A 57,062-nucleotide genomic window follows, 5' to 3' on the forward strand; every position below is an offset into this window, starting at 1 on the left:
AGTACGAGATCGTTGATTTGCCGATCGAGTACTGCTCCACGGCTTCAGAGATGCTGAGCTCCTTGCTCAGCAGGCGCGCTACGACGTTGTCTTTGAACTCCTGCGAATATCGCATGTTTTGCCACTCCATGAAAGGTTGAAGGGGTGGCGAAAGTTAGTATGACATCTAATGGTTACACGGCACGCGTTGCACGGGTGATTGCTGCCTCGACCGGCGCGGACGTCTTTGAAGTGGAAACGGCGGAACCCTATCCGGCCGGTTACCGCAAAACAACGGATGTCGTGCAGGAAGAGTTTGACCGCAAGATTTACCGTGTCCTCAAAAAGCCGCTTCCGGACCTCTCCGCTTACGACACGGTCTTTATCGGGCCCCCGATCTGGTGGGGGCGTATTCCGCCGTTTTTATACAAGGCACTGTCAGAGGCAGATCTCTCCGGCAAAACCGTCGTGCACTTCGTAACGCACGGCGGCAGCGGCTTCGGAAGTTCAGACCGGGAACTGCGTGAGATTGCCCCAAAAGCCCGGTTTTTAAAGGGCCTCGCACTTTACGGAGAAGAAGTCGAAAGCTCAGAAGCCGAAATCAAAACCTGGCTCAAAGAACTGAAATTCATAAAGTAAGCCCGGCCGCAGGCATGAAAAAAGCAGGAACAACGCCTGCTTTTTTCGCCCTTTAAGAACGCATCAGTCCGGAAGAAGTTTTCCGGGATTGAGAATCCCCTTGGGATCAAGCGCCTTTTTGATTTTCACCATCACCGCGACTTCCGCGGGGTTTTTAAGTTCAAGAAAGTGCGCGCGCTTTAACTGCCCGATCCCGTGTTCAGCTGAAATCGAGCCGTTATGCGCCGCAACGCGCTCGTAGACCGTTTCCCGGATCCCCTCTTCGTTTTCAAAGGCAAGCGGCGCGGGAACCGAGCCCACGTTAAAGTGCAGGTTTCCGTCCCCGAGGTGCCCGAAGACCGACGGATCCACCCACGCAAAGCGCTTTTGCAGTGCCGTGAGCGTCTCTTCCACAAAATCCGGAATCTCACTGATCTCAAGACTCACGTCGTTATGGAGGTTTCCGCCGACGTGGGCGTCTGCGCTCGGAATGGACTCGCGGATTGCCCAGAAGCTCTTGCTTTCCTTTTCGGACTGCGCAAGAAACGCGTCCACCGCAACGCCGTCTTCAAAGGCTTTTTCCAGCACGCTTTCCAGGGGATGGCCCTCGGGCTCACGGCTGTAACTTAATTCAATAAGACTCCACCAGGGAGCGCCCGAGACGTCCCCGGGAACCGTCACGGCGTCAATTTCTTTGCCGACGCGCTCAATGCATTTGGCCTGCATGAGTTCAAACCCGGTCAAAGCCGGGCCCGCGGCTTCTTTGACGCGCTTTAAGAGTTCACAGGCAGAACGCACGTCGGGCGTCCCCGCGAGCGCCGTAAAGCGGACCTTCGGGAGCGGAAAGAGCTTCACAACCGCGCGGGTAATAACACCCAAGGTCCCTTCGCTTGCCATGAAAAGGTGCTTTAAGTCGTAGCCGGTGTTGTCTTTTCTCAAGCCCCGGAGCATGTTCAAAACCGTGCCGTCCGCAAGCACCACTTCGATCCCGAGCACCAGGTCACGGGTGTTGCCGTAACGGAGCACCGCCGTACCCCCCGCGTTCGTTGCGAGGCACCCGCCGATACAGGCCGAGCCCTCAGAAGCAAAACTCAGGGGGAAAAGCCGCCCGTGCGCGCGCGCCGCTTCCTGGGCCTTCTGCAAAATGACGCCCGCGTCCACGACCATCGTATCGTTGACGGCATCGATTCTCTCGACCTTATTCATGCGCTGCAGCGACAGCAAGACGGCCTTGCCGTCAGCCGTCGGAGTGCCGCCCCCCACAAGACTCGTGTTTCCTGACTGCGCCACCACCGGGACATTGTTGTCGTTAGCCCACTTTAAAACCGCAGAGACTTCGGCGGTATCAGCCGGTTTCACAATCGCCAGGGGCCTGCCGTGAAAGCGGTTGGTCCAGTCCGACAGAAGGTTTACGGAGGCAAAGGGCTCATCTTCCACCCATTTTTCACCCACGATTTCAGAAAGCGCAAGGCGCGCAGAATCAGCGGACATGGTCAACCCCATCCTGATTGAGTAAGTATTGAGAGAAAATCTGACGGTGAGCGGCACCCGCCGCCCACGACTGAGACGGGCAACTTAAACGTAGTTGCCCGAAAGCATGGCGAGCACGCGGTCGCAGTGCGACACGCGCGCGGTCTCCTGACGGCTGCAGGCCTTTGCCTGCACCTGACCTGTGGCACGAACCCGGCTCTTACCGGCGGCCTTACGAACCTTGACGCTGCCGTCGGCATCGATATAAAACTCGACGGCACTTGACCCCATCGTCAGGCCAAGGAAATCACGCACGTTCTTCGGAATAGTGACCTGGCCTTTGATTGTCAGACGATTGCTCATTTTGATGTTCACCTCTTTTAGCCTTGTTCGCCGACACGGCAGGTCAGGCAATTTGTGAGTTAAATCCACCTGCGGCACTTTGTCCTCTCCCGGCGACCGCCCGCCGATTTTTCTTCACTTCGAAAGTCAAAAAAACCGTCCGATCCATTTCGATACCGGACGGTCTCATCGACCCGCTTGGTTGTTTTCCGGCCGCGCCGGAAAGCCGCATCCGCTTGAGCGTTTCCACCTTGCCCGGGTAAGGCAGGTTGGCGTGAGAATCACTCTCACCTCGAATTGTCCGCTTATTGTGACAGGGACAAAGTGAAAACGCAATAAGGCAATGCGCCTAGCGAAAAAGCTTATTTGCCTTCGGGAACGAGTTTTTCAACGCCGTTCATGTAGGGGCGCAGCGCCTCGGGCACCGTGACCGAGCCGTCGGCGTTCTGGTAGTTTTCCAGAACCGCAACGAGCGTGCGGCCGACGGCGAGCCCTGAGCCGTTTAACGTGTGCACGTACTGGGGCTTACCGTTTTCATCCTTAAAGCGCGTGCCCATGCGGCGGGCCTGGAAACCCTCGCAGTTGGAGCACGAACTGATTTCACGGTACGTGTTCTGTGCAGGAAGCCACACTTCAAGGTCATAGGTCTTCGCAGAGGAAAAGCCCATGTCCCCGGTGCAAAGGAGCACCACACGGTAGGGAAGTCCCAGCCGCTGAAGAATGTCTTCGGCGTTTGCGGTGAGTTCCTCAAGGTGCTTGTAGCTGTCTTCAGGACGGACGATTCTCACCATTTCGACCTTATCAAACTGGTGCTGACGGATCATGCCGCGGGTGTCGCGCCCGTAGGCACCGGCTTCACTTCTAAAGCACGGCGTGTGCGCCGTCACAAGAATCGGCAGGTCCGAGGCCTTCAGCATCTGCCCGGACACCGAGTTCGTCAGCGTCACTTCGGCGGTCGGAATGAGGTACAGCGGATCGCCCTTACCCTGCTGACCGCCCTTTTTGGCGGCAAAGAGGTCTTCTTCAAACTTCGGCAGCTGCCCGGTGCCGCGCATCGTGTCGGCCGTGACGATATAGGGCGTGTAGCACTCGGTGTAGCCGTGCTCGCGGGTGTGGACGTCCAGCATGAACTGCGCAATGGCGCGGTGCAGATGCGCGACCTGCCCCTTCATGAAACAGAAACGTGTGCCGGAAAGTTTCGCGGCCGTATCAAAGTCCATCCCGAGGGGAGCGCCCACATCGACGTGGTCCTTGATCGGGAAGTCAAACGTGCGGGGCGTACCCCAGCGGCGCTGCTCCACATTGTCGCGTTCATCGCGCCCCGTCGGAACGGATTCGTGCGGCAGATTGGGGATACTCATGAGGAGCTCATTTAACTGATCGCGAATCGTACCGAGACGATCCTGCAGTTCGTTTAACTTTTCAGGAATCGCAGCGGCTTCGGCCATCAGATGCGAAGCATCCCCGCCGCTTTTCTTGGCGTTGCCGATTTCCTTGGAAAGCTGATTTCTCAGAGCCTGCAGCTCTTCGGTCTGCGTCTGCACGGCCTTGCGTTCGTTTTCGAGCGCATTGAATTCTTTTTCCGGAAATGCAAAGGGACGCGTTGCAAGGCGTGCAATCACGTCCGGGAGCTGCTTGCGCAGCATATTGATGTCGAGCATGGTCTTCCCTTCTGAGCTCAGTAATTCTTTTTTGTTGAGACGCCGCGCAGGCGCTCAAACACAGTGAAACTGAAATTTTTGCGCGTTTAGCCTAAAAGTGCAACAAAAACGGGCAGTATCCGCTGGTTATGAGCGCGCCTTGAGCGCTTTTTTTCGGGCTTCATCGTTAAGCGCCTTTAGTCGCTCCATCTTTTCTTTAATCTTGAGTTCCAGGCCCCGGTCCGTGGGCTCGTACCAGTGCATGTCCGCGATCTCAGGCGGCAGATACACTTCGCCCGCGGCAAACGCTCCCTCTTCGTCGTGCGCGTAGCGGTAGCCCTTGTGATACCCCAATTCCTTCATAAGTTTTGTGGGAGCGTTTCTTAAGTGCATCGGCACGGGGCGCGTGCCGTCTTCCTTCACGAAACTTCTCACCGCGTTATAGGCCGAATAAACCGCGTTACTCTTGGGGGCGACCGCGAGATACACCACGGCCTGCGCGATCGCAAGTTCACCTTCCGGAGACCCCAGACGCTCATAAATGTCTGCGGCTTCAAGGGCCAGCTGCGTCCCTCTGGGATCAGCCAGCGAAATGTCTTCAATCGCCATCCTCACCACGCGCCGCGCGATGTAGCGGGGGTCGCAGCCGCCGTCCAACATCCGGCACATCCAGTAAAGGGCAGCGTCGGGGTCGCTGCCGCGTACGCTTTTATGCAGCGCACTGATCTGGTCGTAAAAGTTCTCCCCACCCTTATCAAAGCGCCGTACGGTTGACGGAAGCGTCTTACGCAGAAAGTCCGCGTCCACGGTTTCCATGTGGCGGTCTTTGGCCATTCCGGTCGCAACGTCAAGGGCATTTAAGAGCCTTCTGGCGTCACCGTCCGCGAGATCAATCAGAATCTCCCGGGCTTCGGGCGTAATCGACACCCCCTTAACGACTTCATTAAGCGCCCGGTCGATGAGCTCATTTAACTCATCGTGCGAGAGGCTCTCCAAGACATAAACCGCGGAGCGTGACAAAAGAGCAGAATTAACTTCAAAGGAAGGGTTCTCTGTCGTTGCGCCCACAAACACAAAAAGCCCGCTTTCCACGTGCGGCAAAAACGCATCCTGCTGGCTTTTATTAAAGCGGTGCACCTCGTCGACAAACACAAGCGTGGGTTTGCCGGTTGCAGTCATATGGGCTTTGGCAGCCTCCACGGCCTCACGGATTTCTTTGACGCCGGAGAGTACCGCGCTGATCGCGATAAAAGGGAGCCCAAAGGCATCAGCCATCAGGCGCGCCAGCGTCGTCTTTCCCACCCCGGGCGGCCCCCAGAGAATCATCGAGTGCGGCCGGTGCGTTTCAAACGCCACTCTCAGAGGCTGCCCCGGCCCCAGAAGTTTCTTCTGACCGATCACCTCATCAATCGTACGGGGTCGCAAACGCTCTGCCAAAGGCATCATCGTATTTTCTACGGGCGCTTTTGTACTCCGCGGAGCTGTCACCGCAGGCATTGCGTCATCGCCAAAAAGATCACCGGTCGTCATAAGAAGAGAAAGTTCCTCGCGCTGAGACTGAGCATCTTAACGAAAAGGCGGGCCGTGCGCCTGCCTCTAAAACTTTCAGGCAAAGAAAAACCCCCGAGACCGTTTTGATCCCGAGGGTTTTAAATGGTAAAGCCCGGCAGTGTCCTACTTTCACTGGAAATACAACCAACTATCATCGGCCCAGAAGCGTTTCACTGTCCTGTTCGGAATGGGAAGGAGTGGTACCGCCACGGTATGGCCGCCGGGCAAAGCCTGTTGTCTCAGAAGTTCTTCAATTGAACTCCCGTGACGAAGTCTTTGCAAAAAGAAGTAAGCGTCGGAACGCGATTATTTGCATTCACTGCGCTTCAAAATCCATTGTCCGTTTCTCAACTGCCTTACATTAGGCTTAGGCAGCACGGTTATAGGATCAAGCCTCACGAGCAATTAGTATCAGTCAGCTCAACGCCTCACAGCGCTTGCACTCCTGACCTATCAACGTCCTGGTCTCGAACGACTCTTCTGGGAGGTCTAGCCTCCGGGAAGACTTATCTTCAGGCAAGTTTCCCGCTTAGATGCTTTCAGCGGTTATCTCTTCCGCACATAGCTACCCGGCTGTGCCACTGGCGTGACAACCGGTACACCAGAGGTGCGTCCACTCCGGTCCTCTCGTACTAGGAGCAGCCCCCGTCAATCTTCCAGCGCCCGCGGCAGATAGGGACCAAACTGTCTCACGACGTTTTAAACCCAGCTCACGTACCTCTTTAAATGGCGAACAGCCATACCCTTGGGACCGGCTACAGCCCCAGGATGAGATGAGCCGACATCGAGGTGCCAAACACCGCCGTCGATATGAACTCTTGGGCGGTATCAGCCTGTTATCCCCAGAGTACCTTTTATCCGTTGAGCGATGGCCCTTCCATTCAGTGCCACCGGATCACTATGACCTGCTTTCGCATCTGCTCGACTTGTCGGTCTCGCAGTCAAGCACGCTTGCGCCATTGCACTATCAGCACGATTTCCGACCGTACCTAGCGTACCTTTGTACTCCTCCGTTACCCTTTAGGAGGAGACCGCCCCAGTCAAACTGCCTACCATGCACGGTCCCGGAACAGGTTTACTGTCCGCGGTTAGAACCTCAAACAAATCAGGGCGGTATTTCAACGTCGGCTCCCCAAAGACTGGCGTCCTCGGTTCTCTGCCTCCCGCCTATCCTACACAGATCGGTTCAAAGTCCAATGCAAAGCTGCAGTAAAGGTTCATGGGGTCTTTCCGTCTAGCCGCGGGGAGATTGCATCATCACAAACATTTCAACTTCACTGAGTCTCGGGAGGAGACAGTGTGGCCATCATTATGCCATTCGTGCAGGTCGGAACTTACCCGACAAGGAATTTCGCTACCTTAGGACCGTTATAGTTACGGCCGCCGTTTACCGGGACTTCGATCAGGAGCTCTCACCCCATCACTTAATCTTCCGGCACCGGGCAGGCATCACACCCTATACGTCGACTTTCGTCTTTGCAGAGTGCTGTGTTTTTAGTAAACAGTTGCAGCCACCTATTCTCTGTGACCTCTTCATGCTCGGAGTGTTTCACTCTTCACACTACAAAGGCACACCTTATCCCGAAGTTACGGTGTCAATTTGCCGAGTTCCTTCTCCCGAGTTCTCTCAAGCGCCTGAGTATATTCAACTCGCCCACCTGTGTCGGTTTACGGTACGGTCGACATTAAGCTATAGCTTAGAGGCTTTTCCTGGAAGTTCATCCCATCACTTCACTGCAAAATGCAGCTCGATGCTTTGTCTCGGAGATTCGCCGGCGGATTTGCCTGCCGGCCTCCTACACGCACAAACCGGGACATCCAACACCCGGATGATGCTCAAAACTCCGTCCCCCCTTCGCACTTAACGTCGGTGCAGAAATCTTAATCTGCTTCCCATCAGCTACGCTTCTCAGCCTGGCCTTAGGGGCCGACTCACCCTGCTCCGATGAACGTAGAGCAGGAAACCTTGGGCTTACGGCGAGCGGGCTTTTCACCCGCTTTATCGTTACTCATGTCAGCATTCGCACTTCTGATACCTCCGGCATGCGTTACCACACACCTTCGCAGGCTTACAGAACGCTCCCCTACCACTTGTACTTGCGTACAAATCCGCGCTTTCGGTTACAGACTTAGCCCCGTTACATCTTCCGCGCATGAGGACTCGATCAGTGAGCTATTACGCTTTCTTTGAAGGATGGCTGCTTCTAAGCCAACTTCCTGACTGTCTTAGCCTTCACACTTCGTTTTCCACTTAGCCTGTATTTGGGACCTTAAACGGCGGTCTGGGTTGTTTCCCTTTTGAGTCCGGACGTTAGCACCCGGTGCTCTGTCTCCCGTGATTCAACTTCCGGGTATTCGGAGTTTGCCATGGTTTGGTAAGACGCCATGTCCCCCTAGCCATAACAGTGCTCTACCCCCCGGAGTCAGTCACGAGGCACTACCTCAATAGTTTTCGGGGAGAACCAGCTATCTCCAGATTTGTTAAGCCTTTCACCCCTAACCACAGCTCATCCGCCGGTTTTGCAACACCGGTCGGTTCGGTCCTCCAGTGTGTGTTACCACACCTTCAACCTGGCCATGGTTAGCTCATCTGGTTTCGGGTCTACGCCTTACGACTCTATCGCTCTGTTCGAACTCGCTTTCGCTGCGCCTCCCCTACTCGGTTAAGCTTGCCGCAAAACGTAAGTCGCTGACCCATTATGCAAAAGGTACGCAGTCACCCCGTAGGGCTCCTACTGTTTGTATGTATGCGGTTTCAGGTTCTATTTCACTCCCCTCCCGGGGTTCTTTTCGCCTTTCCTTCACAGTACTGGTTCGCTATCGGTCGATCATGAGTATTTAGCCTTGGAGGATGGTCCCCCCGTCTTCGGACAGGATGTCACGTGTCCCGCCCTACTTATCGTCTTTTTAGTACCATGCACCGGACTTCGCATACGGGGCTGTCACCCACTGTGGCCGGCCTTTCCAGACCGTTCTGCTGTCACCATGCATTATCAAAGACTAGGCTGCTGCGGTTTCGCTCGCCGCTACTGCCGCAATCTCGGTTGATTTCTTTTCCTGCAGTTACTTAGATGTTTCAGTTCACTGCGTTCGCCTCACAAACCTATGTATTCAGTTTGTGATACCGGTTACCCGGTGAGTTTCCTCATTCGGACATCTGCGGATCAAAGTCTTTTTGCCGACTCCCCGCAGCTTTTCGCAGGCTTACACGTCCTTCATCGCCTATGATCGCCAAGGCATCCACCACATACACTTAGTCACTTGATCCTATAACCCTGCAGCCTTTTGCCCGCAGAGTATTCACGTGACTGATTTCGTAACGTGCTGTTCTCTTGGTTAATTCGTTGAGATTCTCGTTCAATGAAGATTTGAAACTCAGTTCAAATGCAATCACATCCCGTTTCAGCGTCTCATCAACGCTGAAATTGAACGCTTTACTTCTTTTTCCAAATTTTTAAAGAGCTCGGTGCATCTTCGTACTGAAGACACTCCGTTTAAAAACTCTCATACAAGAGCTTTTGAACTGAATGTCTGGTGGAGACAAACGGGATCGAACCGTTGACCCCCTGCTTGCAAAGCAGGTGCTCTCCCAGCTGAGCTATGCCCCCGCGTGTTTCATGCACTGCGTTTGGTGGGTCTTGATGGACTCGAACCATCGACCCCCGCCTTATCAAGACGATGCTCTAACCAGCTGAGCTAAAGACCCAACCGCATTACAACTTCAACAGACTCAACCGATAAGTGTGGGAACTTCCTTCTTGTGCTGCAGTCCCTTTCGGAAACTTTCTCTAGAAAGGAGGTGATCCAGTCGCACCTTCCGGTACGACTACCTTGTTACGACTTCACCCCAGTCATGAAACCCACCGTGGGCGCCGCCTTCCTTGCGGTTGGGCAAACGTCTTCTGGTGAACCCCACTCCCATGGTGTGACGGGCGGTGTGTACAAGACCCGGGAACGTATTCACCGCGGCATGCTGATCCGCGATTACTAGCGATTCCGACTTCATGCAGTCGAGTTGCAGACTGCAATCCGGACTACGATCGGTTTTCTGGGATTGGCTTCACCTCGCGGCTTCGCTGCCCTCTGTTCCGACCATTGTATGACGTGTGAGGCCCCAGCCATAAGGGCCATGAGGACTTGACGTCATCCCCACCTTCCTCCGGTTTGTCACCGGCAGTCTCATCAGAGTGCCCTTTCGTAGCAACTGATGACAAGGGTTGCGCTCGTTGCGGGACTTAACCCAACATCTCACGACACGAGCTGACGACAGCCATGCAGCACCTGTGCTCAGGTTCCCTTGCGGGCACTGCCTCATCTCCGAGGCATTCCTGACATGTCAAGGCTGGGTAAGGTTTTTCGCGTTGCATCGAATTAATCCACATCATCCACCGCTTGTGCGGGTCCCCGTCAATTCCTTTGAGTTTTAATCTTGCGACCGTACTCCCCAGGCGGTCTGCTTCACGCGTTGGCTTCGTTACTGAGAATTAAATTCCCAACAACCAGCAGACATCGTTTAGGGCGTGGACTACCAGGGTATCTAATCCTGTTTGCTCCCCACGCTTTCGTGCATGAGCGTCAGTTGCGTCCCAGGGGGCTGCCTTCGCCATCGGTGTTCTTCCACATATCTACGCATTTCACTGCTACACGTGGAATTCCACCCCCCTCTGACGTACTCCAGTCGGACAGTCACAAATGCAGTTCCCAGGTTAAGCCCGGGGATTTCACATCTGTCTTACCCAACCGCCTGCGCACGCTTTACGCCCAGTAATTCCGATTAACGCTTGCACCCTACGTATTACCGCGGCTGCTGGCACGTAGTTAGCCGGTGCTTATTCTTCAGGTACCGTCAGCACTCCGGCATATTACTCCGGAGCTTTTCGTCCCTGACAAAAGCGGTTTACAACCCGAAGGCCTTCTTCCCGCACGCGGCATGGCTGGATCAGGGTTGCCCCCATTGTCCAAAATTCCCCACTGCTGCCTCCCGTAGGAGTCTGGACCGTGTCTCAGTTCCAGTGTGGCTGGTCGTCCTCTCAGACCAGCTATTGATCGTCGCCTTGGTGAGCCTTTACCTCCCCAACTAGCTAATCAATCATCGGCCGCTCCGTCTGCGCCGGGCCTTGCGGTCCCCGGCTTTCACCCTCAGGTCTTATGCGGTATTAGCCATCCTTTCGGACGGTTGTCCCCCACAAACGGACACGTTCCGATGTATTACTCACCCGTTCGCCACTCGCCATCAGAGAGCAAGCTCTCCATGCTGCCGTTCGACTTGCATGTGTAAGGCATGCCGCCAGCGTTCAATCTGAGCCAGGATCAAACTCTTCACTTGAATCCTGCTTTTTGGTCGTACTCAAATCACTCGCAGAAACTGACTGAGATAAATCTCAATCATTTCTTTGGCTTAAAGTCTGAGTACTTCCGATTTTTTTGCGTTTCCATGAAGAAACTGCATTTTTCAGAAGCACCCACACTTATCGGTTCGTCTGTTTCAGATTTTTAAAGAGCGTTTGTTGCCGTTTCGTCGGCGACAAGGTTGCGTATATTACACAACCGTTTTTCGTTTTGCAAGTCCGTCGGAAATTTTTTTTGTTTTCTTTCGGCTTTGCGCCTTCGTCTTAACGGCGAAGGGTGCGCATTATGAGAGCCTTTTTTACGCTTGTCAAGAGGCTGACGTGAAAAATTTTAAGGCCCGGATTTCCGCTTTTCGCCCTCTTTCCCAAGTGTTGTATTTCTGCTGCACCTCTTACACAAGACGTTGATGTGCGGCCGCAAGTTCCTCTGGCGTATTGATGTTGGCAAAGGCTTGCAAATCCCCAAAATCAACCCAGACGCAGCCCGCGCTCTCAAGCCACCCCCGCACGCGGTGCTCCCCCTTTGCAAGGTACTGAGCGAGCGAACTGCGGGCCGTTCGCCGCATCATCGCAGCCGTGGGTTGCGGAAATCCCCCCGCACGGACGGCCGCACAGGCTTTGTCCGGACGAGCAACAAGCGCCGCGTAGAGTTTTTCAACCATATCCGCCGGAAAAAAAGGCACGTCGCACGGGATACTGACGACATAGTCGGTGGTGAGCGCGTCCATTGCCGAGAGCCACCCGGCCAAAGGCCCCGGAAAATTCTCCAAGCTGTCGGTAACGACCGTCAGGCCCAGTGCGCGGTAAGCCGCGAGATTGCGGTTGGCGCTTACGACGACATGAGCGCACACGGGCATTAATTTCTCTGCCGCCCGGCAGACCAAAGGCTTACCCTTTAAGCAAACGAGGCCCTTGTCTTCACCGCCCATCCGGGTGGCGCGGCCTCCCGCAAGAATCACGGCTCCCACATTGTCCAGATGCACTTACTCACTCCTTGGTTTACGGCAGAACGTGCAAAGCATACCTGCCGAAATCAGATGTGTTATTGTGGCAAAAAACAGCGCACAGGACCTGCAGCATGTCAGTCGCCCTGTGCCCGTCACAACGCCACGAGTTTGTCAGAGCAGAGGTTGTTCACATGCCTTCAGATACTGTCAGCATCACCGTCGAGGAAGCTCGCAAAGATATCCTCAAAAAGGTTTCACGCAACATCTCCGCGGTGCAGAAACCCTTAAGAGACATTGTGGGATGCATTCTTGCTCAGGATGTCGCAAGCCCCATTGCCGTTCCCGCCTACACCAATTCCGCCATGGACGGCTTTGCCTTTAAGGCCAGTGACCTGCGGGGTAAAAAAGAACTGACGCTCACCGTTGCCGGCACGTCCTATCCCGGCCACCCTTATAAGGAACGCATCAAGACCGGCCAGTGCGTGAAAATCACCACCGGAGGCGCCGTGCCCGCGGGGTGCGACACCGTGATTGCCTTTGAGAAGGTGACCGATAAGGGAGACACCGTTACGTTTGACACGGCGGTGGTGCGCAAAGGCGACAATTTGAGGCTTAAAGGCGAAGAAGTCACGGTCGGGCAGACCGTGCTTGCCAAAGGCATCCGCATTAATCCCGCGCACGTTGCGGTGCTTGCCTCCCTCGGGTATTCGGAAGCCATGATTTATGAGCCCTTCCGCGTGGGGCTCATTGCCACCGGCGACGAACTCATCTCCCCGGGGCGTCCCTGTCCGCCTGAGAGGCTTTATAACGCCAACAGCCATTTCCTCGCGGCGCTTCTGAGAAACCTCGGCGTTGAAGTCACCGACTTCGGCATCATCCGCGATGACCCCAACGCCATCCGCCAGGCCATTCTCTACGCCAAGCAAAACTGCTCTCTCATTATCTGCACCGGGGGCGCTGCGGCGTCCGCAACGGACTTCACGCACCAGGTCGTCGAGTCTCTCGGAAAAATCTGCCGCTGGACCGTCAATATGCGCCCCGGGCGTCCGATGCGTTTTGCGGTGGTGGAAAGAAGGCCGCTTTTCATGCTCCCGGGTAATCCCGTCGCCGCCTTTGTGACATTTCTGGAATTTGTGCGGGGCACGATTCTTTACATGCAGGGGCAGGATGCCCCCGACTGCTGGCCGCACAGCATCACGGCGCGCGCGGGCTGCGACATTAAAAAGAAACCGGGCCGCGCGGAATTTATGCGCGCCAAACTGGCGATCAACGCCAAGGGCGTTCTCACGGCAACCCCGCTGAAAAACCAGGGCTCAGCCGCCACCACGGTATTAACGGAGGCTGACGGCCTGATTGCGCTGCCTCATGAAACGGACTTCGTGAAAAAGGGCGAACCCGTGACGGTGCATCAGCTCACGCTTCTGATGAACTGACGGCTTTAACCCTCACACACAAAAATCCCGCCCCCGGCAACAAGCGCCTCGGGCGGGATTTTTTTATTGCTGGTTTTCTTTGGGCCCGTTTTTCCCTTGGGGCCTTAAGAAAAAGCGCCGCGGCTGGTGGTTTTTGCGGCGTGCGCCGCCCCGCCTTCCTTCCCGCGCGGGCGGAAAGCAGTCCTGGCACGTCGGCACGCACTTGGGGTCGCCCTCCTTAAAGTCCGTGGGCAGAATCGGCGCCGTATCAAGAATTTCGGGCGCGGGCTCTTCGCCGGCTTCCTGCATCGCGAGCATATCCCGCGGATCCATCTGCGAGGGAACGATCACGCGACCCTCCAGGTCAACGATGCCGCGGTAGCCCACCCCCCGGACAATCATCCCTTTGTAGCGCCCGTACTCATGGTCTTCGTGCTGATGTCCGTGAAAGAGCCACCGCACGTGAAGCCCCTGCCCGAGCCGGTCAATCGCGGCAAAACCCTTTTTATGGCAGCCCGCGGCTTCATGCGTCACAAGGACGTCGGCTCTCTGACGCAGGAGGTTGTCGTAAACCGACGGGAAGATTGACGTTCTGTGGCGTCTCGGAAGTCCCCCGTGCCAAAGCGTGCCGTGCCCGGCGCGGCGCACGAAACTTGCGGCCGACCGGTAATGGGGATCACCCTCAGGCATCCAGATCTGCCCGCGGAAAACGCCGCCCAGACCGGCAATACGAATCCCGGCGACATTGGCTACGCGCCCGTGGAGATTGTGTTCTGCCAGGGGCCCTTTCCAGAGTCGCTCGTAATACTCTTCGGAGTCGGAATCGTGGTTACCCGGAATCCACCAGACTTCGGTGAGTTCCATCGCGTCTTTGAGCACCACATCCATCGGCGCATAAGGCTGCATGTCACCCAAAAGCACGATCGCCTTGGGGTGCCACTTTTTCACCGCTTCGTTGATGTGATCAAAGCTGCCGTGTGGGTCGCCGCAGAAGAAAATCAGCGGCGTTTCCTTCTTTCCTGCGGGTGAGCGCACGTACCGCCGTCTGCGGTTACTGCTGATGTTGCCTGTCATCGCTCACCCCTTAGACGCCGCCCGCACGGTCGGCACTGTAGGCGGCAAGCGCCGCTTCCAGTTCCCGCAGCACGCTCTTTTTAAGGCTTTCCGGGGCCATCACACGGGCGTGCGCCCCATAGTGCAGAATCTGCGCAACAAGCTCGGTTTCGTTGGTGTAGGGAACCCGCAGCTCCACCGTGCCGTCTTCGGCGGTCAGAACCTGCTGATCAGGGTGCCAAATTTCGTCGCGCACGTAGGCGCCCATCTGCGCGTCAAAGTGAATAACCGCAACCTGGACTTTTCCGCCGGAAAAAATGCCGAAGCCGCTGTCCAAAGCTTCAAGGTCCTTCATCGGCACGGCGCGACAGTTTTTGGCGCAGGGCTCCGCCGCGAGAATGTACTCAAGACTGAAGGTCCGAAGCTCATCGGTGAGATGGCACCAGGCCTGCAGATACCAGCGGTTTTTGTAGTTCACAAGCCGCACGGGCGAAATCTCACGCATCTTTTCGGTCTGCGAGGATTTGGTCCAGTAGGTGATGCGAAGCCGCGTCTTGTGCGCAAGCGCGTTGCCGATCATCTCGAAAAAGGGCGAGCGGTGTTCAATCACCGAGGGCAGAATCACCCGCACGCGCTTTAGGAGTTCACGCGCGGAAATGCGCTCTTCCTGCACAAGCGACAGCAGGCGCGACTTCATCGCCTTCATGTCAGGGGCCAAAAGCCCGGACTTTTCGTTTTCCACCCGGTCAAAAAGCTGCAGCGCCGTCATCAGGGCCGTAATTTCAACGGGGGAATACCAGGCTGAGGGAAGCGCCACCTTGCGGGCTTCTTCGCGCGCCTCTTTTTCCAGCCCCAGCGCCCTTTCGCGCACGTAGCTGTAGGAATTGGTCTTACGGCTGTAGACAATCGGGGCCTTGAGTTTTTCGCGCAGATAACGGAGGTCACGCTTTAGGGTCGGAACCGAACAGCGCAGTGCCGCCACCATTTCCGGTAGCGACACCTGCCCTCTTTCATGGATGAGCTGATCGATGCGGAACAACCGCATCTTAAAGTTCATGTGGGTATACATTGACAATTGCGGACTTTGGCCGGACCGCAATTGTCGGGAGTCAGGGCAAAGCCGATAAATAACTAAGGTCTTCTGATTATACCTTTAGTCGACCGGCCCGCCCGAAGAAATCCCGCGGCCCTCAGAAAAGTGCCGTACGGTCTTCAAGCACCGTCGTCTCAGGCCCGGTTTTCACCGTAAAGATCCCTTCGGGCAGCGCGTGATTCGTGACAACGTCGGTGAGCACAAGCTGCGTTCTTCCGCCAAACGCATCGGTGAGAACCAAAACCGCCGGAAGGCCTGCAGCATCAAACCCCACCACGGCGCTTACGAAGGCAGCGTCCTGAGTCTTTGGTTCGGCCTTTACTGCCGTCACGGCGCCCTCGGGCGCCTTGACTTCCGTGAGCGTGAAATTTTCAAGTGCCTCAGCGCGTCCGAAAAGAAGCGCCGCAGGCGCCCCGGAGACCATTGTTTCAGCCGACTTTACGGTGAGCTGATCAAGGTCCTTGTCGTAGAGGCGGATGGTTTTCCCGTCACTTACGATGTCCTGCACGTAGGGCTTTTCCGTCTTCCAGGCAAAGCGTGAGGGCCGCTCAAAGGCAAAGCGCCCGGTACTCGGCCCGTCAATCACCTGCCCGGCCTTATCGGTCACGGTCTGCGTAAAGCGCCCCGAAGCGGTTTTAGCCTCCGTCACAAACCGCCGCAGTGCGTCACGGGCCGCTGTTTTCTGTGCAAATGCCGGAAGCACCACCGCGCAAAGCGCGGCCGCGGCAAGCGTTCTGCGGGAAAAAAGCACGGTCATAAACCCTCCCTGTTTTTCACGAGAATTTCACGCTTACCCGCGGCATTGGGCTGACTGACGATTCCGGCCTGCTCCATCGTTTCGATGAGATTGGCGGCACGGTTGTAGCCGATATTGAGCCGCCGCTGAATAAAGCTTGAGGTCGGGCGGTTCGTTTCCAGCACGAGTTTTACGGCCGCGTCGTACAGGGGATCTTTTTCCCCCGAGCCGCCCCCGGCGCCCTCACCGAACCCGCCGGCACTGGTTTCAGCGGCATCGCACACGCCTTCGATGTACTGGGGTTCGCCCTGCGCCTTTAAGGCGTCGACCACACGGAGCACTTCGTCTTCGTTCACCATACAGCCCTGAATGCGCACAAGGGCTGAGGTCCCCGGCTGCTTAAAGAGCATGTCGCCGTGCCCCAAAAGATCCTGCGCACCGTTTTCATCCAGCACGACCGAACTGTCAAAGCGGCTTGCCACGGCAAAACAGGCGCGCGCCACGACGTTCGCTTTAATAAGTGGCGTCACAATATCCACGCTCGGGCGCTGCGTGGCAAGCACCAGGTGAATGCCCGCGGCACGGGCTTTCTGCGCCAGACGCACGATCAAGAGTTCAATCTGCTTGCGGTTAACGAGAATGAGGTCCGCCAATTCATCAATAAAGCAGACGATGTAGGGGAGTTTTTCAAGCACCACATGCGGCTCGGGATTGTCGGGCGAGACCTGGAAGGGATCCATCAGGGGCTTTCCTTCCTTTTGCGCCGCCTCCACCTTTTCGTTATAGGAAAGGAAACTGCGCACCCCGAGGTGACTCATGAGGTTGTAGCGCCGGTCCATTTCCTGCACAAGCCAATTGAGGGCATTTGCCGCCTTATTCATGTCGATCACGACCGGGCAAAGGAGGTGCGGAATATCCCGGTACATCGAAAATTCGACGGTCTTGGGGTCAATGAGAACGAGCCTTAACTGCGTGGGATCGCACTTATAAAGAAGCGACAGAATCATCGCGTTGATGGCAACGGACTTACCCGAACCCGTGGTACCGCCCACCAGGAGATGCGGCAGACGCGCGAGGTCCGCGACCACCGGCTGCCCGGCGATGTCTTTACCGAGCGCGAGCGTCAGGGGCGACGTACTTTCCGTAAAGGCTTTGCTGGTGATGAGTTCTTTCAGGTACACCGCAAGGCGCTGCTGCTTGTTGTTGGGGATTTCAAGCCCCATGTAGGGCGTACCGGGAATTGCGGAAACGACGCGCACGGAGTGAACCGCGAGCGCGCGCGTTAAGTCCTTGCGGATACTTTCAATGGTGCTGCCCTTCACGCCTTCGGCGAGATCCAGCCAGTACTGCGTGATCACCGGTCCCACGCGGGCACCGACGACCTTGGCCTGAATCTTGTAGGTTTTGAGTTTGCTTTCAATGAGGCGGCTTGTCATCTTGACGGTGTCTTCGCGCACGCCGTTACGTTCCGCGGGCGGGGCATCCAAAAGCATCGTATCGGGCGCAATGCGGCCGCCGGCGGCTTTGGCAGCAGCGGGCTTGGCGGCAACCTTCACGGTCTTCGCGGGCTTACCTTCAATTACCGCTTCCTCCGTGAGTTCCCCGTTATCGGGCACACCCGCATCGCTTTCAAGCGAGGCTTCCGGGGCCGGGGCGGGCGCGTCTTCGGTGAGCATCACGTCCCCGGGCTTGGCCTCATCTTCCTCATGCGTCTCTTTTTTCACCGGACGGGCGCGCTGCACAAATGTCCAGAAGGCGTCCATCGCCGCCCCGAGCTCTTCAGCGAGCTTAAACCATGAAAAGCAAAAGGCCATTGCGGCCGCACAAGCGGTCAATACCACCAAAATGACGGTTGTGCCCCAGACGCCGAGCCACGGGGTGATGTTGCTTGCGACGTACTGTCCCACAAGGCCCCCTGCTCCCATCGGAATGCCTTTACCAAGGTAGCCCAGCTGCAGCGTTTCAAGGCCGCTTGAAAGAAACAAAAGAAGGATGAAACCGCAGGTAGCGGTCACCGGCGCAAAACGCGCTCTCTGCGGCGAGACAAGCGCATTTTTAAGCGACACAAGCCCGAACACGATAAGCGCCGCCGGCACCCACCAGACAGACCGCCCGAAAAACCAGAAACCGGCGTCAGCAAACCACGCGCCCGCCAGGCCGCAGAGGTTCGCGGGAAGTTTGGTGCCGGTCACTGAAAACCCTGGATCGGTCGGACTGTAGGTAAGAAGCGCCGCAGCGGCAAGAACGCCCGCGGTTAACGCAACCACCCAGCCCACCTTGAGCACCAGCCCCTTAATCAACGCCGAAACGGCGGCAAAAAGCCGGGCCCGTGCCGCGCGTGCCGCCTCCCGGTCGACCTCACGCTGCGCACGTTCCTGTGCCTCTTTGTTTTCACGCCATTCGCTGGCAATTGCGGGTTTTTTCGTCTTTCGCATGATGCGCTGATTATAGGGGTGCGGTTTTCCGTCTTCACGGTTCAAAGACCGCTTGAAGCGCGGGATTTTTTTCTCAATTCGTTTCAGTGTCCGGCATCGTGCCGGACTTCGTCAATGAGCGCCTGCACATCGTCATCGTTTCTGAGGCCCATTTCTGCGGCCACACCACGGAAAGTCTTCTGTGCGCGCTTAAGCGCCGCAGCCGAAGCGTTGCAGATCACGGTTTCACCGCGGTCATTTTCGGTAAAAAGGATTTTGTCGCCGGGTTTGAGTCCGAGGCTTTTTCTCACCTCAGCAGGCACCGCAATCTGACCGTTTGCAAAAACGCGGGCAAGATTCATTTACAAAATCTCAAGACTTCTTGGAATCCTTGAATTTCATCGAAAGCCTCAGAGCGGCTACACTCGGAAGGAAGAGTTTTCCGGCTGTCGGAAAACTTCCTGTTAAATTGGAATTTAAACCATGACCGAAAATCTCATCACCAACGTCACCGACGCCACCTACGGCGAAATCGTCGAAAAGTCTGAACTCCCCGTGTGCTTCATCGTGGGCGCACCCTGGTGCCAGGACTGCCGCCGCATTGCCCCGCTCGTGAACGAATTTGCCCGGCGCTACGCCGGACGCGTTCTCTTTGCGTACGCCTACTTTGACGAAAATCCGTCGATTAAGGCGCGCTTTGAGGTGCAGCACATTCCGAGCATCTTCATCATCAAAAAGGGCGTGATCGAAGACCGCCTCATTGAACCGAAGGCAATTGCCCCCTTCCGCGACTTCATTGAGTCGCATCTGAAGTAATTTTTGCGGGACACGGGTCGTGCTCAGAGGCCACAGCGGCGCCTTCACCCTCGCCGGCTTTTTACTGACGCTTGCAGGGACGGCGTTTGCGCAAAACGCGGGCACGGCCGAGCCGGCTCACGCCGACGGAATTTTAAATGTCGGCATCGTGCGCTACATCCGGCCCTCGCCGCACGAGGCGGTGATCGAACCCACGATTGCGGCTTTAAAAGCCCGCTTTGGTGCGGCCAACGTCGCAACCGTGACTCTCACAATGGATGAGCTCACGCGCGCTATCCGCGACAAAAAAGTCGACGTCTTTATCGCGAGTGCCGGTTTTTACCGCTTTAACGTCATCCACGGCGCGCGCGACCTTGTCACGCTCGCAAGCCGCGCCTACCCTGATCCCAACCACGGCGACGGCTCGGTTTTTGTGACGCTTGCGTCCACCCCTTTTGACACGATTGAGTCCCTCAAGGGAAGCCGCCTGGTTGCTGCCACACCCACAGGGTTTACGTCTCTGAGAATCGCTCAGGGGGAACTCGCCGCCCGGGGCTACAACCCGGAAAAATTCTTCCGGCAGAGTTTTTTCACGGGACCGGGAAACACCGAGGCAGCCGTTGAGATGCTCAAAAGCTACAAAGCCGACACCGCGGTCTTTCGCCTCTGCTGGCTTGAAGACTACCTCAAAGCCCACCCGGAAGAAAAAAAACTCTGGCGCGTCGTGGAACCCAAACCCGATTCCGGACGGTGCCTTGCCTCCACCGATCTTTACCCCTCCTGGATTGTGGCAACAACGCCCGCCACGCCCCCTGCGGTCTCGCGCATTGTGACGGAAACACTTCTTGCGATGCCCGAAACCCGAGAGGGGCAGTACTGGAGTGTGGCCACGGACTTCAGCACAATCGACAACCTCTATAAAACGCTAAAAATCGGTCCGTACCAGTTTCTGCGCGAGTGGTCGGTGACGCGCTTCTGGGAAACGTTCAGGCTCCCGATCTTTCTGGTCATAGGCCTTATCGTGGGCCTCATTTTCCACAGTGTGCGCGTCACGCAGCTCGTGCACCGTAAAACGCGCGAACTCACCGAGGCCCTTGCGCGCGAAACCGAACTCAAGCAGGAAGCGCAGCAGGCGGGCGAGCGCATTGCCCTTTTGCAGCGCTCAGGCATCATCGGGCAGATGTCTTCCATGATTGCGCATGAGCTACGGCAGCCCTTAGCCGCCCAGGATCTTTTCGGAAAGTCACTCGAAAAGATTCTCACGCGCGCCGGAGCCGGTGAGCAAACGCTCTCGGTTTTGGCCCGCATGATGAAGCAGACCGAGCGTATTGCGGCGATCGTGGAAAACGTCAGAAACTACGCCAAAGTCAAAACCGTCAAACGGACCCGCATTGATTTACGCAGTGTGGTTGAGCGGGGCATCGCCTCGTGGCGGGCCTCCGGCAGAAGCGACAAAGTCACCGTGAAACTCACGGCACTTGAACCCGTGATGATTGACGCCAATGCCCTTGAATGGGAACTTGTGGTGTTAAATCTCATCAAAAATGCCGCAGAAGCCCTTGCCACCACCAAGGACCCCACGGTTTCGGTATCGCTGCTGCGTAACGACGCCGGAAACTTCGTACTGACCGTGGCCGACAACGGCCCGGGCGTCCCTGAAGAAAAGCTCAAGGCCTTCGGCAGCCCCGTTACGTCCGGGAAAACGAACGGCCTGGGCCTGGGCTTAAGCATTGTGAAAAGCATCGTCGAAAATCACGGGGCCGCGATTCGTTTCCGCAACCACCCGTTAGGCGGCCTTGAAGTGGCCGTCATGATTCCCGCAACCGACACCGAAAGCGCAAAGGACACCGCATGACAACCGACATCACTGCCGTAAAGGAAGCCGCCCTTGTGAGAATCTGTGACGATGACACGGATCTGGCGGCGGCGCTTGAGCTTTACCTCACGCTGGAGGGCTGGAAAACGGCGGTTTATCACGACGCCAAAAGTTTTTTGACCGGTGACAGACCGTCGGTGCCGGGGTGCCTCATCCTTGACGTCCGCATGCCCGGGCTCACCGGCATCGAATGTCAGCGCGTCATGAAGGAGCACGGGGTGGATCTGCCCGTCATCTTTATCACCGGGCACGGCGACATCGATATGGCCGTGCAGGCCGTTTTGGAAGGCGCCGTGGATTTCATCCAGAAACCCGTTGATGAAGAGCGGCTTTTAAAGGACATCACCAAGGCCTGTGAGCGGTCCGTGCAGAAAGTAACGGGCTCGGTGTCAGCCGACACCGCACGCGAGCGGCTTGCTGCATTGACGGCCCGTGAAACGGAAATTGTGCGTCTTATTGCGCAGGGGCTCGTCTCACGCGAAATTGCCGAGCGCCTCGGCATTGCCTTAAGAACCGTGGAAGTGCACCGGGCATCGGCCCTGAAAAAAATCGGCACGCACGATCCGGCCGTGATCCGCCGCATTCTCGTGGCGGCCGGAGCGTAATCATCATGAAAACGACGGCCGACGTTTTGGTCACCGAAGAAAACCGTACGGGCGGCATTCTCGTTGTGACCGGCGCAGAAACGGTGCCGGCGAACCCCGTCACGCGCCTTGCGTTTTTCTCTGACGCCGCCTGTGACCGGGGACCCGTTATCCGCCGCTTTGTCGAGTGGTTCAACCTCTGGGGGATGCCTCTCATTGAGACCCGCGGCAAAGAAGGCGCCTTTGAACGGGCCTTTACGATGACGGTGTGGCCTGCGGTGAAACCCAAGGGCCACGGCCCGCAGACCGTGCCCGAAACAGCGCGGGAGATTGCGGCTCTCACAGAGGTTTTAAACGAGCGCAAACCGCGCCTCATCATCTTTCTCTCCTGCTACCTCTGGCAGGCTGTGAACACTGAAGCGGCGCTTCCCCTGGTTGAAAAAAGTCTCGGGCGAAGGCTTGATGCCGGCCGAAGAATCAGTTCGACGCGGCTGGCTGCCTACGAGCAGCACTTTGAGCGCGCCCGGATTCTTGCCCTGCCTCTGCCTTCCAAAAACACGACGGACGCCTTTGTCACGGCGCTGGCGCAGCCCGTGCAGCGCTTTTTTAAGGCAGCGGGCCTAGCGTCCGTGATGAAGACTGATGCGGACGCCGAGCGCGCTGCTGAGTTTCTTGTGCTTGACCGTGAGGCAAGCATTCAGTGCATCAGGGCGGGCCTGCACATTTCAGTCGAAAAAGCCGCGGCGCTTTTTGAGAGTCTCGCGGGCGACGTGTGGGAAAAGGACGCCGCCGGGCGCCTGCTTTTAAAACGCCGGTCTCAGTAACGCCAAAGGCTCCCGAAGGAGCCTTTGTGTGCCGGCATTAAACCGGATTAATACCCGAGCTTACGCAGCGCGGCGATACGGTCTTCGCACGAGGGGTGCGAGGCAAAGAGACTGCCGATACCGCCTGAGATACCGAAGCCCTTCACAGAACCCGGCAGTTCCGCAGGCGTCATCGTTTCAAGGCGCTGCAGTGCGGCAATCATCGGTTCAGACGAACCCAAGAGTTTTGCGGAGCCTGCATCGGCGTGGTATTCACGCCAGCGGCTGAAGGCCGCGACAACGATACCGGCAAGAAAACCCAGGACGATATCCATCACAATGCTCGTGATGAAGTAGCCGATACCGGGGCCTTCTTCTTCGTTACGCAGAATCTGACGGTCAACGACCCAGCCCACAATGCGGGAAATAAAGACCACAAAGGTGTTCATCACGCCCTGCACCAGCGTCATCGTCACCATGTCGCCGTTGGCGGCATGGCTGATTTCGTGACCGAGAACGGCTTCAACTTCCTTCTGATTCATGAGGCGCAAGAGGCCCGTGGAGACGCAGACCATGGAGCTGTTTTTTGTGGCGCCCGTGGCAAAAGCGTTGGGTTCACCCTCGTAGATACCGACTTCGGGCATCTTGATGCCGGCCTTATCCGACAGCTGACGGATCACGCCCACAAGCCACGTTTCAAGCCCGGGCTGGGGATTGTCCGTGTCAATCATCTGCACGCCCATGCTCATCTTGGCCATGGACTTACTCATCAGAAGCGAAATGATCGATCCGGCAAAGCCCACGACAAAGGCAAAGACCAAAAGCGACGTGATGTTCAGGCTCTTGCCGGCCATCTGGCCGAAGTTAATCCCGGTCAGAAGGCTCACCACATTGAGCACAATGCCGAGCATCACCACAATGGCAATGTTGGTCAGAATAAGAAGTGCAATACGCTTCATAGTGAAAAAGGAAATTCCTCAAATAAAAGCTCCGGGCGACACACCCGAAACTCCCGTTGTTCTGATAACGCGCGGACAAAGGCCCGCACTCACCGGACACTTACCGTACCGGTTGATGCCGCTAAGTGTAACGGCAGGGTAGCCGCGCAAAGTTTTCACCGGTGCCTTTTTATTAACAAATTGTGTTTCAGCCCGGACTAAGGTTTACCGCTGCGCCCAACCTTTCTTTCGCAGAAACTCAAGCACAAAGGGGCGGCGCTCTTTCCCGAGAATGGCGGGAAGCGTCTCAGCCCAGCTCACGTCCTTGCTGCCCGCCGTGCGGTTTTTGTAGTAGGCGCGCGAAACAGCGTCGTAGGCGGCCATCACGGCCGGGGCGGGCTCACTGTAGCTGTTTTCCATGACGGTGACTTCCAGAGGCAGGCGCGGCTTCAATTCATTCTTTTCCGCAGGGTACCCGAAGGCAAGCCCCAGAACCGGAAAGACGTTTTGAGGCAGCGCGAGAACGTCGTCCGCGCGGGCAATGCCGTTGCGGATGCCGCCCACAAAGACACCCCCGAGCCCGAAGCTCTCCAAAGCGGTCATCGCGCTTTGCGCGACAATCCCTGTGTCGACGCACCCGAGGATCAATTGCTCCGTCCAGCCGAGGTCGGCTCCCGCCACCAGTTCAGCATTTCGGTACATGTCCGCGCAGAACACCCAGAATTCGGGCGCCGTGAGCACGTGCTTTTGGTTGCCGGAGAGTTCATAAAAGGCTTGGCGCTTGGCGGCATCCGTCACGCGGATCACGGTCACAAGCTGCAGAAAGCTTGAGCTTGATGCCGCAAAGGCCGCTTCAAGGATTGCTTTTCTCACGCCCTCAGAAACAGTTTTGTCTTCGTAGGCACGCACCGAGCGGTGCACCTTCATCAAATCCACGGTTGCATTGGTCATTTTTCTCTCCCGAAATCCTTACGGCGGGGCCGTTTTAACGGTCTCAAAGCAAAATAGTGCCGGCCGATTCCGTTATTATTGCCGCACTATGGCAAAGAAACCTTTTTACGATACACGCGCCTGGGCTGACGAAGACGATGACGAAGGGTACGACCGGCCGTCAAAGTCTCAGCGCAAACGCGACTGCGATGAACTGCAAAGCCTCGGCAAGGACCTCACGGGCTTAACCGACGAGCAGCTCTCCTTAATCGATCTTCCCGAAGACACGGCGCTTGCAATCCGCGACTTTCGCGCGATGAAAAGCTTCGGAGCACAGCGGCGTCAACTGCAGTTAATCGGCAAACTCATGCGGCAACTCGATGCCGAGGCCGTTAAAGAAGCCATTGCCCGCGCTACCGGCGACTCCCGAGCGGCGGCTGCCGCGCACAAACGCGCGGAAAAAGCCCGCGAAGAGCTTCTCACGAAAGACGAAGCGCTCACCGCCTACGCTCAACTCCATCCGGCACTGGAAATTCAGCGCCTGAGGCAACTCATCCGTCAGGCCCGAAAGGAGCGCGATGCCGGCAAACCCGCCAAGGCCTTCCGCGAGGTCTACCGCGTCTGCTACGCCGAGGAGCTCCCACCCCTCACGCTTGAAGCGCGCAGTGAAGAAGACGAAGAAAACTGATTTTTTCCTTTGGGACGCATTTCAATGTCTGTGAAACGCACAACGGAAAACGAGCTCATTGTCGGGCTCGTTTCGATTTCTGACCGGGCCAGTGCCGGCATCTACCGTGACGAGGGGATTCCGGCTCTGGAAGCCTGGCTTACCGACGCCGTCACAACGCCTCTCTCCCTTCATAAGCGCCTCATCGCCGATGAGCGCTACGTGATTGAAAACACCCTGCGTGACCTCGTTGATAACGAAGGCTGTGACCTCGTTCTTACCACGGGCGGCACGGGTCCGGCCCTACGGGACGTGACGCCCGAGGCAACGCTCGCCGTCGCCACCCGCGAAATGCCGGGATTCGGCGAACAGATGCGGCGCATTTCGCTGCACTTTGTTCCCACGGCCATTCTCTCGCGCCAGGTGGCGGTCCTTCGTGAAATTCCGGGGCACGCGGCGCTGATCATCAATCTCCCGGGCCAGCCCAAGGCGATTTCCGAGACGCTCGGGGGCTTTTATGACGATGACGGGCACGTCATTGAACCCGGTATTTTTGCCGCAGTCCCCTACTGCATTGATCTGATCGGCGGCCCCTACATCGAAACGGATCCGGACGTTGTGAAGGCCTTTCGCCCCAAGAGCGCCCGTAAGCCCGAAGCGGCGCCTGCGAAAGAACCCCCTGCGGCGGTTTCCGAGACACCTGCCGCACCGCAGGAAGCTCCGCAGCACGCGCCTCAAATGCCACAGGCTGCCTCCGCGGCTGCAGCCGCCGGCCACGTCCCGGGTTTCCGCGGGCCTGAAGCGGGTTTAACGCCCCCTGTACAGGCACCCCGCGCGCCGCAGAGCGCGCAGAATCCGGCGCACGAAGCCCCTGTGCACGAGCGGCGCGATGACCGGCCGCGCATGAGCCCTGAAGCCATTGCCCGCCGCTCCGTGCAGCGCGGCGTGCCGCTTTTTAACGAGCGCCCCCAGCGCCCTGCGGAGCAGCCTCTCAAAGTTTTTGTAAAAGACTCGACCTCTGACGGCGACATTCCCTGCACCGTGATTTGGCTCCACGGCATGGGTACCGACGCGCATGACTTTGAGCCGTTTGCGCAGGAACTCATTGACTTCGGGGGGCCGGCAGCCCGGTTTTTGTTCCCGCAGGCGCCTGTGATTCCCATTACGGCGCATCAGGGCTGGCGGGGTACCGCCTGGTTTGACGTGCTCTCCATGGATTTTGAAGGACCGGAAGATGAGCGCGGGATCCGCGCCATGCACCAGAAGGTGACGCAGGTCATCAACGAAGTGCTCTCCACGGGGCAGGATCCGCAGCGGCTCTTTATCGGGGGCTTTTCGCAGGGCGCGGCGATGGCGCTTTACAGCGGCCTGAGGCAAACGCGGCCCCTCGCCGGAATCATTGCGCTTTCGGGCTTTTTGCCGCTCGCGCAGACGTTGCCCGCTGAAATCACGGCCGCGGGCCGCGCGACACCGGTCTTTATGGCGCACGGCGCCTTTGACAGCATCGTAAGCCCCATGGTCGCCCGCAAGAGCGCCGATGTGGTGGAAAACTGCGTGCAGACCCTCATCTGGCGCGAGTACAACATGGACCATGAACTCTGCCCCGATGAACTCACGCACATCGCGCAGTTTATGAATACGGCTTTAGAAGGCTGATACGCCTTTTTGCCGTCTTCTCTTCCCGCCTTTTCCTCCAAGGAAAAACGGCGGGAAATTTTTGCTCAGCGTTTGCCGGGCGCGTCTTTTGTCTTTTTGACGGCCGGGTTCTTCTGCTTTTGATCCTTGCCGTCCGTGGCACGGTCATGGGCGGCCTTGGCCGCATCAGTGTACGGGTTTTTAACGGCATCGGAAAAGTCGTATTCGTCGCGCATGATGTTCGTTGTCCTTGCGGGATACGTTGTCGGGAAATCTTTGGGGGCTGTGCTTTTTAACAGCGGGAATTCATCGTCCGGCATCGGAAAGTCCAGAAAGTCCGCACCGTAAAAAGGCTGCGAGCGAAACACCGTTTCTGCGGCCCGCTTTGACCGGATCAAAACTGAGTCCCGGACTTTTGCCGGACACGGAGCTCAAAAGTCTCTCAACGGCGGCCCCGCCGGTTTTTGCAGTTTCCAGATCCGCGTACACCACGAGCGCTTTTCCCGAAAGCACCGCAATGAGATCCTCCCGGAGAAACGTTGTCTAGCCTGCGCCCCTCGGAGCAACGAGAAAGAGTCCGGCGCGTGAGGTGAGAATGTCAGGCTCAAAAAAGCGCCGGGCCAAAGCCAGAGCCAATTCGGGACGGTGAGAAACCGGCATTACGCAAGCCGCACGGACCAGAAAAAATTCAGAACCCCCGATTCTACGAAACCGCTTGCCCGCCTACACGGTTTTGCGGACCGTACTTTCAGACCATGCCCAGCTCTTCGTCAAGTCTCCTCTCTTTGACATGAGTACGGGGTACTTAGTGGGTTTACCCCTGCATAATCCCAACGTTAAGTTTCGCATCAGCTCACAATCGGGTTAAGTCCCTGAAAAGAAGGACTTTCCCCTTTGAGGGCGACACAAACACAAGAACTGCCTGATACACAAAGGCATCAGTCAAAGCAGGAGAATGAAGATGTCCAATACGGATCTCACCCGCCGCGGGCTCTTAAAGAGCTCGATTCTCGGAGCAGCCGCCGCGGGCGCTGCCGGTTTCGGCATGACCGCCACCGCGGAAGCGGCCCCGGCCAAAAAAATGAGCGGCACCTATGACGCGATCGTTCTGGGTGCCGGCCCCGCAGGCCTTATTGCCGCCATTACCGCGCACGACATGGGCGCCAAGGTCTGCGTCATGGAAAAGTGCGACCGTCCCGACGGCAACGCCATTTACGCCCTGGGGTCAGTCTGCGGCTGGGGTACGCGTCATCAGAAGGAACAGGGTATCACCGATACGGCCGACGCCTTCTACGCGATGATGATGGACATCAGCAAGCAGATGGGTGATCCGGCCTTAAACCGCACCTACACCGACAACATTTCCGCAGGCATTGACTGGCTCGAAAAGGATATCGGCGTTAAGTTCGGCAAGATCCGTCCGATGCCTTATCCGCGTCTCGGCCGCACCTGCCGCGTGGTGGGTGATAAGAGCAAGGGCATGACCGGGGGCGCTGCGCTCGTTCAAAAGCTCCTGGAAGCCTGCGCCAAGCGCGGTATTGAAATCAAGTACCAGCATAAGGCCGTGGAACTTCTCACGAACGAAGCCCTGCAGGTCACGGGCGTCAAGGTTCAGACCCCGACGCGCCAGCTCTACTTCCGTTCACGCGGCGGCGTTCTGATTGCAACGGGCGGCTTTTCCGCCAACCCCGGCCTCGTTGACCAGTACATCGGCGGCTGGGCCACACGCATGGTGCTTCGCGGTTCCCGCCACACCACGGGCGAAAACATTACGCTCACGGCTCCGCTTTTCACGAAGTTTGTGAACATGGATCAGTTCCACTCCGGCCCGATCCTTGGGAAAACCCACGTGAACCCCGCCGATGTTCTCAATTCCGGCTACGGCGTGCAGGTGAACACTTCGGGCGTGCGTTACATGGATGAAAACAACACGTACGTCATTAAGGCCCGTACGACGGCGCAGAAGACTTTGGACAACTACGCCTGGGTGATCGTTGACAGCGACTGCTCGGTGCTGGACCGCGTCATTCCGAAGTTTGATACCTTGAACAACCCCTACGGCAAGGCCGATACGATTGAAGAGCTCTGCAAGCAGGTGAACCTCCCGGTTGCCAAGGTCAAGAAGGTTGTGGACCAGTATAACGAAGCACTTAAAGCCAACAAGCTCGACGAGATGGTTCCGCCCTGCAACTACAAGAAGCCCCATCCGATTGCCAAGGCCCCGTTCTACGCCGTTCCCTTCCAGGGCGGCATGACCGCGACCTTCGGCGGTCCCTTGATCAACACCAAGGCTGAAGTGCAGAACTTGGACGGCGAAAGCATCAAGGGCCTGTACGCTGCGGGTAACTCCGCGGGCGGCATCTTCTTTCACAACTACGCGGGCGGCGCTCAGCTCGGTGCCGCGACCGTGTTCGGCCGCATTGCGGGCGCTGAGATGGTGAAGCGCGCCAAGGCTGCCAAGGCTAAGAAGATCTAACCCAGGGGAGAATTTGAAATGATGATGAAGACTTTTGCTGCCGCTCTCGCCCTTGCTGCGGGTCTTATGCTCGCCGACGGCTCTGCCGTTGCCGCTGAACAGACCCTCCAGCAGTTTCACGGTAAAAACTGGCCCGTTGCCAAAGACGGTTTCGTTCAGAAGAACCAGTGCCTGAAGTGCCACGTTTCCTACGAAGCGCTGGCAGAACAGACAAAGAACGTCACCCCCAACCCCCATGTGTCGCATCAGGGTGCCGTGGACTGCCAGGAATGCCATCAGGCCAATAAGCCCTTTAAGGACGTGAAGCTCATGTGCAACGACTGCCACAACTTCACGCTGAAAAAGAAGTAATCGGCATACATCACCGGCCGGAGGACACTAATCCGGCCGGTCAAAGAAAAACCCGGAGCGCTTTTTACGGCGTTTCCGGGTTTTTTGTCGGTCTTTAAAAACGCGGCTTACGCGTTTTTAAAGTCAACGAGGATTCTCAGCATCCGGCGCAGGGGCTCTGCGGCGCCCCAAAGGAGCTGATCGCCCACCGTAAAGGCGCTGATAAATTCCGGGCCCATCGCGAGCTTACGGATGCGGCCGATCGGAATACGGCGGGTGCCGGAAACCTTAGCGGGCGACAATTCCGCAATCGACTCTTCCTTACGGTTTGGAACCACGTAAGCCCATTCATTGGCGTTATCAAGCAACTTTTCGATTTCCGCCGTGTCAAGGTTCTTTTTGAGCTTGATGGTGAGAGCCTGGCTGTGGCAGCGCATGCTTCCCACGCGCACGCAAAGACCGTCAACGATCAGAGACCCGGCGTCTCCCATAGCAGGAAGCCCCAGGATTTTGTTCGCTTCAGCGCCGCCTTTCCACTCTTCGCGGGACTGACCGTTACCGAGATCCTTGTCAATCCAGGGAATCAGCGACCCGGCCAAGGGGGCGCCGAACGCCTTCTGCGGGAAATCAGGCTTTAAAAAGGCCTGGGTCACGCGGCGGTCGATCTCAAGAATCGAAGAGCCCGGGTGCGCAAGCTGCTCGGAAACGGAGGCATTGAGGTAACCCATCTGCGCGAGAAGCTCACGCATATTCTGGGCACCGGCGCCGCTTGCGGCCTGATAGGTCATGGAGGTGACCCAGTCCACAAGCCCTTCACGGATGAGGCCATCCAGAGCCAAAAGCATCAGAGAAACCGTGCAGTTGCCGCCGATGTAGTCTTTAATTCCGGCCTTAAGGCTCTTTTCAATGACCGGCATATTGACGGGATCGAGAATGATCACCGCATCTTTTTCCATTCTGAGGCTTGACGCCGCATCAATCCAATAACCCGTCCAGCCCTCAGAGCGCAATTTCGGGTGAACGCTCTTTGTGTAATCGCCGCCCTGGCAGGAAATGATGACGTCGCATTTGGCAAGCGCCTGAGTGTCGTTGGCGTCAGAGAGCACGGGCTCGGCGCCCGCGACTTCAGGAGCGGGTTGCCCGGCCTGCGACGTCGAAAAGAACACCGTTTTTTCGACGTGCCGGAAGTCGCCCTCTTCGAGCATGCGGCCCATAAGGACGCTGCCCACCATACCGCGCCAGCCCACCATACCGAGAATCATGATTGTTTCTCCCTTTTTTTGAGTACCGAGTTTGCGTGTGAGAGGGCAACCCGCAGGCTTTAAAGCCCTGTCGCAGACATCTCCCAAAAAAAGCTGCGGCAGCACCCGCGGGATATGCCCCGGTGAAAAATTATTTCAGTGCGTCGCGCACGGCGTCGCCCATTTCCGAGCAGGAAACCTTGCGGCAGCCTTCGCTCATGATGTCGCCCGTGCGAAGCCCCGAAGCGAGGACCGCTTCCACCGCCCGTTCGATCCGGTCGGCGTTTTCGGCCATCCCGAGGCTGTAGCGGAGCATCATCGCAGCGGAAAGAATCGTCGCAATGGGGTTCGCGATATTCTTGCCCGCAATGTCCGGCGCCGACCCGTGGGAGGGCTCAAAAAGGCCCTGGCCCTTGTCGTTGAGGCTCGCGGAGGCAAGCATCCCGATCGAACCCGTGAGCATCGAGGCTTCATCACTCAGAATGTCGCCGAAGATGTTGCCGGTGAGAACGACGTCAAGGGCTTTGGGAGCACGCACGAGCTGCATGGCGGCATTGTCCACGTACATATGTTCAAGCGTCACATCGGCAAACTCTTTGTCGTGCACGGCAATCACCGTGTCGCGCCAGAGCTGGCTCGTTTCAAGGACGTTGGCTTTATCAACGCTCGTGACCTTGCCGCGGCGCTTGCGGGCCGCTTCAAAGGCAACGCGCGCAATGCGTTCGATCTCAGGCACGCTGTAGCGCATCGTGTCAAAGGCTTCAGGGGTACCGGGGAACTGGCCGTCCACCGCCGTGCGGCGGCCGCGGGGCGTACCGAAATAAATGTCGCCGGTCAATTCGCGAACGATCAGAAGGTCCAGGCCGCTTACAACCTCAGGACGCAGGGTTGAGGCACCCACAAGTTCCTTAAAGCACTTGGCGGGCCGAAGGTTTGCAAAAAGCCCGAGGTTCTTGCGTAACCCCAGAATCGCCTGCTCGGGACGCAGACTCCGCTCCAAGGTATCGTACTTAAAGTCCCCCACGGCGCCGAACAAGACGGCGTCGCTTTCCTTGGCAAGTTTGAGCGTTGCTTCCGGCAGCGGATGCCCGTGGTGCGCGTAGGCGACGCCGCCCACATCCGCCGTTTCCATTTCAAAGTTTTCGCCGAGGGCCTTTAAGACCTTGACGGCCTGATCCACAATTTCCGGACCGATCCCGTCACCGGGGAGCACTGCAATCTTTTTCGTCATTTTTTATCTGTCTTTACGTCAAAAGTTCTTCACTGATTCAGCATCTTTGCAAGCCACGGCTTTTCGGCAAGGCGCTTATCCTCAAACGCACGGATCTTGTCCTGGCGCGTGGAAAGCGTGATCCCGATGTCGTCAAACCCGTTCATGATCGCCCAGCGGCGGAAAGCCGAGATTTCAAAGGGCGTGACGGTGCCGTCAGGTTCCGTCACGGTCTGCTTGTCAAGATCGACCGTCAGACGGTACCCCTTGGTCTTTTCGCAGTCGCGGAACAGACGGTCAATCACGTCTTCAGAAAGCACCACGGGCACAAGGCCGTTTTTGAGCGAATTGGAATAGAAAATATCGGCAAAGCTCGGCGCAATCACGCAGCGGAACCCATACTGCAGCAGGGCCCAGGGCGCATGCTCGCGGCTTGAGCCGCAGCCGAAGTTTTTACGCGCGAGAAGGATCTCGGCGCCCTTGTAGCGCGGGAAGTTGAGCACAAAGTCGGGATTGACCGGGCGCTTACTGTTGTCCATCCCAGGCTCGCCCTTATCGAGGTAGCGCCACTCGTCAAAGCAGTTGGGGCCGTAGCCGGTGCGGTAGATCGACTTTAAAAACTGCTTGGGGATGATGGCGTCGGTATCAACGTTGCTGCGGTCAAGCGGAACCACAAGCCCCGTGAGAGTCGTAAATTTTTCCATGATGAATCGTATCCTTACCGGGGCTTAAAAGAGTTTACTCACGTCCACGAAGTGGCCCATCACCGCCGCGGCGGCTGCCATCGCGGGACTCACCAGATGCGTTCTTCCGCCCTTACCCTGACGGCCCTCAAAGTTGCGGTTGGAGGTTGAGGCGCAGCGGTCCCCGGGATTGAGGCGGTCTGCGTTCATCGCAAGGCACATCGAGCAGCCCGGTTCACGCCACTCAAAACCGGCTTTCTTAAAGATCTGATCAAGCCCTTCTTTTTCTGCCTGCAGGCGCACAAGGCCCGAGCCCGGCACAACGAGAGCCTGCTTCACGCCCGGCGCGACGTTGCGGCCGAGTTTGGCGACAACCGCGGCGGCCATTCTGAGGTCTTCAATGCGGGAATTGGTGCAGGAACCGATAAAGACATGGTCCGGCGCAATGTCGGTGATCTTGGTGCCGGGCTTTAAGTCCATGTATTTAAGGGCCCGCTCCCAGCCTTCGCGCTTCACCGGATCGGGCTGGTCCTTGGGATCGGGCACCACGCCGTCAATTGAGGTGACCATCTCAGGCGACGTCCCCCACGTGACCATCGGGCGGATGTCTTCGGCCTTCATTTCAACGACGACGTCAAAGTGGGCGTCTGCGTCACTGACGAGGGTCTTCCAGTAGCTAACGGCCTTGTCCCAATCTTCGCCCGTGGGCGCAAGCGGTTTGCCGCGCATGTATTCAATCGTCTTTTCATCGACGGCAACAAGGCCGCTTCGGGCACCGGCTTCAATCGCCATATTGCAAAGCGTCATGCGCTCTTCCATCGAAAGCGAGCGGATGGCGCTGCCGGCAAATTCAATCGTGCAGCCCGTGCCGCCTGCGGTACCGATTTTGCCGATGACGGCAAGCGCAACGTCCTTACCGGTGATGCCCGCGCCGAGCTTACCTTCCACGCGCACGAGCATGTTGCGGTTTTTCTTCGTAAGAAGCGTCTGGGTGGCAAGCACGTGCTCGACTTCCGAGGTGCCGATCCCGAACGCGAGCGCCGCGCAGGCGCCGTGGGTGGACGTGTGGCTGTCGCCGCACACCACGGTCATGCCGGGGAGCGTCGCGCCCTCCTCGGGCCCCATGACGTGAATGATGCCCTGGCCCTTATCCATGAAGGGGAAGTAGGCGGCACAGCCGTACGTGTGAATGTTCTTGTCAAGCGTTTCCACCTGAAGGCGCGCAATCGGATCGGTGATGCCGTCCATGCCCTTCTCCCACCCCGTGGTGGGCGTATTGTGATCGGCCGTTGCCACGATCGAAGAAATACGCCAGGGTTTGCGGTTTGCCAGGCGCAGACCTTCAAAGGCCTGGGGACTTGTGACCTCGTGCATCAGGTGGCGGTCAATGTAAAGCGTCGTCGTGCCGTCGTCTTCACAGTCAACGACATGTTCATCCCAAAGTTTGTCGTACAGTGTTTTTGCCATGGGGTTTTCTTGTTTTTTGTTGGGTTAATTCGGCGGTCACTCCGAGAATGTCCGCTTTTTTCGGGAACGCAAACTGAGGCTTGCGCCAAGGGAGTTTCAGAAGGCCGTCTCCGCAGTATGCACTTTAGGCGCAAAGCGCGCAAACATTCAGTGTCCGCAGGAGTTTTTCGCCTCTCAAAAATACTAAAAACTACCTAAAAACAGCCCCGAAAACAGCCCGGGGCCTGTACTTTCAGACGTGTTATCCGGGCTGGCTGCTCCGCCGGATGCCGGAAACCAATCGGAAACAAATTGCTCACAAATCTTCTGAGCCCGCCCGCGTAAAATCGAATCAACAGGATGCCCGGGCATCTTCCGACCCATTTACTGCCGGAGACAGTCGTGAAACTACATTCAGCAGCGGCCGCTGCCGCCCTCGCCCTTGTTCTCACCGGCTGCTCCACGGTCGTGGAATTCGCAAGCGACATCGAAGGGGCCCGTGTCACCAGTGCCGACGGCACAACCGCGGGCATCACGCCCGTGCAGGTCACCTACGACAACGATGCGCTCGATGCCGCGCGCGGCGCCGACGGCTGTGCGGCGATTGCCGGCGTAACCTACACGTGGCCCTCGGGTGCAAAAGCAACGAGCGCCAACCCCATCCGGCTTTGCGGAGAGCAGTCAACGTTTCGCGTGCATCTGGAGCGCCCCAAGGACGCACCGGGCCTTGAAACAGACCTTAAAAATGCGCTCACCCGGGCGCAGCAGAGAGAGGCGGCGCTTAAGGCCGCATTGGCCAGAGAACAGGCCGAGCGAGACTTCTACTTTATGAACCGCATGATGTGGGCGCCGATGATGATGCCACCGCCGCCTCCCCCACCGCCGCCACCGCCCCGTCCGCCGCGTCGGTAAAGCTTTGCGCCGTTAAAATACGGGACTTCCTTCTTTTTGACGGCTTTTCAAAGAAGACCATGATTGTTCTCGGCATTGAAAGTTCCTGCGACGAAACCGGTGCAGCGCTCATTAACGATAAGCACGAACTGCTCGCGCAGGCCATTCACACGCAGATTGACATGCACCGCGCCTACGGCGGCGTTGTGCCGGAACTCGCTAGCCGCGACCATATCCGCCGCGCGATTGCCCTGATGGATCAGGTGCTTTCTGACGCGCACCTCACAAAAAAAGACATTGACGCGATTGCCGTCACTGAAGGCCCGGGGCTTGCCGGTGCCCTTTTGGTAGGGTCCTCCGTTGCGCATGCCGCGGGCTACGCCCTGGGCGTACCTGTAATCGGCGTGCATCACTTGGAAGGCCATCTGCTTTCAGCGCTATTGAGCCCCGAAAAACCGAAGTTTCCGTTTTTGGCGCTTCTCGTTTCCGGAGGCCACACGCAGTTTATGAAGGTGACGTCCTTCGGGCACTATGAGCTTCTCGGGGAGACGCTTGATGATGCCGCGGGCGAAGCCTTTGATAAGACCGCGCAGCTTTTGGGCGAATGCTATCCGGGGGGACCCGCGGTGTCGCGCCTCGCGGAAAACGGCACTCCCGGCGCCATTGAACTGCCGCGGCCGATGCTGCACTCGCCGGACCTCAACTTAAGTTTTGCAGGGCTTAAAACCGCGGTCTTAACGACCGTGCAGAAGGCCCCGGATCCCAAAGACGAAACCTTCCGCTCTAATCTCGCGCGTGGCTTTGTGGACGCCGTGGTTGAGGTGCTTACCGCCAAAGCCGCCAAAGCCATGAAGAAAACCGGCATCAAGGATCTGGTGGTCGCGGGCGGCGTCTCCGCGAACAAGCAGCTTCGGGAAGGCCTCATCAAAACGGCCGCCAAACTCAAGGGCCGTGTGTACTTTCCGCCGCTTGCGCTTTGCACCGATAACGGCGCCATGATTGCCGTTGCCGGCATGATGAGGCTTGAAGCAATGACGCCCGAAGAACGCGCCAAGGCGCTTCACCGCTGGGCGTTTTCCGCCAAGCCCCGCTGGAAACTCTCGGAAGCTGCCCGGCCGGATAAAGCGTAAGTACCAAAAGCCGCTTTCCGGGCCGCGTTTGCGATTTGCTTTTTTTCAAAATCTCCGTAAAATGCGCAACTCCGATTCAGAGCGGTTCGCCGCAAAGAAGCGGAAACAATTTGGGAAATGCCGGTGTAGCTCAGCTGGTAGAGCAGCGCATTCGTAATGCGAAGGTCGGATGTTCGATTCCTCTCACCGGCACCATTTCCTCATCCCTTACGGGAAGACAAGAAGCCTTGGCGAAAGCCGAAGGCTTTTTTGTTATCCGCTGCAGTCACCCCGACATCAGCCGCGGATCCTTTGCCGCAGCGGCCGGCAAGCCGTTGAGCTTCCGTGTTGCAGGGATTCGAACCGTCACGGTCTTCATCGTCAGCCGCCGCACCGTCTGACGTTTTGCAGATTGCTGCCTCAGTCCGAGACATACACTCAGACATACATTCGCACCCGCAGGTCATATCAGCCGAAAAGGCTCTTCAACTTACGGCTCAGTTAATCTGCCGGAAATCCCGCTGCTTCACAAATCCGGACAAATTTTTTGCTTTCCGTGCCGGCTCTTGCGAGATTACTTTTTGCTGGAGTCCCTGCTGTCAAGCCACTTGAGATACAGTCCGAACGCTGTAACACCGCACCCAACCAAAAGCACAAGCCAATACGTAAGACTCATCTCTGCCTCTCTGTTAATTCAGAACCCGAAAGCACAAACACAGCAGCTCTCCGGCATCAGCCCAGTTCGGCGTCCGTCAACTGCATCAGCTTGCCGGCCAGAGCCCCTGCTTCTTCAGCATACGGATCAAAAACGGTCACGGCCTTCATCGAGCGCAGCCACGTCATCTGGCGCTTCGCGAGCTGCCGCGTTGCGGCCTTGGCGCGATCGAGAAACGCTTCCCTCGTGCACTCCCCGAGAAGATAATCCACAGCCTGCCGGTAACCCACACAGCGCATGGCCGGGGACTCCCGGATAAAGCGCGGCGACTTCATGAGGTTCTCAACTTCATCCAAAAGGCCTGAAGCCACCATGGCGTCAAAACGCCCGCCGATCACCCGATGCAGGTGTGCTCTGTCGCCGGGCACAAGGCCCACGGTCACAATCGTCGGGTCGGGTTGAGCCTCCCCCTTTTGATAATCCGAAATCGCCCGCCCCGTCTGACGGTAAATCTCCAGCGCCCGGCTGATGCGCTGGCTGTCGTTAACCGCGAGCCGCGCGGCGGTCACGGGATCGACCTCCGCAAGTTTTTCGTGCATCGCGGGCCACCCGAAGGTTTTGCCCTCTTTTAAGACGGCAGCCCTTACCCCGGGGTCAGCCGAAGGCAGTTCGTCAATCCCTTCCCGTAAGGCTTTGGCGTAAAGCATCGTTCCCCCGACAATAAGGGGAAACCGACCGCGCGCGTGAATTTCATCAATAAGCCGCAGGGCGTCGGTGCGAAAGTCGGCCGCACTGTAACTTTCATCGATTTCACGGATGTCAATCAGGTGGTGCGGACAGAGGGCAAGTTCTTCGCGCGTGGGTTTGGCCGAGCCTATGTCCATGCCGCGGTAGATAAGGGCTGAGTCAACCGAAATGATTTCAACGGGGAGCTTGCGGGCCAGGGTCAGGGCAAGCGCGGTTTTGCCGCTTGCCGTGGGCCCGAGAATCATGAGCGCACGCGGCTGCATCACTGACCCCGCAGGAAAAACTTATCAAGCTCTTCAATCGTGATTTCGCGCCAGGTAGGTCGCCCGTGATTGCACTGATCCGCCCGCTCCGTCATTTCCATCTGCCGCAAAAGCGCCTGCATTTCCGGCAGCGTCAGAATCCTGTGCGCCCTCACCGACCCGTGACAGGCCATGGTGGAGAGGCACTTGTTGCGGAGCTCTTCGGTTAAGGACGTCACACCAAATTCCGCCAAATCCTGCAGCACGCCCCGAACGAGCCCCTCCGCGTCGGCGCGGCCGTCCGCAAACACCGCCGGGATACTGCGCAGCGCAAGCGCGTCTTCGCCGGAGCGGCTCACCTCAAGCCCGAGCTTTGTGAGCGTGTCGCCCGCTTCTTCAAACGCGGACATTTCCGCGGCCGTCACCCGAAAGACCACAGGGACCAGGAGCGCCTGCGTGGAAATCGATGTTTTGGCTTCGCGCTTTAAGCGCTCGTAGTTGATGCGCTCGTGCGCGGCATGCATGTCGACAATCACGAGTCCCCGGTCGTTTTCAGCGAGGATATAAATCCCCGCAAGCTGCGCCAGGGCCTTGCCGAGCCGGTAGTGGGGGAGCGCTTTTTCCGCCTGAGGTTCGTCCATTGCCAAAGGCACGTTCCCGGCGTAGGCGGGAGGCTCGGGGACTGACTGCTGCTGAGGCACCGTAAGCATGTCTGCGGCCGTGGTCTCAGTGACAACGGGCGCTGCCGGACGCTCTAAAGGCGCCGGTGCGGCGGGCTTCTCAGTCTGCGCTTCTTTCGGTTTGGTCGCAAAGACGTTAAGCCACTCCGAAGCGGACAGGGGCTTGGGCTTCGTACCGAAACTCTGTCCTGTCTTTGCGCGGAAATTTTTCGGGAAAGAGGCTTCGCGCAGGGCGGCGGCCGACGGTTCATTAATCTGAGGACTTCCGCTCTCTGCCTGCGGTAAGAGTGATGCACCGCTCTCCCCGGTTTCACAGCTTCTGGCAAGCGCCTCGGAAATCGCGCGGCTCACGAAACTGTGCACCTGCGCGCTGTCACGGAACCGCACCTCGGACTTTTGCGGGTGAACGTTGACGTCCACCTTCACCGGGTTGATTTCAAGCATGAGGCAATACAGGGGCTGCACGGCGCCGTGCAGGACGTCCGCGTAAGCGGTTCTCACCGCGTGTTGCAGGACTTTGTCCCTCACAAAGCGGCCGTTTACGAAAAAGTACTGATCGGCCGTGCGGGCTTTGGCCGCGCGCGGCAGCCCGGCAAACCCCGTGATGCGCATGTCAAAACCTTCGGCGGCAACCGCGCGGCTGTTGACCTTAAAGTCCTGGGGCATCACGGCAAAGATGCGTTCTTCCTGCGTTTGTGCTGGAAGAATCAGGGCGCTTTTACCGTCGACCGTCACCCGGAATTCAACCTCGGGGCTTGAAAGCGCCATGCGCTCGATCTGTTCCACAACGTGTGCGCTCTCGGTTCTCACCGCCTTTAAAAACTTACGGCGTGCCGGGGTTTTGTAAAAGAGGTCTTCGACTTCCACGGTAGTGCCGGTGTCCCCGGGCGCCACCGTAATTTCACCGGCAGGCGTGATGCGCTGCGCGGTGCTCATGCCGGCCGTACGGCTTGTCAGCGTAACGTCAGCCACCGAGGCAATCGACGCGAGCGCCTCACCGCGGAAACCGAAACTCGCGACCTTCTCAAGGTCCAGGAGATTACTGATCTTACTGGTCGCGTGACGCGTGAGCGCGAGGCCCAGCTCCTCCGGAGGAATCCCGCAGCCGTCGTCCGTGACACTGATCCGTTTGATGCCGCCCTCTTCCAAGCGCACCTGCACGGTTTTGGCACCCGCGTCCACCGCGTTTTCAACGAGTTCTTTAACGACCGACGATGGGCGTTCAATAACTTCGCCCGCGGCGATTTGGCTGATGAGCTGATCAGGCAGTGCGTGAATATGGCGCACTTCTCGGTTTTCCGTGGTCATGAGGGATGAGTCTTTTCCGTGTGATCGGACGATTATACGGTCACCGGTTCCCTGACTTTACTGCTCTTGGAGTTTCCTCAGATCCGGATCCGTCATAAGCGAAACACGTCCCCCAAGCAAAGTGAGCTCCTCTGCGGTTCTTGCATACTTCATTGAAGAAATGTCATTGGCCTGATCGTAAAAAGAAGATTTCGTCAGTCCCAAAATGCCGCATACCGTGTCAAACATCATGTCGTTTGTGAAAGGCTTTCCGGCATTTTGTCTGAGATTTGCTTCAATTTCGGGATGCGCACGGTTGAAATCCCGGGAAAACAAAAACCACACAGGTATCTGAGCCATGGACCAGGTGAAATGATCCTCATTGTGACCGTAGCTGACAAGTTCCCCATGGTCACTCATCAAAAAAAGCCCCTGAAAATCCGAGCGCTTCCGCACGATTTGGCTGATTTCTCCGACAACGTGATCCGTATAACGCATGGCATTATCGTAGGCGCCGTCCCGTCCTGAATCATCCCAGTGCCGAAACTCGGCCGGATACCTGTTTTTATAATCAACGTGGCACCCCATCAAGTGGATAATCACAAGCGTTTTTCCGGTATCAGCCAGCGGAATTCTTTTAAGATAGGGCAACAAGTCCCCGTCGGGAGAAAGTTTGTCGGAAGCCGCACCGTTTTCTCGGAGCCAAATCTGCTTTTGCGCGTCAGAAGCAATAACACTGGTCGGCGTGTCATAAAAACCGAACCGGCTTTGGTTGGAAATCCACCAGACATCAAAACCCGCCGCCTGCGCCATCTGCACGATGGACGGACTCAGAGCCAAAGAGGAATTTCTGAACTGGTTCTTCGCTGTCAATGCCTCACTCAATGCCGGGACGGTATTGACGCGGCAGGAATACGCATTTCGAAGCAGCAAAACATCTCCGCTCCTGACAGCGTTATCCAACCATGGCGTTGTATTCTTTTCATAGCCGTATGCTGACATGCGTGTACGGGTCATGGATTCACCCACAACAAACACATACAGTCCGCTACGGGGCTCATGCCCGAGACTTTGCAGCCGTTCATTCAGAACTTGACGCTCTTTTGCCTTGGCACTGTATGACACATACTCATCAAACACCTGTCCGGCATCGAAAAATGCACTCAGTCCCGTATTAAAAATAGTTTTTGAGGTCGCAAATAACGCAAGGACAAGCAGCACTGCCAATGCAATCCTGGTCCCCAATCTCGGCGTCTGAGCAAACGGCGGGCGAAAAACCACCCTCAGAAGCAGTGCAAACAGAAAAAGCGAAAGAGCGGCCAAAACAGCAAACTTTCCCTTAAACGACAAAAATTCAACGCTCTCGGAAAAGTTGGTCTGCAACACGGCCAGTACAGCTGATGCTGAAAGAAGGGCTCCTTCCGTCACCCAGTAGAAAAGAACAGATAAAGGCAACAGCAGGGCAATTGCCCAAAGAACAACTGTGAGCCCCCTTGCGGCAATCCGCAGTACCTTACTGCGCAGAAAGCAACTGGATGCCGAAAGAACCACCAACGCGACCGAGACGGACGCCGCCCAGGAGGTCCCCTCTGCGATGGCCCGGTAGTAAGGCTTGATTTCCCCGTGAAAGGCAGGTGCAAACAGCCCCACCAAGACGGCAGGAATCAGCAACACAGCCCACAGGATCAGGGCAACCAGTAAATCAACCTTATCCTTTCGGAACACCAGCACAAACGCAGCAAGCAGACCGGCCGTCATGAGCGTATGCCCCGGCTGCCCCAGAGCCCAGCGCCAGCAGAAGAAAACTGATGAAGGGTTTTACGAAATGAGCAACTGAAACAACTGACCGAAAACGGGAAAATCCAAGGCCGGAGGAGGGGGGGGGGACGTCGATATGATGCACAGAACACAAACTCAAAAATTCTCAGGTTTCGCTATTTTATAAAAATATAACAATTGCTTACATTGGGATTTCCGCTAGATATCGAAAAACGATATCAGCTGATCGTGTAACACTTCTTCTCAGTTCAGACCAACGGCCGATATCACTGCTCCATGCTGTACCGCTATGATTACGGGCATTCGATTAAACAAACGCCCTGTCTGCGCAATGGATTTCCTCTCCCTCGTTACCGAGCTTTTCACCAACGCCGATCATTTTCTTGTGACGCTCGCCACCGAATACGGCTGGCTTGTTTATGCCGCCATGTTCCTCATTTTCTTTCTGGAAACCGGCATTGTGGTGATGGCGTTTCTGCCGGGGGATTCACTGCTTTTTGTGGCGGGAACCGTTGCGGCTGCAGGCACCATGAGCCCCTGGGGGCTGATGCTTGCGGTCATTCTCGGAGCGTGCCTCGGCAATACGCTCGGCTTTCACACCGGGCGCTGGCTCGGTAACCGCATCTACGACGGGTCAATTCGCTGGATTGATGCGAAGAAACTCCAGAAAACGCAGGTTTTCTACGAAAAGCACGGCGGCAAAACGATTATTCTCGCGCGTTTCGTGCCGATCGTGCGTGCCTTTGCGCCGCTTGTGGCCGGTGCCGCCAAGATGAGCATGGGTCGGTTTGAACTTTATTCGGGCTTGGGGGCCGTCATCTGGGCCGTGGGTCTGATCGGTTTGGGTTACCTCTTCGGCAACATCCCGATTGTGAAGAACAACCTTTCGATGATTCTGCTTCTGGGCGTAATTTCCGCGGCTTCAGGGCCCGTGATCGTGGCCCTGGCCTGGAAGTATCTGCATACGCTAAAGATCTTTCAGCAGAAAAAAGACGCATCAGAGCACTGATTGAGCAAGACTCAGAGCTGACTCAATCGCCTTATCCATATCGTAGTAGCGGTACTGTCCCATGCGTCCGCCGAAAAGCACCTTGGACTGCTCTGCGGCTTTTGCCTGATACTTCTGATAAAGCGCCGAATTACGTGCATCGTTGACTGGATAGTAAGGCTCTGCGCCCGGTGTCCAGGTCATCGGATATTCACGAGTGATAATGGTCTCTGGTTGCGTACCGTGCACAAAATGCTTGTGCTCAATGATGCGCGTGTAAGGTGTTTCACGGTCTGTGAAGTTCATCACCGCGACGCCCTGATAATTATCCGTTGCCAGCAACTCATCCTCAAAGCGCAGACTACGGTACTCCAGATGGCCGAGCTCGTAGTCAAAAAATGCATCAATCGGCCCGGTGAAAAGCACTCGCTCGGCCGAAGCATTGAGCACCTCCCGATCTTTCAGGTAATCAATGCCCAGTTCAACCTCAATCCCTTCGAGCATTCTCTCCACGAGCTTTGTGTAGCCCTCAACCGGAATTCCCTGGTAAGCATCGTTAAAGTAGTTGTTGTCAAAGGTCATCCGCACCGGAAGACGCCGGATGATGGAAGCAGGCAGCTCCGTGCATTCACGCCCCCACTGCTTCTCGGTATACCCCTTGATGAGTTTACGGTAGATGTCCGGCCCCACCAGACTCACGGCCTGTTCTTCAAGATTGCGGGGCGTTGTGATCGTTTTACCGGCTTCAGCCTTTTGATCTTCAATCTTTCGGCGGGCCTCCTGCGGTGTTTTCACACCCCACATTTGGTAGAACGTGTTCATGTTAAAAGGCAGGTTAAAGAGCTCACCCTTAAAGTTGGCCACCGGAGAATTGACGAAATTATTAAAGGCTCCGAACGCATTGATGTAATCCCACACGGCTTTGTTACTGGTGTGGAAAATATGAGCGCCGTACCTGTGAACCATGATGCCGTGCTGCTCTTCGGTGTAAATGTTCCCGGCTAGGTGATTGCGGACATCGATCACTTTGACCTTTTTTCCGGCAGCACGTTTGGCTTCATGTGCAAACACAGCTCCGAAAAGGCCGGCTCCGACAACAAGAAAATCGTACATACGATGTGTCCTCTGCAAAAATCTCAGTTCTGGTTTTTCTGTTTAAATTTGCGTGTGAAATACCAGCGCGCTAAAGCCGGACAATAAAGCAGCAGCAACGCGTAAAGTTTTTTGGAACCCCGCAGGACGCTCACCAAACTCACTTCTTTGTTCCATGTCAGCCAATCCGTGCGCCAGCGCTCGAAAAACCGCATGGCAGCATCATGGCTTAAACGCGCAAAATTCCAACGGTAACCATAAAACGAAACCCGCGGAATGAGTGTTTTGAGGGTAATCCAGTCATCTCTTTCTCTGCAGAAGCGGATGATCTCGGCCCATTCGTCCGCGACGCAGGAAATCTTCTTATCCGACTTAACGGAATTATTGGCATGCTGTCTGTAATGCAGGAATAAGTCCGGCAGAAGCATGAAACGCCGGCAGCAGACAAATGTCTTGAATGCAAATCCCGTATCCTGAAAACTTGCTCCGGGCGTAGGCAAAAACGCAATACCGTTTTCGATCAGCATGGAACGACGGTAAATTGAAGTCCAAATTGCGGGCGGAGCAAAAATAACCTCGGTCTCGCGAAGAGGCGTGAACACAGTATTGAAAGGAACCTTGCGGATTTCACAAGGTGTGTCAACGCCGTCCTTGTAAGACCAATATTGAGACCGGCAGATATCGAGGTCATTGGCCTTGGCTGCGCTGTAGAGCTTTTCAAACATCCCGGGTTCAACAAAGTCATCCGACTCCACAATGCCGATGTACTCACCGCGAGCCATTTCCAGGCCCTTATTCATGGAGTCACCATACCCGGAATTCTTTTTATCAAGCACACGGATACGGCTGTCGCGCGCGGCAAACTCCTGAATGATGTCAAGCGTATTGTCAGTTGAACCGTCGTTAATACAGATAATTTCAATCTCTTTGAGTGTCTGGCCGACAATACTTTCTAAACACTCCCGGACAAAGACCGAAACGTTGCAGCACGGCACCAAAACCGACACCTTGACGGTGTCTGCTCTTTTTTCAGACATACATTCCTCGGGACTTAAGGTTTCAGGCACATTATCCCAAAAGCATCGCGTCTCCGACAGCCACGTCCTTACCGGCCCGCTTCTCAAAGAGATCCAAAAGATCAGGCACGGCGAGCGTCTTTTTCACATCCCCCGGAATATCTTCCACCACGCGCCCGGCATGCATCATGATGAGGCGATTTCCAAAGCGCAGTGCGTCACGCATATTGTGCGTGATCATGAGGGTGGTGAGGTTGTGCTGACGGACGATGCGGTCAGTGAGCTGCAGCACTTTTTCCGCAGTCTTGGGGTCAAGCGCGGCGGTGTGTTCGTCAAGCAGTAAAAGTTCGGGGCGCACAAGCGTAGCCATCAGAAGCGTCACCGCCTGACGCTGGCCGCCCGAAAGCAACCCCACGTGCGCGGTCATCCGGTCCTCAAGCCCCAGGTCGAGTTCTCTCAACATCGCCTTAAAGCGCTCGGTCTGTTCGCCCTGAGAGCTCCAGCGCAGCCCCGGGCGCTTGCCTCGGCGCGCGGCCATCGCGAGGTTTTCCTCAATCATCATGCCCGCGGCCGTTCCCTTCATCGGATCCTGAAAAACGCGGCCGATAAAGCGGGCCCGCTGGTATTCCGGCATCTTCGTAACGTCGGTGCCGCTGATTTCAATGCGGCCCGTGTCAATCGGAAAGACGCCTGCCACAGCGTTTAAAAGCGTTGACTTACCGGCGCCGTTGGAACCGATCACGGTCACAAAGTCGCCGTCTTTGAGCGTCAGATCCACGCCCTGCAGGGCCTTTTTCTCGTTGACGCTGCCCGGGAAAAATGTTTTATGAACGTCTTTAACGATGAGCATTTTCTTTTTTTCCCGGAAGTTACTTCACGATGCGGCGCAGTTTCAGTTTGCCTTTTAACATCGGCATGGAAAGCGCAACGGCCACCAGTACGGCGGTAAAGAGCTTGAGGTCGTTCGGGGGCATCCCGAGCTGCAGCACCACGGCAATCACAAGGCGGTAGACGATCGAGCCGAGAATCACGGCAATGAGGCAGTTTTTAAAGCTTCGGGTGCCGAAGAGCACCTCACCGATAATGACGGAAGCAAGCCCGATCACAATCGTGCCGGTTCCCATACCGACGTCGGCAAAACCGTTGGACTGCGCAACAAGCGCGCCTGAAAGCGCCACGAGAAGGTTGCTGATCAAAAGCCCCAGGATCACCATGGTGTCGGTGTTAATCCCCTGCGCCCGGGCCATCTGGGGATTAAAGCCCGTTGCGCGGATGCTTGTGCCCAATTCCGTACCAAAGAACCAGTAGATGGCGCAGCCCACCAGAATGACGGCAACAAGGCCCACAATGAAAGTGGCCTGAGCGTCCGTGAGCCCCCAGTCCCTCACGAAACTAAAGACCGTGTCAACGCGAAGAAGCGAGACGTTGGCTTTCCCCATCACATGCAGATTAATCGAGTAAAGCCCGATCATCGTGAGGATACCGGCCAAGAGAGCCGGGATCTTGAGTTTGGTGGTTAAAAGCGCCGTAATGACGCCCGCAAGGGCCCCTGCGACCGCCGCGAAGATAAAGGCGGTGCCTATGCCGTAGCCTGAAGCGAGCACGGTGGACGCTACCGCTGCTCCCAGCGGAAACGTGCCTTCAACCGAAAGGTCGGCAATATCGAGCACCCGAAACGTGATGTAGACACCCAGGGCCATCAGGGCCCACAAAAGCCCCTGCGCTACGGTCGGAATCAGTAAGTCAAGCATCGCTTTAGCTTCACTTCAAAAAGAAAGAGTCCCGCTTCCCGCACGCCGGAAAACGGGACGGAGTCAATAATTATTGAACGGTTTTGGCGGTCTTTGCGATCGCTTCAGGAATGGTGATGCCGAGTTCCTTCGCGACCGTCGGGTTTACCACAGCCGTAAATTCCGTCTGGTACTGAATCGGCATGGTTTCGGGCTTGCCCTTCCCTTCCAGAATATCGGCGCCCATGTTGCCTGCGAGTTTTCCGATCGTGTAGTAGTCAATACCGACCGTGGCAAGCGCGCCGTTTTTAAGAAGCGCGGCTTCCCCCGGAATCACGGGGATCTTGGCTTCCTTGGTGATGCGGTAGAGCGTCGGCATCGCTGAGGCCATCACGTTATCAGTGGGCAGATAAATCGCCTGCACCTTACCCACAAGGCTTTGCGCGGTCTGCTGCACGTCGTTTACGCTGGAAACCGTGGCTTCCACGAGTTCAATGCCCTTCTTTGCGAGTTCTTTTTTCGCAAGTTCCACCTGAAACTGCGAATTGATTTCCGAGCTGTTGTAGATCGTGCCGACGGTCTTCGCGCCCGGCACAAGCTGCGTGAGAAGTTCAATCTGCGCCGCAATCGGGTTCATGTCGGAGGACCCCGTCACGTTCGTGCCGGGCTTGGCGTTGTCTTTGACGAGCTTTGCAACCGCAAAGTCCGTCACCGCCGTTGCCACAATCGGAATCGTTGTGGTGGCGTTGGCGGCGGTCTGAGCCGCAGGCGTTGCAATCGCGAAAATCAGGGGGTAGTTGTGCGAAACGAAGCGCTGGGCGATGTTTCTAAGGTTCGACTGATCAGCCTGCGCGTTTTGCTGGTCGATTGCAAGCTTGATGCCGCGCGCCTTTAGGGCGTCGACAATGCCGCGGTTGGCGTCATCCAGTGCCGAATGCTCCACAAGCTGCACGATGCCGATCGTCTGTTCGGCGGGTTTTGCCACCTCCTGCGTCTTTTTATCCCCGCAGCCGGAAAGAACCGCCGCTGCGGCAGCCACCAGAACCGCCGCTTTCTGCCAGCGCTTGAAATGCATGTGTTTCTCCCTCAGAAATTGTTGCAGCGGTTCTCTTGCCCCGCACAAAGGGGCTGAAAGCCCCTGATTTTCTCATTATGCCCAAATCTTGGAAAAAGATGGGGAGCATAAGAAGCCCGGCAGGCCGAGAAAGCAGAAGTTGGAGTTTGTGGGACCGAAACGCCCGCGCGGGCGTCCCCGTAAAGTTACACCGGCCGCCAGCTCTGCTGCGACGCCTGCCTAAGCGGCTATAGTTCCACACGTTGGGAAACTTTTAGTCACGGAAGTTCCTTTATCAAGACAATTATTATTGATTTCGTGTTGTTTTTCAATTTTCTCAGGGAGTCAATTTTATCAACCTCCCACGGAAGGCACGTGTCCGTAAAAAGCGAGGCCTCCGACAAGCACCTTCCTATGATGACGATAAAACCCGAACGTCAGTTGCAACGATCTGTGTGAATTTTCCTTTATTTGAAAGGGCCCTTTCGTATAATCACCGCAACACATGGTGACTGCAGCCGCTTCAAATTCTCGGTCTTGAAGCAGCGCTTTTTGTGCAGACACCCCTTTGAAATTTGGAGTTACTGTAATGTCTGATGTGATTCACGCCCCGGTTCTCATCCTGGGTTCCGGCCCTGCCGGTTATACCGCTGCAGTTTACGCAGCCCGCGCTAATTTGAAGCCCGTCATCATCACCGGTATGGAACAGGGCGGTCAGCTCATGACCACCACTGAAGTTGACAACTGGCCCGGCGCCCAAAACGGCATCGAAGGCCCGCAGCTGATGGCAAACCTTCAGGCTCACGCCGAACGTTTCCAGACGAAGATCGTCTTTGACACGATTCACACGACGCATTTGAACGAAAAGCCGATCCGCCTGGAAGGTGACCTCAACAACTACACCTGCGATGCCCTCATCATCGCGACCGGTGCTTCCGCGAAGTACCTGGGGCTTGAGAGCGAAACCAAGTACCGCGGCCGCGGCGTCTCGGCCTGCGCAACCTGCGACGGCTTTTTCTACAAAGGTAAGCCGGTTGCGGTCGTGGGCGGCGGCAATGCCGCGCTTGAAGAAGCCCTCTACCTCTCGCAGATTGCCTCGATCGTGCACCTCGTGCACCGCCGTGACACCTTCCGCGCCGAACCCATCATGGTTGACCGCCTGATGGATACGGTCAACGAAGGCAAGATCGTGCTGCACACCCCCTACGAAGTGAAGGAAGTGCTCGGTAACGACAATGCCGTGAACGCCCTTGCAATCCGCAACACCGAAAACGACACGGTTGACACGATTACCGTGGACGGCGTCTTTATCGCGATCGGCCACAGCCCCAACACCAAGATCTTTGACGGCCAGGTCACGATGCAGGACGGCTACATCGTCACCGAAACCGATCCGAGAGCGCGTACTGCGACTAACATTAAGGGCGTCTTTGCCGCTGGCGACTGCGCTGACCCGATCTACCGTCAGGCAGTCACCAGCGCCGCTTCGGGCTGCAAGGCCGCGCTTGACGCGCAGCGCTACCTGGAGTCGCTCGGCAAGTAATTCATTGAAAATGAAGGTGTACCTATGGGAAATGCATTTGACGCTTTAAAACCGATGGCTGCGGAACTCAAAGCCCGCCATCGTGAACGAGCTGAAGAAAAACTTCGGCAGGAAAAAGTAGAGCAACGCATTGCCCAGGGTACACTGGATTTTTTAAAGGAAATGAACCGTACGGGCGTGCGCGCCGCGCAGGGCGTAAAGCTCTCCGCAGCGAGTAAAGACGCCGACATCAGCTTTGCCGCCGCGATGAAAAAAGCGGGAGTTGAGCCGCTCGGAAATGACAAACGCGCCCAGCACGAAAAGAAAAAGCCCGCTCCGGTGCCGCAGCAGACAATTGCCGACAACAAAGCGGTGCTTGCCGAATCCTTAAGCGACGAAGCCGATTCGATCGAGTTTCTCGAAAGCGAAGACGGCCTTTCCTTCCGGCGTCCTGAAGTGGGGCCGGATGTGCCGCGCGACCTCAGACGCGGCCGCTGGTGCGTTGTGGGGCAACTCGACCTTCACGGGATGTTTGTGGAAGAAGCCCGCGAAGCCGTGATTGACTTTATCCGCAAGTCACAGACAAACGAACGTCTCTGCGTGCGCATCATCCACGGTAAGGGCAACAGCAACCCGGACCGTCAGTCCATTCTCAAGGAAAAAGTGCGCCGGTGGCTCAAGCAGTTTGACGCCGTCGTTGCGTTTGCCGAACCCTATGAAAGAGACGGCGGCGCGGGCGCGACCATTGTACGCCTCAAGCCCCTGCCGCACCCGAGCGTACGTAACGCCCGGCAAAACGGTTAAAAGGGGTCATATCCCTTCACCGGAATTTCCGGAAAATCCGGATACCCCACTCCCACGAGATATAGCCCTGCAGCGTCAAAAGTGGGCGCTGCAGCGGCTCTTTCCTTCGCTTCAAGCACTTCTTTCATCCACTCAGGCTTCTCGCGTCCCACGCCCACGTAAATAAGCGACCCCACGATATTTCGCACCATGTGCTGCAAAAAGGCGTTTGCGGTGAGTTCAATGCCGATATAACGGCCTCGACGCACAATATTGATTGCCGTCATCGTGCGCACCGGGGTTGCCGCCTGACAGTCCGCTGCACGGAAACTTGAGAAGTCGTGTTCCCCGATAAGGCAGGCCGCGGCCTCGCGCATCCTCTCTTCATCACACGGCCGCCACACCCAGCCCGTGCGCCCGAAATTAACGGCCGAGCGGATCCGGTCGTTCAGAATCCAGTACTGATACGTCCGGCTGCGCGCGGAAAAACGCGCATGAAAACGGTCGTTTACGGGCACAGCCCAGCGGACCGCGATATCGTCGGGCAAAAAGGTGTTAAGTGCCCTCTCCCAGGAAGTGACCGAACGCTCACAGTCCGTATCAACGTGCACCACCTGGCCCGTGGCATGCACGCCGGCGTCCGTGCGGCCCGCGCAGATGGTGCCTGCGGGCTTCGTGAGAAACCGCTTTATGGCGCGTTCCAGCACGTCCTGCACCGTACGGCCGTCAGGCTGCGTCTGCCAGCCGTTATAGTGCGTGCCCGTGTATTCAATACCGAGCGCCGTGCGGAAAGCCGCCTCCGGCGCGTAGGGAAAGCGTTCCTGCATCCGGCTTAAACGCGGCGCACGGCGTCAAGAAGGCGCTCTGCGGCGGCTCTCTGCTCGTCCGTGCCGAAGAGCTTTACTTCACGCAGAAGTTTCTCGGCATCGTCCGGGAACCCCGCATCAATCTTTTGCTGGGCAGCGGCGAGCTTCACGGCCATCGCTTCGGGGCTGTGACCGTCCTCTGCCGTTACCGGGGTTTCCGCGGAAAAAGCCTCGGGCGGCTGAATCTGCATCCCCGAAGACGTGCTCGTGAGCGTAAAGGGACGGGGCTCTTCTTCAGGCGCCTGAGCCTTCACTTCGGGCCTAACTTCGGCAGCAGGCTGCGGAGCCGCAGTTTCAGGTGCCTTCGTCTCAGAAGCCGTCACCGTTGCCGCTGCGGCAGCGGTTGCGGTCGCTGTTGCGGCGGGCGCTGCGTCAAAGCCGCGCTTTGCCGCAGCGTCAGCTTCCATGCGCTTCGTGAGCAACTCATCCATGTTCCGCACCTGCTGCGGCGTGGCCGGTTCCGGCCTCAGAAAGCGGATGGTGCGCTCGGTGCGTTCAAACTCTTCCTTTTCCTTCTTGCGGCGCCAGACAAACCAGCCGCCTGCGGCAGCAGCGATGAGAATAATCAAGAGGCCCCAGAGCCAGGCGCTGCTCCCTTCTTCCTCGGTCTTTTCTTCAACCGCGGGTTGCGCCGTCATTACAGGCTGCGTGTCGGCCGCGGGTTCGGTCTTGGTTGCCTGCGTTTGAGCCGGTTTTGTTTCTTCAGGTGCTGCTGCGGGCGTCAGAGCTTCAGTCGTTGCTGCCGCTGTCGCAGCGGCAGCCGCAGCAGCTGCGGCCGGAGCCGCCGTTTCAGGCTTTGCTTCAGGCGCCGCGGGCTTCATGGGCTCAGCGGGTTTGACAGCGGGCTTTTGAACCTCAGCCGCCGGTTTCTTCGGCGTCCAGGCAATGCGGGCTTGCTTCATGCGCTGATGCGCACGGTTCAAGTTTCGTGCCGAGGGGGCCTTACGCATATCCGCATTAGGCGTCACATGCACAAGGCACCAGGCAACGTCGGTGCCGACGGCATCGACCTGCGCCTGTGTGGGCTCCTTTAAGCGGGCACCGGGTTTAAGCCCGCTGATACGGCCGTTTTTAAAGGCAGCAGGGTTGCGGCGGATCAAAGCCACCAGCACTTCTTCGGTACGCGCCCCCTCATAGCGCGGCACCAAGAGGTTGGCAATCGACCACATCGTCATGCCGGGCTTCACGATAATGGGATCGGCGAGCGTGTACTGCGGCTTATTGGTTGTGGTCTTCGCGGAAGCGGGTTTCACTTGAGGCTTTGCCTTCACCGTTTCGCGCTTAGCGGGTGCGGGTTTTGCGGCAGGTTCTGCCTTCTTCGTTTCAACCGAGGGCATGGCGGCCGTTGACGGGAGTTTCCCTGCCGAGGGAGCAGCCTGCTTTGTCTGCGCCTGAGCTGTCGCCATGGGCGCTGCGGCCGGAGCCGGCGCAACTGCCGGTTCCAGGCGGATGCGGTAGTACTTGGCGGAGAGTTTGCCGCCGTCGTTAAGTTCCACAATGAGCGGGAAGTCCCGTGAGGTCACGGGCTTTTCGCTTTTAATGCGGACAACCCAAGGGGACTTACTTTCAAGCGTCAGTTCCAGGCCCGTGTCGGCCGCAAGCGGCTTCTTGCCGATGCGGTCATAAGTTGCTTCGGGCGCAAGACGAACCACCAGGGGCTCGACCTTGGGATCGACATTGTTGACGGTAAGCCGCGCCGACAGGGGCTCATTTAAACGGGAAGTCACGGAAAGCGTGCCGAGGTCTGCGGCCTGAGCCGAAAAACCGATCGCCGCCAGAAGTGCTGCTGCAGCCGTCAATCGCATATCAATCAATCCTGCTGTGGAAACCAAAGTTCAAAGGGTTACTGCCCAATTTGCGTATTATGCACTGCCGACACGGCTGAAGGCATATTTTTTCAAGAGCTGTCCGCCGCTGTCGTTTCGTTTTCCTCTCCTTCGTTTTTGCTGAAAAACTCCGCACACAGTGCCGCCTTACATTGTTCGGCAAAAAGTTTCTTCCACAGAAGAATTTCGTCCGCTTTTCTGCGCGAAATTCTTTTATAAAAGAATTTCAGGCGGTTTCAGCCCAAAGATTCTTCCATACAAGAATTTCAGACAACAGACGCAAAAGAAAACGGCTCCCGAAGTTTTTCCCCGAAGGGAATCTTCGAAAGCCGTTTTGTGCGAATGAGCGCAGTATTCGCCAACTGTGTCAGGTGTTACTTCAGAGGAGTCACACCTGCTCTGCCGTTCATCGCGTCACGGATTTCTTTGCCTGCACGGAAGTGCGGAACAAATTTGGCCGGGACTTCGACGGTGGCCCCCGTCCGGGGGTTGCGGCCCGTGCGCGCTGCACGGTGCTTCAGACTGAAGCTGCCGAAACCGCGGACTTCGACGCGAACGCCGTGGCTCATCGCGCTGATGATCGTTTTGAGGATCTCGTTGACCGCCTCGTCGGCCTCGCGGTTGGTGAGGCTGCCGTGGCGGGCAAAGACCTTGTCGATCAGTTCAGACTTGGTAAGAGCCCGCATAGACACCACCCTGATTACTTCTGTTCAAGCTTAGCCTTGAGCAGAGCACCAAGGTTGGTGGTACCGGCGGAAGCGTCGCTGTTGACGCGGTCAAGCACTTCGCGGGTCTGCGCGGCATCCTTAGCCTTGATGGAGAGCTGGATGGAGCGGTTCTTACGGTCAACGCTGATGATGAGGGCTTCAACCGTGTCACCGACCTTGAGCTGCGTCGTGGCGTCTTCCACGCGTTCGCTCGAGATTTCGGAAGCACGCAGATACCCTTCGGTGTCGTCACCGAGGTCGATCGTGGCGCCCTTAGCATCAACGGCCTTCACCGTGCCTTTGACGAGCGTACCCTTTTCATGGGTGCCGGCAAAGGAAGAGAACGGATCACCGCCCAGCTGCTTGATGCCGAGGCTGATGCGTTCGCGGTCGGTGTCGATTGCGAGAACCATGGCTTCGACTTCGTCGCCCTTCTTGTACTTACGGACGGCTTCTTCGCCCGGTTCGTTCCAGGAGAGGTCAGAGAGGTGCACGAGGCCGTCAATGCCACCGGGCAGTCCGATGAACACACCGAAGTCGGTGATGGACTTGATCTGGCCCTTCACCTTGTCGCCCTTCTTGTGGCTCTGGTTGAATTCCTGCCAGGGGTTGGCCTTGCACTGCTTCATGCCGAGAGAAATACGGCGGCGTTCTTCGTCGATGTCAAGAACCATGACTTCGACTTCGTCACCCAACTGCACAACCTTCTTCGGATCGACGTTCTTGTTGGTCCAGTCCATTTCGGAGACGTGCACCAGGCCTTCGATGCCGCTTTCGATTTCAACGAAAGCACCGTAGTCGGTGATGTTGGTGACCTTGCCGAAGAGACGGGTGCCCTGCGGATAGCGGCGGGCAATGCCGATCCACGGATCTTCGCCCAACTGCTTGAGGCCCAGAGAAACACGGTTCTTTTCCTTGTCGAACTTAAGAACCTTGGCTTCGATTTCCTGGCCGACCTGAACGACTTCGCTCGGGTGACGCACGCGGCGCCAGGCGAGGTCGGTGATGTGCAGAAGGCCGTCGATGCCGCCCAAATCAACGAACGCACCGTAGTCGGTGATGTTCTTGACGATACCCTTGACAACGGCGCCTTCGGCGAGCGTTTCAAGGAGCTTGGCGCGTTCTTCGCCCATGCTCGCTTCCACAACGGCGCGGCGGGAGACAACAACGTTGTTGCGCTTACGGTCAAGCTTGATGACCTTGAATTCGAGGGTCTTGCCTTCGTACGGGGTCGTATCCTTCACAGGACGCGTATCGACCAAGGAGCCCGGCAGGAACGCGCGGATGCCGTTGGTCATGACGGTGAGGCCGCCCTTCACCTTCCCGGTGATGGTGCCGGTGACGAGTTCGCCGGATTCCAGAGCCTTTTCGAGGTTCATCCAGGCCGCAAGGCGCTTAGCCTTGTCGCGGGAGAGGATCGTATCGCCGTAGCCGTTTTCAACCGATTCAATTGCCACGGAAACGAAGTCGCCGGGCTGCACGGTCACTTCACCGCGGTCATCCTTGAATTCTTCGATGGGCACATAAGCTTCAGACTTAAGGCCGGCGTTCACGACAACGTAGTTGTAGTCAACGCGGACAACTTCAGCGGTGATGACTTCGCCCTGGCGCATTTCCTGCTTGGCAAGGCTCTCTTCAAAGAGCTGGGCAAAAGATTCGGTATTGGTATTGTTGGACATGTAGTTAAATCGTTAATGATCTCGCCCGTCCGGGAGTCTGAAATGTCAGACCGATGGGGCGGTGTTGCTTTAAATTTCCCTAAAAGCCCCCGGCGGCCTTTAAGGCTGAAAAACGGTTCTTTACCGGGGAAGCTTCCGCCACCACGCCATGATCTGATCCACGGTCTCTTCAATCGTGAGATCCGAGCTGTCTAGGATGTGCGCATCCGCTGCCGGCACGCAGGGCGCAACCGCGCGTTCGCGGTCCCGACGGTCGCGTTCGGCCAAATCCCGGGTAAGATTTGAAAGGTTAGCAGAAATTCCTTTTTCAATCAACTGGTTATATCTGCGCATTGCGCGCGCTTCAGGCGTAGCCGTCAAAAAGACCTTTAAAGGGGCATCAGGAAACACCACGGAAGCCATGTCGCGGCCGTCCGCCACCAGGCCCGGGGCCTGTGCGTAGCGCCTCTGCAGGTCAAGTAACTCAGCCCGTACCGAGGGGTAGGCCGCCACAACGCTTGCGGCAAGCCCCACCTCTTCGGTGCGGATGGCTTCGGTCACATCCGCGCCGTCCAAAACAATTCGGCCGCCATTAAAGACGGGATGCATGGTTCGGGCCTCTTCAGCGCAGACCGCCTCGTTTTTCAGGTCGCCCCCCGACTTCATGGTTCTTAAGGCGCAGAGGCGGTAAAGCGCGCCGCTGTCGAGATAATGAAACCCGAGCTTTGCGGCAACACGCGCTGACACGGTGCCCTTGCCGCTTGCCGTAGGTCCGTCGATTGCAATAACGTCAACCATCGTTTTTACTACCCGATGCCCCACGGGCATCACTTTGAGTGAATTAACCGGAAAAAATCAGTGAAATAGGCCGGATAGGTCTTTGCGGTGCAGCCCGGATCGAGAATCACGGTTGTGACACCCACCGTCGCCGCCAGCGAAAAGCTCATCGCCATGCGGTGGTCATCATAGGTGGCAACCGTCACTTTTTCGGGAAGGGGCTTCACGCCGCGGCTCACTTCAAGCCAGTCCGGGCCTTCGGTGACTTCAGCGCCGAATTTGCGCATTTCGGTTGCCATCGCGTGAATGCGGTCCGTTTCCTTCACGCGCCAGGAGCCGATGCCGGTCAACCGCACCTTCCCCCGCGTTTTCAGCGCCATCGGCACGAGCGTCATGGCGGCGTCCGGGATGAGCGTACAGTCCGCGTCAATCCCCTTGAGAATGCCGTCTGCCGGGGCCGAGGCCTCAATGAAGTTTTCGCCCTTCACAATCCGCGCGCCCATCATTTCCAATAGGTCCGCAAAAGCCGCGTCCCCCTGAAGCGCATTTTTCCCGACCCCCTCAACGCGCACGGGACCGCCCGCCAAAGCGCCTAAAGCGAGGAAGTAACTTGCACCCGAGGCGTCGCCCTCCACGGCGTACTGTTCTACCGCACGGTATTGCCCCGGCGTCACGAGAAAGCCGTCGGGCAGTTCCGTCACCCTGACGCCGAACGCGGCCATCATGGTAGTCGTGATTTTGATGTAGGGGCGGCTGATGAGCTCTCCCTCAATCACGATTTTGAGGCCTTCGGCAGGGGCTATCAGCGGCGAAATGATAAGGAGCGCCGTCAGGTACTGACTTGAGACGTTGCCTCGGATATGCACCACGTTGCCGCGCGGCTTCACCGGTGAAAACCGAAGCGGCAGAAAACCCTCATTTTGTTCGCAGGTGATCTCAGCACCAAGTTCCCGCAGGGCTGCCAGGAGGTCGGCAATCGGGCGCTCGCGCATGCGCTCGATGCCGTCAATACGGTAGTTGCCTTCACTGAAAGCCAATGCTGCCGTCAGGGTTCTTGCCGCAGTGCCCGCGTTTCCAATAAAAAGATCCGCGGACTTCACCGGGAAAAATCCCCCGCAGCCCGTGACGGTGCAGGCATCGTCCTTCACATCCACCGCAACGCCCAAAAGCCTCAGGCTTTCGATCATGCGTTCCGTATCGTCGGCCCGCAACAGCCCCGTAAGCGTTGTTCTCCCGTGCGCGAGCGCCGCAAGGATGAGCGCCCGGTTGGAAATGGACTTGCTGCCAGGGAGCCGCACGGTGCCCGAGGCAGCGGTAACGGCCGGTACGGTGAGTTCAGGCGGAAAAACTTTCATGGCTCTCCTTTACTTCTTGGCGGGCACCTGAACGGTGCGGCGGATGTGGCTTGCGCGCGAGAAGATTTCAGTGAGCGTTTC

Annotated in this window: 48 protein-coding genes, 3 tRNA genes and 3 rRNA genes (1 of these 54 only partly in view); 17 read left to right on the forward strand and 37 right to left on the reverse strand. The window is 57.2% G+C overall.

The window, feature by feature from the left end; genetic code table 11:
* Positions 1-159: 159 nt before the first annotated feature.
* Complete coding sequence (locus tag BQ7486_RS04475; RefSeq protein WP_143183045.1) at positions 160-618, forward strand: flavodoxin; 459 nt, start codon at positions 160-162, stop codon at positions 616-618.
* A 63-nt stretch (positions 619-681) separates the two neighbouring features.
* On the opposite strand, the gene BQ7486_RS04480 is transcribed toward BQ7486_RS04475, so the two are convergent.
* From BQ7486_RS04480 to mobA, 10 genes are all read right to left on the reverse strand, one after another.
* Positions 682-2,088, reverse strand: a complete 1,407-nt coding sequence (locus BQ7486_RS04480; protein WP_074009102.1) for an FAD-binding oxidoreductase — start codon at positions 2,086-2,088, stop codon at positions 682-684.
* A gap of 84 nt (positions 2,089-2,172) precedes the next feature.
* Positions 2,173-2,430 carry an AbrB/MazE/SpoVT family DNA-binding domain-containing protein gene (locus BQ7486_RS11630; protein WP_022372401.1) on the reverse strand — a complete coding sequence of 86 codons (258 nt, stop codon included), beginning with the start codon at positions 2,428-2,430 and terminating at the stop codon, positions 2,173-2,175.
* A 341-nt stretch (positions 2,431-2,771) separates the two neighbouring features.
* Complete coding sequence (gene serS / locus BQ7486_RS04490) at positions 2,772-4,070, reverse strand: serine--tRNA ligase (RefSeq protein ID WP_074009103.1); 1,299 nt, start codon at positions 4,068-4,070, stop codon at positions 2,772-2,774.
* A gap of 126 nt (positions 4,071-4,196) precedes the next feature.
* Positions 4,197-5,546: a replication-associated recombination protein A gene (locus BQ7486_RS04495; RefSeq protein WP_235836737.1), complete on the reverse strand. Its 1,350-nt coding sequence runs from the start codon at positions 5,544-5,546 to the stop codon at positions 4,197-4,199.
* 164 nt (positions 5,547-5,710) lie between these two features.
* A 5S ribosomal RNA gene (gene rrf / locus BQ7486_RS04500) occupies positions 5,711-5,825 on the reverse strand.
* 159 nt (positions 5,826-5,984) lie between these two features.
* A 23S ribosomal RNA gene (locus BQ7486_RS04505) occupies positions 5,985-8,867 on the reverse strand.
* Between the two features lie 265 nt (positions 8,868-9,132).
* Positions 9,133-9,208: transfer RNA gene (locus BQ7486_RS04510), tRNA-Ala, on the reverse strand.
* 21 nt (positions 9,209-9,229) lie between these two features.
* Positions 9,230-9,306, reverse strand: a tRNA-Ile gene (locus BQ7486_RS04515).
* Between the two features lie 86 nt (positions 9,307-9,392).
* Positions 9,393-10,926 (reverse strand): 16S ribosomal RNA (locus tag BQ7486_RS04520).
* Together the 16S, 23S and 5S rRNA genes with 2 tRNA genes alongside form the textbook arrangement of a ribosomal RNA operon.
* Positions 10,927-11,340: 414 nt before the next feature.
* A complete protein-coding gene (gene mobA, locus BQ7486_RS04525) occupies positions 11,341-11,931 on the reverse strand; it encodes a molybdenum cofactor guanylyltransferase MobA (protein ID WP_204206991.1) in 591 nt (196 codons plus the stop codon).
* 155 nt (positions 11,932-12,086) lie between these two features.
* Between mobA and BQ7486_RS04530 the strand changes: the two genes are divergently transcribed.
* Positions 12,087-13,328: a molybdopterin molybdotransferase MoeA gene (locus tag BQ7486_RS04530; protein ID WP_074009104.1), complete on the forward strand. Its 1,242-nt coding sequence runs from the start codon at positions 12,087-12,089 to the stop codon at positions 13,326-13,328.
* 63 nt (positions 13,329-13,391) lie between these two features.
* Here the strand turns inward: BQ7486_RS04530 and BQ7486_RS04535 are convergent, their stop codons facing one another.
* From BQ7486_RS04535 to BQ7486_RS04555, 5 genes are all read right to left on the reverse strand, one after another.
* Positions 13,392-14,381, reverse strand: a complete 990-nt coding sequence (locus BQ7486_RS04535; protein WP_074009105.1) for a metallophosphoesterase family protein — start codon at positions 14,379-14,381, stop codon at positions 13,392-13,394.
* A gap of 10 nt (positions 14,382-14,391) precedes the next feature.
* Positions 14,392-15,417 (reverse strand): helix-turn-helix transcriptional regulator, encoded by a 1,026-nt coding sequence (locus BQ7486_RS04540; protein ID WP_074009106.1) that lies wholly within the window; start codon positions 15,415-15,417, stop codon positions 14,392-14,394.
* Between the two features lie 133 nt (positions 15,418-15,550).
* Positions 15,551-16,210, reverse strand: a complete 660-nt coding sequence (gene lolA / locus BQ7486_RS04545) for an outer membrane lipoprotein periplasmic chaperone LolA (RefSeq protein ID WP_074009107.1) — start codon at positions 16,208-16,210, stop codon at positions 15,551-15,553.
* Positions 16,207-18,624 carry a DNA translocase FtsK gene (locus tag BQ7486_RS04550; protein ID WP_084765704.1) on the reverse strand — a complete coding sequence of 806 codons (2,418 nt, stop codon included), beginning with the start codon at positions 18,622-18,624 and terminating at the stop codon, positions 16,207-16,209. Before BQ7486_RS04550 ends, lolA begins: the two co-directional genes overlap by 4 nt.
* An 83-nt stretch (positions 18,625-18,707) precedes the next feature.
* On the reverse strand, positions 18,708-18,965 hold the full coding sequence (locus tag BQ7486_RS04555; RefSeq protein ID WP_074009108.1) for an AbrB/MazE/SpoVT family DNA-binding domain-containing protein: 258 nt from the start codon (positions 18,963-18,965) through the stop codon (positions 18,708-18,710).
* Between the two features lie 121 nt (positions 18,966-19,086).
* On the opposite strand from BQ7486_RS04555, the gene BQ7486_RS04560 reads away from it, so the two are divergent.
* From BQ7486_RS04560 to BQ7486_RS04575, 4 genes are read left to right on the forward strand one after another with little or no spacing between them, the layout of a single operon-like run.
* On the forward strand, positions 19,087-19,419 hold the full coding sequence (locus BQ7486_RS04560) for a thioredoxin family protein (RefSeq protein ID WP_022373603.1): 333 nt from the start codon (positions 19,087-19,089) through the stop codon (positions 19,417-19,419).
* 19 nt (positions 19,420-19,438) lie between these two features.
* Positions 19,439-21,253: a sensor histidine kinase gene (locus BQ7486_RS04565; RefSeq protein ID WP_074009109.1), complete on the forward strand. Its 1,815-nt coding sequence runs from the start codon at positions 19,439-19,441 to the stop codon at positions 21,251-21,253.
* Entirely contained in the window at positions 21,250-21,879 is a 630-nt protein-coding gene (locus BQ7486_RS04570; protein WP_074009110.1) for a response regulator transcription factor, read from the forward strand. Before BQ7486_RS04565 ends, BQ7486_RS04570 begins: the two co-directional genes overlap by 4 nt.
* A 5-nt stretch (positions 21,880-21,884) precedes the next feature.
* A complete protein-coding gene (locus BQ7486_RS04575; RefSeq protein WP_074009111.1) occupies positions 21,885-22,682 on the forward strand; it encodes a hypothetical protein in 798 nt (265 codons plus the stop codon).
* Between the two features lie 47 nt (positions 22,683-22,729).
* Here BQ7486_RS04575 and htpX read toward each other — a convergent pair whose 3' ends face one another.
* Together htpX and nfsA are read right to left on the reverse strand one after the other, a co-directional pair.
* Entirely contained in the window at positions 22,730-23,620 is an 891-nt protein-coding gene (htpX, locus tag BQ7486_RS04580; RefSeq protein ID WP_074009112.1) for a protease HtpX, read from the reverse strand.
* 204 nt (positions 23,621-23,824) lie between these two features.
* Positions 23,825-24,550 (reverse strand): oxygen-insensitive NADPH nitroreductase, encoded by a 726-nt coding sequence (gene nfsA / locus BQ7486_RS04585; RefSeq protein WP_074009113.1) that lies wholly within the window; start codon positions 24,548-24,550, stop codon positions 23,825-23,827.
* A gap of 88 nt (positions 24,551-24,638) precedes the next feature.
* On the opposite strand from nfsA, the gene yjgA reads away from it, so the two are divergent.
* A complete protein-coding gene (gene yjgA / locus BQ7486_RS04590; RefSeq protein ID WP_022373609.1) occupies positions 24,639-25,217 on the forward strand; it encodes a ribosome biogenesis factor YjgA in 579 nt (192 codons plus the stop codon).
* A gap of 24 nt (positions 25,218-25,241) precedes the next feature.
* Positions 25,242-26,852 (forward strand): molybdopterin adenylyltransferase, encoded by a 1,611-nt coding sequence (mog, locus tag BQ7486_RS11635; protein WP_143183046.1) that lies wholly within the window; start codon positions 25,242-25,244, stop codon positions 26,850-26,852.
* A gap of 65 nt (positions 26,853-26,917) precedes the next feature.
* On the opposite strand, the gene BQ7486_RS04605 is transcribed toward mog, so the two are convergent.
* Positions 26,918-27,229 carry a hypothetical protein gene (locus BQ7486_RS04605; RefSeq protein ID WP_143183047.1) on the reverse strand — a complete coding sequence of 104 codons (312 nt, stop codon included), beginning with the start codon at positions 27,227-27,229 and terminating at the stop codon, positions 26,918-26,920.
* Positions 27,230-27,792: 563 nt separating this feature from the next.
* Between BQ7486_RS04605 and BQ7486_RS04615 the strand changes: the two genes are divergently transcribed.
* Positions 27,793-29,307 (forward strand): FAD-dependent oxidoreductase, encoded by a 1,515-nt coding sequence (locus BQ7486_RS04615; RefSeq protein WP_074009253.1) that lies wholly within the window; start codon positions 27,793-27,795, stop codon positions 29,305-29,307.
* A gap of 18 nt (positions 29,308-29,325) precedes the next feature.
* Positions 29,326-29,658 (forward strand): cytochrome c3 family protein, encoded by a 333-nt coding sequence (locus tag BQ7486_RS04620; RefSeq protein ID WP_022373615.1) that lies wholly within the window; start codon positions 29,326-29,328, stop codon positions 29,656-29,658.
* A gap of 107 nt (positions 29,659-29,765) precedes the next feature.
* Here BQ7486_RS04620 and asd read toward each other — a convergent pair whose 3' ends face one another.
* The 4 genes from asd to leuC form a co-directional block, all read right to left on the reverse strand.
* Entirely contained in the window at positions 29,766-30,899 is a 1,134-nt protein-coding gene (asd, locus tag BQ7486_RS04625; protein WP_074009255.1) for an aspartate-semialdehyde dehydrogenase, read from the reverse strand.
* Between the two features lie 130 nt (positions 30,900-31,029).
* Positions 31,030-32,109 (reverse strand): 3-isopropylmalate dehydrogenase, encoded by a 1,080-nt coding sequence (leuB, locus tag BQ7486_RS04630; RefSeq protein WP_074009116.1) that lies wholly within the window; start codon positions 32,107-32,109, stop codon positions 31,030-31,032.
* A gap of 29 nt (positions 32,110-32,138) precedes the next feature.
* Positions 32,139-32,792, reverse strand: a complete 654-nt coding sequence (leuD, locus tag BQ7486_RS04635; RefSeq protein WP_074009117.1) for a 3-isopropylmalate dehydratase small subunit — start codon at positions 32,790-32,792, stop codon at positions 32,139-32,141.
* A gap of 24 nt (positions 32,793-32,816) precedes the next feature.
* Entirely contained in the window at positions 32,817-34,238 is a 1,422-nt protein-coding gene (leuC, locus tag BQ7486_RS04640) for a 3-isopropylmalate dehydratase large subunit (protein WP_074009118.1), read from the reverse strand.
* Positions 34,239-34,619: 381 nt separating this feature from the next.
* On the opposite strand from leuC, the gene BQ7486_RS04645 reads away from it, so the two are divergent.
* The 4 genes from BQ7486_RS04645 (at position 34,620) to BQ7486_RS11905 (ending at position 36,618) form a co-directional block, all read left to right on the forward strand.
* Positions 34,620-35,129, forward strand: coding sequence for a hypothetical protein (locus tag BQ7486_RS04645; protein WP_143183048.1), 510 nt, complete (start codon positions 34,620-34,622; stop codon positions 35,127-35,129).
* A gap of 59 nt (positions 35,130-35,188) precedes the next feature.
* Positions 35,189-36,238 (forward strand): tRNA (adenosine(37)-N6)-threonylcarbamoyltransferase complex transferase subunit TsaD, encoded by a 1,050-nt coding sequence (gene tsaD, locus BQ7486_RS04650; RefSeq protein WP_074009256.1) that lies wholly within the window; start codon positions 35,189-35,191, stop codon positions 36,236-36,238.
* Positions 36,239-36,357: 119 nt separating this feature from the next.
* Positions 36,358-36,433 (forward strand) — tRNA-Thr (locus BQ7486_RS04655).
* A 32-nt stretch (positions 36,434-36,465) separates the two neighbouring features.
* A complete protein-coding gene (locus BQ7486_RS11905) occupies positions 36,466-36,618 on the forward strand; it encodes a hypothetical protein (RefSeq protein WP_154666309.1) in 153 nt (50 codons plus the stop codon).
* 331 nt (positions 36,619-36,949) lie between these two features.
* On the opposite strand, the gene miaA is transcribed toward BQ7486_RS11905, so the two are convergent.
* From miaA to BQ7486_RS04670, 3 genes are read right to left on the reverse strand one after another with little or no spacing between them, the layout of a single operon-like run.
* Positions 36,950-37,882 carry a tRNA (adenosine(37)-N6)-dimethylallyltransferase MiaA gene (gene miaA / locus BQ7486_RS04660; protein ID WP_074009120.1) on the reverse strand — a complete coding sequence of 311 codons (933 nt, stop codon included), beginning with the start codon at positions 37,880-37,882 and terminating at the stop codon, positions 36,950-36,952.
* On the reverse strand, positions 37,882-39,849 hold the full coding sequence (gene mutL, locus BQ7486_RS04665; protein ID WP_074009121.1) for a DNA mismatch repair endonuclease MutL: 1,968 nt from the start codon (positions 39,847-39,849) through the stop codon (positions 37,882-37,884). Before mutL ends, miaA begins: the two co-directional genes overlap by 1 nt.
* Before the next feature lie 57 nt (positions 39,850-39,906).
* The gene (locus BQ7486_RS04670; RefSeq protein ID WP_074009122.1) at positions 39,907-41,586 is read right to left on the reverse strand and encodes a phosphoethanolamine transferase; all 1,680 of its coding nucleotides are present in this window, start codon (positions 41,584-41,586) and stop codon (positions 39,907-39,909) included.
* 352 nt (positions 41,587-41,938) lie between these two features.
* Between BQ7486_RS04670 and BQ7486_RS04675 the strand changes: the two genes are divergently transcribed.
* Entirely contained in the window at positions 41,939-42,616 is a 678-nt protein-coding gene (locus BQ7486_RS04675; protein WP_074009257.1) for a VTT domain-containing protein, read from the forward strand.
* Here BQ7486_RS04675 and glf read toward each other — a convergent pair.
* The 5 genes from glf to BQ7486_RS04700 form a co-directional block, all read right to left on the reverse strand.
* Entirely contained in the window at positions 42,605-43,708 is a 1,104-nt protein-coding gene (glf, locus tag BQ7486_RS04680) for a UDP-galactopyranose mutase (protein WP_074009123.1), read from the reverse strand. The genes BQ7486_RS04675 and glf overlap by 12 nt on opposite strands.
* A gap of 23 nt (positions 43,709-43,731) precedes the next feature.
* Positions 43,732-44,724, reverse strand: coding sequence for a glycosyltransferase family 2 protein (locus BQ7486_RS04685; RefSeq protein WP_143183049.1), 993 nt, complete (start codon positions 44,722-44,724; stop codon positions 43,732-43,734).
* 31 nt (positions 44,725-44,755) lie between these two features.
* Positions 44,756-45,553 (reverse strand): ABC transporter ATP-binding protein, encoded by a 798-nt coding sequence (locus BQ7486_RS04690; protein ID WP_022373333.1) that lies wholly within the window; start codon positions 45,551-45,553, stop codon positions 44,756-44,758.
* 19 nt (positions 45,554-45,572) lie between these two features.
* Positions 45,573-46,454, reverse strand: a complete 882-nt coding sequence (locus tag BQ7486_RS04695; protein WP_074009125.1) for an ABC transporter permease — start codon at positions 46,452-46,454, stop codon at positions 45,573-45,575.
* Between the two features lie 70 nt (positions 46,455-46,524).
* Complete coding sequence (locus BQ7486_RS04700) at positions 46,525-47,508, reverse strand: ABC transporter substrate-binding protein (protein ID WP_074009126.1); 984 nt, start codon at positions 47,506-47,508, stop codon at positions 46,525-46,527.
* A gap of 568 nt (positions 47,509-48,076) precedes the next feature.
* Here BQ7486_RS04700 and trxB point away from each other — a divergent pair.
* On the forward strand, positions 48,077-49,030 hold the full coding sequence (gene trxB, locus BQ7486_RS04705) for a thioredoxin-disulfide reductase (protein WP_074009127.1): 954 nt from the start codon (positions 48,077-48,079) through the stop codon (positions 49,028-49,030).
* A 24-nt stretch (positions 49,031-49,054) separates the two neighbouring features.
* Complete coding sequence (locus BQ7486_RS04710) at positions 49,055-49,813, forward strand: Smr/MutS family protein (protein ID WP_084765672.1); 759 nt, start codon at positions 49,055-49,057, stop codon at positions 49,811-49,813.
* On the opposite strand, the gene truA is transcribed toward BQ7486_RS04710, so the two are convergent.
* The 7 genes from truA to BQ7486_RS04745 form a co-directional block, all read right to left on the reverse strand.
* Positions 49,810-50,619 (reverse strand): tRNA pseudouridine(38-40) synthase TruA, encoded by an 810-nt coding sequence (gene truA, locus BQ7486_RS04715; RefSeq protein WP_074009128.1) that lies wholly within the window; start codon positions 50,617-50,619, stop codon positions 49,810-49,812. The genes BQ7486_RS04710 and truA overlap by 4 nt on opposite strands.
* A gap of 5 nt (positions 50,620-50,624) precedes the next feature.
* Positions 50,625-52,463 carry a type IV pilus assembly protein FimV gene (locus BQ7486_RS04720; RefSeq protein WP_074009129.1) on the reverse strand — a complete coding sequence of 613 codons (1,839 nt, stop codon included), beginning with the start codon at positions 52,461-52,463 and terminating at the stop codon, positions 50,625-50,627.
* A gap of 395 nt (positions 52,464-52,858) precedes the next feature.
* Positions 52,859-53,170: an integration host factor subunit beta gene (locus tag BQ7486_RS04725; RefSeq protein ID WP_022374052.1), complete on the reverse strand. Its 312-nt coding sequence runs from the start codon at positions 53,168-53,170 to the stop codon at positions 52,859-52,861.
* A gap of 14 nt (positions 53,171-53,184) precedes the next feature.
* A complete protein-coding gene (gene rpsA / locus BQ7486_RS04730) occupies positions 53,185-54,870 on the reverse strand; it encodes a 30S ribosomal protein S1 (protein WP_074009130.1) in 1,686 nt (561 codons plus the stop codon).
* A gap of 120 nt (positions 54,871-54,990) precedes the next feature.
* Positions 54,991-55,647, reverse strand: coding sequence for a (d)CMP kinase (gene cmk / locus BQ7486_RS04735; protein WP_235836730.1), 657 nt, complete (start codon positions 55,645-55,647; stop codon positions 54,991-54,993).
* 29 nt (positions 55,648-55,676) lie between these two features.
* Entirely contained in the window at positions 55,677-56,981 is a 1,305-nt protein-coding gene (aroA, locus tag BQ7486_RS04740) for a 3-phosphoshikimate 1-carboxyvinyltransferase (protein ID WP_074009132.1), read from the reverse strand.
* 9 nt (positions 56,982-56,990) lie between these two features.
* A protein-coding gene (locus BQ7486_RS04745) for a prephenate dehydrogenase (protein WP_074009133.1) crosses the window boundary here: on the reverse strand, positions 56,991-57,062 show its final stretch. 792 nt of this gene lie beyond the right edge of the window; only the last 72 of its 864 coding nucleotides appear in the window; its start codon lies beyond the right edge, outside the window — the gene reads right to left on this strand; its stop codon occupies positions 56,991-56,993.

The organism is Duodenibacillus massiliensis, from assembly GCF_900128485.1.
In the GTDB taxonomy this organism is placed as follows: domain Bacteria; phylum Pseudomonadota; class Gammaproteobacteria; order Burkholderiales; family Burkholderiaceae_F; genus Duodenibacillus; species Duodenibacillus massiliensis.

What these genes read in the sequence shown, in the direction of transcription:
- BQ7486_RS04475 (WP_143183045.1), top strand. Translation starts at nt 160, where the DNA reads ATGACATCTAATGGTTACACGGCACGCGTTGCACGGGTGATTGCTGCC.
- BQ7486_RS04480 (WP_074009102.1), bottom strand. Translation starts at nt 2,088, where the DNA reads ATGTCCGCTGATTCTGCGCGCCTTGCGCTTTCTGAAATCGTGGGTGAA.
- BQ7486_RS11630 (WP_022372401.1), bottom strand. Translation starts at nt 2,430, where the DNA reads ATGAGCAATCGTCTGACAATCAAAGGCCAGGTCACTATTCCGAAGAAC.
- serS (WP_074009103.1), bottom strand. Translation starts at nt 4,070, where the DNA reads ATGCTCGACATCAATATGCTGCGCAAGCAGCTCCCGGACGTGATTGCA.
- BQ7486_RS04495 (WP_235836737.1), bottom strand. Translation starts at nt 5,546, where the DNA reads ATGCCTGCGGTGACAGCTCCGCGGAGTACAAAAGCGCCCGTAGAAAAT.
- BQ7486_RS04530 (WP_074009104.1), top strand. Translation starts at nt 12,087, where the DNA reads ATGCCTTCAGATACTGTCAGCATCACCGTCGAGGAAGCTCGCAAAGAT.
- BQ7486_RS04535 (WP_074009105.1), bottom strand. Translation starts at nt 14,381, where the DNA reads ATGACAGGCAACATCAGCAGTAACCGCAGACGGCGGTACGTGCGCTCA.
- BQ7486_RS04540 (WP_074009106.1), bottom strand. Translation starts at nt 15,417, where the DNA reads ATGAACTTTAAGATGCGGTTGTTCCGCATCGATCAGCTCATCCATGAA.
- lolA (WP_074009107.1), bottom strand. Translation starts at nt 16,210, where the DNA reads ATGACCGTGCTTTTTTCCCGCAGAACGCTTGCCGCGGCCGCGCTTTGC.
- BQ7486_RS04550 (WP_084765704.1), bottom strand. Translation starts at nt 18,624, where the DNA reads ATGCGAAAGACGAAAAAACCCGCAATTGCCAGCGAATGGCGTGAAAAC.
- BQ7486_RS04555 (WP_074009108.1), bottom strand. Translation starts at nt 18,965, where the DNA reads ATGAATCTTGCCCGCGTTTTTGCAAACGGTCAGATTGCGGTGCCTGCT.
- BQ7486_RS04560 (WP_022373603.1), top strand. Translation starts at nt 19,087, where the DNA reads ATGACCGAAAATCTCATCACCAACGTCACCGACGCCACCTACGGCGAA.
- BQ7486_RS04570 (WP_074009110.1), top strand. Translation starts at nt 21,250, where the DNA reads ATGACAACCGACATCACTGCCGTAAAGGAAGCCGCCCTTGTGAGAATC.
- BQ7486_RS04575 (WP_074009111.1), top strand. Translation starts at nt 21,885, where the DNA reads ATGAAAACGACGGCCGACGTTTTGGTCACCGAAGAAAACCGTACGGGC.
- htpX (WP_074009112.1), bottom strand. Translation starts at nt 23,620, where the DNA reads ATGAAGCGTATTGCACTTCTTATTCTGACCAACATTGCCATTGTGGTG.
- nfsA (WP_074009113.1), bottom strand. Translation starts at nt 24,550, where the DNA reads ATGACCAATGCAACCGTGGATTTGATGAAGGTGCACCGCTCGGTGCGT.
- yjgA (WP_022373609.1), top strand. Translation starts at nt 24,639, where the DNA reads ATGGCAAAGAAACCTTTTTACGATACACGCGCCTGGGCTGACGAAGAC.
- mog (WP_143183046.1), top strand. Translation starts at nt 25,242, where the DNA reads ATGTCTGTGAAACGCACAACGGAAAACGAGCTCATTGTCGGGCTCGTT.
- BQ7486_RS04615 (WP_074009253.1), top strand. Translation starts at nt 27,793, where the DNA reads ATGTCCAATACGGATCTCACCCGCCGCGGGCTCTTAAAGAGCTCGATT.
- BQ7486_RS04620 (WP_022373615.1), top strand. Translation starts at nt 29,326, where the DNA reads ATGATGATGAAGACTTTTGCTGCCGCTCTCGCCCTTGCTGCGGGTCTT.
- asd (WP_074009255.1), bottom strand. Translation starts at nt 30,899, where the DNA reads ATGATTCTCGGTATGGTGGGCTGGCGCGGTATGGTGGGCAGCGTCCTT.
- leuB (WP_074009116.1), bottom strand. Translation starts at nt 32,109, where the DNA reads ATGACGAAAAAGATTGCAGTGCTCCCCGGTGACGGGATCGGTCCGGAA.
- leuD (WP_074009117.1), bottom strand. Translation starts at nt 32,792, where the DNA reads ATGGAAAAATTTACGACTCTCACGGGGCTTGTGGTTCCGCTTGACCGC.
- leuC (WP_074009118.1), bottom strand. Translation starts at nt 34,238, where the DNA reads ATGGCAAAAACACTGTACGACAAACTTTGGGATGAACATGTCGTTGAC.
- tsaD (WP_074009256.1), top strand. Translation starts at nt 35,189, where the DNA reads ATGATTGTTCTCGGCATTGAAAGTTCCTGCGACGAAACCGGTGCAGCG.
- miaA (WP_074009120.1), bottom strand. Translation starts at nt 37,882, where the DNA reads ATGCAGCCGCGTGCGCTCATGATTCTCGGGCCCACGGCAAGCGGCAAA.
- mutL (WP_074009121.1), bottom strand. Translation starts at nt 39,849, where the DNA reads ATGACCACGGAAAACCGAGAAGTGCGCCATATTCACGCACTGCCTGAT.
- BQ7486_RS04670 (WP_074009122.1), bottom strand. Translation starts at nt 41,586, where the DNA reads ATGACGGCCGGTCTGCTTGCTGCGTTTGTGCTGGTGTTCCGAAAGGAT.
- BQ7486_RS04675 (WP_074009257.1), top strand. Translation starts at nt 41,939, where the DNA reads ATGGATTTCCTCTCCCTCGTTACCGAGCTTTTCACCAACGCCGATCAT.
- glf (WP_074009123.1), bottom strand. Translation starts at nt 43,708, where the DNA reads ATGTACGATTTTCTTGTTGTCGGAGCCGGCCTTTTCGGAGCTGTGTTT.
- BQ7486_RS04685 (WP_143183049.1), bottom strand. Translation starts at nt 44,724, where the DNA reads ATGTCTGAAAAAAGAGCAGACACCGTCAAGGTGTCGGTTTTGGTGCCG.
- BQ7486_RS04690 (WP_022373333.1), bottom strand. Translation starts at nt 45,553, where the DNA reads ATGCTCATCGTTAAAGACGTTCATAAAACATTTTTCCCGGGCAGCGTC.
- BQ7486_RS04695 (WP_074009125.1), bottom strand. Translation starts at nt 46,454, where the DNA reads ATGCTTGACTTACTGATTCCGACCGTAGCGCAGGGGCTTTTGTGGGCC.
- BQ7486_RS04700 (WP_074009126.1), bottom strand. Translation starts at nt 47,508, where the DNA reads ATGCATTTCAAGCGCTGGCAGAAAGCGGCGGTTCTGGTGGCTGCCGCA.
- trxB (WP_074009127.1), top strand. Translation starts at nt 48,077, where the DNA reads ATGTCTGATGTGATTCACGCCCCGGTTCTCATCCTGGGTTCCGGCCCT.
- BQ7486_RS04710 (WP_084765672.1), top strand. Translation starts at nt 49,055, where the DNA reads ATGGGAAATGCATTTGACGCTTTAAAACCGATGGCTGCGGAACTCAAA.
- truA (WP_074009128.1), bottom strand. Translation starts at nt 50,619, where the DNA reads ATGCAGGAACGCTTTCCCTACGCGCCGGAGGCGGCTTTCCGCACGGCG.
- BQ7486_RS04720 (WP_074009129.1), bottom strand. Translation starts at nt 52,463, where the DNA reads ATGCGATTGACGGCTGCAGCAGCACTTCTGGCGGCGATCGGTTTTTCG.
- BQ7486_RS04725 (WP_022374052.1), bottom strand. Translation starts at nt 53,170, where the DNA reads ATGCGGGCTCTTACCAAGTCTGAACTGATCGACAAGGTCTTTGCCCGC.
- rpsA (WP_074009130.1), bottom strand. Translation starts at nt 54,870, where the DNA reads ATGTCCAACAATACCAATACCGAATCTTTTGCCCAGCTCTTTGAAGAG.
- cmk (WP_235836730.1), bottom strand. Translation starts at nt 55,647, where the DNA reads ATGGTTGACGTTATTGCAATCGACGGACCTACGGCAAGCGGCAAGGGC.
- aroA (WP_074009132.1), bottom strand. Translation starts at nt 56,981, where the DNA reads ATGAAAGTTTTTCCGCCTGAACTCACCGTACCGGCCGTTACCGCTGCC.